We start from the raw sequence: 57,545 nt of genomic DNA, 5'->3' as shown, positions 1-57,545 counted from the left end.
CTTTCAGCTCAACCGGATTCCGGTTGGCCCGATTCTTTTTCTACGCGAGTGGGGGATTTCATTACGTCACCCCTGGCCGCGCCGTGCCGAGGATCACAAGCGCATGTTAATTGATCGAATGTTGACGCTGTTCGATGAGCTACCGTGCATTTTGATTGGCGATAGCGGGCAACACGACCCAGAAGTATATGCCGAGATCGTCAAGGCTTACCCTGGGCGTATCAAAGCTATCTATATCCGTCGCGTGGATAAAGACCCTGAACGCGAACAGGCTATTCAACGGCTTCGTGATGAACTGGTAGATTCCCAGTGCGACTTGGTACTCGCCCCCGACAGCGTATTGATTGCTGAGCACGCCCACGCCAATGGCGATATTTCGGCGCGTGGCCTACAGGCAGTCGAGCGCGATGTAAAAGAGCATCTCGAAGAAGAGCGCCGTGAAGCGCAAGGGTAAGCCTTGCCTTAACGTCGTTGTTGTCTGACCATGATAAAACGAAGCTTTCCACTATCTTCCCATTTCGGATGCTAAGTCATCATGGTCGTTCTACTCATCGTGCTGTTACTCGCGGTTTTTATACTGCCCAACGTATGGGCAAAGTGGGTGCTTAAGCGTCACCAGCGCGGCCGCGACGATTACCCGGGTACCGGGGCCGAGCTTGCCGAGCATTTGCTGCGGCGCCTGGGTGTCGATGAAGTAAGCGTTGAACGGACCGAGTTTGGCGATCATTACGATCCTGAAACGCGCTGTGTGCGCCTTTCGCCCGATCATTACGATGGGCGGTCACTCACGGCGGTAACCGTTGCCGCCCATGAAGTGGGTCATGCCATACAGCATCATCAAGGCTATGCGCCGCTGCTGGCGCGCAGCCGCTTGGTGGGCGTTGCCCAAAAGGCAGAAAAGATGGGGGCCATTCTAATGATGGCCGCGCCGTTTTTATTCTTGTTGACGCGCGTGCCGGGCGGTTTGGCGTTAGTGATTGGCATGGCGGTGATTAGCTTCGGTACCGCCGCGTTGGTTCACCTGGTGACGCTACCAGTTGAATTCGATGCCAGCTTCAACCGCGCACTGCCTCTTTTAAAAGATTATGTGCCGCCCTACGACATGGCGGGTGCGCGTCACGTGTTAACCGCCTGTGCGTTTACCTATGTCGCGGCTTCACTTGCCAGCATGTTGAACCTGGGCCGCTGGCTGGTGATCTTGCGCCGTTAAGCACTAATTTCAAACGCTATTTACAGCTTATCCTGGCTTGTTAGCCATGATCACCGCCCGCCGTGGCGCAGGGTAGCCCTCGATGGTGCGAGTGCGGTCATCGGGGTCGAGAAAGTCGACCAGCGACTGATAGGTCATCCACTCGGTGGAGCGCTGCTCGTCCAATGTGGTGACTGCTTCATCGACCACGCGGATATTGGTAAAGCCGCAGCGGCTGAGCCAGTGGCAGAGCGCCTTGGAGGAGGGTAGAAAGTAGACGTTGGGCATCGCGGCGTAGCGCTCGCCGGGCACAAACACCGTTTGCTTGTCGCCTTCCACCACCAGCGTTTCCAGCACCAGTTCGCCACCCGGCGCCAGGGCTGCTTTCAGCTGTTGAAGGTGCTCGAAAGGGGAGGCGCGGTGGTACAGCACGCCCATGGAGAACACGGTATCGAAAAAGCCGAGGTTTTCCGGTATGTCCTCGATACCCACGGGAAGGAACTGAGTGCGCCCGCCATCGGCATCGCCTACGAAGTGGCGCACCGCCTGAAACTGCCAGTAAAAGCGCGGCGAAGGATCAATCACCAACACGAATGCAGCCCCAGCACCGGTCATTCGCCAGGCGTGGTAGCCGCTGCCGCCGCCTACATCCAGCACCTTGCGGTATTTCAGTGGCGCTAGATGAGGCGCGACGCGCTGCCACTTCCAGTCGGAGCGCCACTCGGTCTTGATATCAATGCCGCCCAGCTGAAAAGGGCCTTTGCGCCACGGAGCCAGCTTACGCAGCAGGTTAAAACACTGGCGCTGTTGGCTATCGCTGAGCGCAAGCTCCACCGTTACCGTATCGCTATCGAGCTGAACGTCGCGCTGTGCAGGTAGAGGTGGCAGTTTGGCCACGGCTTTTTCCCAGGCCGGCAGATCGCCATGGCGCTGGCGGTCAAGCCCCCGGGCCAGCTGCTCGGGTAATTTAGCCAGCCAAGTCGTTAAGCCCTGGTCTAAAAATGCCTGATAAAGCGCACGGTGATCATCAGGGAGTTCCACTTAGCTCTCCTTAAACGCAATGACAGAGGCAAAGTTCAGGTACTGGAACCACGTTACCGTACGTGGGAAGCCTGCCTGCTGTAAGCGCTGATGCAGCGCATCCAACGTATCAGGCACTAACACGTTTTCAAGCGCGGTACGCTTTTGGCTGATCTCCATGTCGCTGTAACCGTTGGCGCGCTTGAAGTCGTGGTAGCGCTCGACCCGCCATGCATTATCCCGCTCATCTACATCAACGGTTTTTTCAGATAACACCAGCACGCCGCCGGGCTCAAGGGCGTCAAACAGCTGCTTTAATAGCGCATCCCGGTCGGCGGGGGGCAAAAACTGCAGCGTAAAGTTAAGAATGATCATGCCTGATGGCGCATACTCGAGCGTGCGGATATCGGCTTCTTCCACGCTCATGGCATGTTCAGGGCACTCTTCACTGAACGTTTGCCGGGCGCGCTCCACCATGGCGGGCGAAAGATCGACACCCGTATAGCGAAACGCATCAGGTTTCAGCGCGCCTGCCAGAGCGAGGCCCGAGGCGCCGAGCGAGCAGCCCAGGTCATAGACGTGACCGCCATGGCGAAGGTGGCGCTGGGCAATCAGGCTGAGCATACCCAGGATCTGGCCGTAGCCCGGTACCGAGCGGCGGATCATGTCAGGGAAGCAGGCAACCACCTGCTCATCGAAAGAGAAGCGCGCCACTCGATCAAGGGGTGTCGAAAAGATAGCGTCACGGTAAGATGCATTACTCATTGGCAAGCCGGGGGTCATCAAAAGGGGGTAATAGTTTACGCGCCCTACTTTGACCAGAACAGACCCGAGCTGCATGGTTCGACGCCACAGGAGACGGCAAATGGCCTCAGCATCACGCGCTACCCCCGATAAACTGCCCGCTTGGCAGACACTAAAACAGCATGCCGAGGAACTCAAAAGCGTTCATTTAAAGACGTTGTTTGGCTCGGATCGCAGCCGCTGGTCACACTTTACCCGTCATGTGGCAGGCCTGACGCTAGATCTTTCCAAGCAGCGCTGGGATGACGATACGCTAGAGCACCTGTTAGCCCTGGCCCAGGATGCCGGCGTACCGGGGGCCATTGATGCTCTGCTGAGCGGTAAGCGGGTTAACGTCAGCGAGAACCGCCCGGCGCTGCATACCGCGCTGCGGTTGCCGGCCGATGCAACGCTGAACGTTGAAGGCGAAGACGTAGTGGCGGGGGTTCAGGAAAGTCTGGCGCAAATGGAGCGCTTGGTGTGTCGTTTGCACGCCGGGCAGTGGCGCGGGGCGACGGGCAAGCCCATTCGCCATGTGGTGAATTTAGGCGTCGGCGGCTCGGACCTAGGGCCGTTAATGGTGACGCACGCACTGGCTGACTACCGGCCTGAGAATATTCATCCCGTTGAGGTGCATTTTGCCTCGACAATGGACGGTTCGCAGCTGGCCGATTATTTAGGGCGTCTAAATCCCGAAACGACCATCTTTGTACTTTCTTCAAAGTCGTTTACCACTATTGATACGCTCTCCAACGCCAATACGGCCAGAGACTGGCTGTTGGGCCGTTTAACTCAGCATAGTGATTTTGTCAGCGCTCCACCGGTGAGCGCTGAGCTTATCGTACGTCAGCATTTTATCGGTGTGTCGGCCAGCCCCGAGAAAATGAGCGAGTGGGGGATTGCACCAGATCATCAGCTTAAATTCTGGGAGTGGGTAGGCGGGCGCTACTCGCTGTGGGGCACGATTGGTTTGCCGATTGCCCTGGTCGTGGGTATGGCGCATTTTCGCGAACTGCTGGCCGGTGCCCATGCCATGGACCGCCACTTCAGTGAAGCACCCATGGAAGACAATCTGCCCGTACTGCTGGCCCTGGCCGGTATCTGGAACGTCAACTTTTTGGATATCCGCGCTCACTCGATCCTGCCTTACGATGGCCGTCTGGAATATTTTGCCGCCTATCTTGAGCAGTTGGAAATGGAGTCCAACGGCAAGTCGGTCACCCGCCAGGGCCAGGCGGTCAGCTATTCGACCTGCCCGGTACTTTGGGGGCAGCTGGGCCCCAACGCCCAGCACGCGTTTTATCAATTGCTTCACCAGGGCACCCAGTCGGTTGTGTGTGACTTTATCGCCCCGCTCAAGCGTTATGATGAGGTCGAAGACCCGGACACCCGCCGCCACCTTAAAGCACAGCACCGGCTGGCGCTTGCCAACTGCTTCGCCCAATCCCGCGTTCTAATGCTGGGCGATGACGCCTTAGAAGATGATGGACCACGCCCTGAGCACAAACGCTACCGCGGCAACCAGCCATCGACTACAGTGCTGCTGGATAAGCTTACCCCTCACAGCCTGGGCGCTTTGATTGCGCTTTATGAGCACAAGGTGTTCGTGCAAGCGGTCATCTGGGATATCAATCCGTTTGACCAGTGGGGCGTGGAGCTTGGTAAGCAGATTGCCACCGATACCCAGGCGATTATCGACGGCGAAGGGGATGTCTCGCGTATGGATGCCTCCAGCCGCGGCTTGATCGAAGCGTTCTGGGCCGCCGAGCAGGATAAGTAGCTGCCGCGGTAGCTATAAATGCATGCAGCACTTTTCTTAATCAAGTAAAAGGCATGGCTGGATATACAGCTTTTTGCTATTCTAGCGATCTTTGTCAGCTGCCTGTACGAATCACAGGCAGCTGCCAGCTTTACCCTTCAGGAACCGACGTTACATGACCCAGTTTGATGCCTCTCAGTACGGCGCGAGTTCTATCGAAGTCCTGTCAGGGCTCGAGCCGGTACGTAAGCGTCCCGGTATGTACACCGATACCTCACGGCCCAATCACCTTGCTCAGGAGGTGATCGATAACAGCGTGGACGAAGCGCTGGCCGGCCACGCCTCTTTTATGCGTGTCATGTTGCACAGCGATGGGGGCATCGAGGTTCAGGATGACGGCCGAGGTATGCCGATTGACCTTCACCCCGAGCATGGCGTTTCAGGGGTGGAGCTGATTCTTACCAAGCTGCACTCAGGCGGTAAGTTCTCCTCTTCGAGCTATCGGTTTTCCGGTGGCCTTCACGGCGTGGGCGTCTCGGTCGTCAACGCGCTTTCACGGCGCCTGGAAGTAGAAGTAACTCGTGACGGCGCGCGTCATGCGATTGCCTTTGAGCATGGTGAAAAAGTCGAAAACCTGCATGAAATAGGCAAGGCTACCAAACGCGCCACGGGAACTCTGGTGCGGTTCTGGCCCGATGAAAGCTATTTCGACAGCCCCAAACTTGCGGTTTCAAGGCTCAAGCACCTGCTGCGTGCCAAGGCAGTACTCTGCCCAGGGCTTGCCGTTACGCTGGTTGAGCCAGATGGCACTAAAACCGAGTGGGCCTACGCTGACGGCCTGCGCGACTATCTGGCGGAAGCCACCGATGGCTATGAAGTATTGCCCAACGCTCCGTTTGTCGGTCACTTCAGTGATGACGAGCATGGCGTGGACTGGGCCATTCAATGGCTGCCTGAAGGTGGTGAATCGTTGCTGGAAAGCTACGTTAACCTGATTCCCACGCCGCAAGGCGGCACCCACGTTAATGGCTTTCGCTCTGGATTACTGGATGCACTGCGCGAGTTTTGTGAATATCGCAGTCTGCTTCCGCGCGGTATAAAGCTCACCGCAGATGATCTTTGGGAGCGCGCCTCTTTCGTGCTCTCGGTGAAAATGCTCGACCCCCAGTTTGCCGGGCAAACCAAAGAGCGCCTCTCCTCACGCACCATTGCAGGCTTTGTATCGGGCGTCGTAAAAGATGCGTTCTCACTGTGGCTAAACCACCATATTGATCAAGCCGAGCAACTGGCGGAACTGGTAATCAGCGCCGCCCAGCATCGCCAGAAAAAGGCTAAGAAAGTCGCCCGTAAAAAGGTTACGTCAGGCCCGGCGCTTCCGGGCAAGCTTGCTGACTGCTCGGGGCAGGACCCGTCGCTTAGCGAGCTGTTTCTGGTGGAGGGTGACTCGGCCGGGGGCAGCGCCAAGCAGGCCCGTAACCGTGAAACTCAGGCTATTCTTCCGCTGCGCGGTAAGATTTTGAATACCTGGGAAGTCGAGACCCACGACATTTATGGCTCTCAGGAAGTTCATGACATTGCGGTTGCCATTGGCGCGGACCCCAGTAGCGCGAATCTTGAAAAGCTGCGCTACCACAAGATTTGTATTCTTGCCGATGCGGACTCTGACGGGCTGCACATTGCCACGCTGCTGTGCGCGCTGTTTGTACGCCATTTCCCCGCGCTAGTGGATGCCGGCCGCGTGTTTGTCGCCATGCCACCCCTTTACCGCATCGATTTAGGTAAAGAGGTCCACTACGCCCTCGATGAGAGCGAAAAAAATGCCATTCTCAAACAGCTGTCCAAAAAACGTGGCACCCCAAACGTGCAGCGCTTCAAGGGCCTGGGTGAAATGAACCCGCTACAGCTGCGAGAAACCACCATGGCGGTCGAAACCCGACGCCTGGTACAGCTAACGCTGGAAGAGGGCGACGGCACCATGGAAATGATGGATATGCTGCTCGCCAAGAAGCGCGCCAGCGACCGCAAGAAATGGCTGGAAGATTACGGCAACCTCGCAGACATTGAGGTATAACTCCCGATGACCATGGATATTCAGGTAGCGGAAGGCGACGTCGAACGTCTCTCCTTGCGCGACTATACCGAAAAAGCGTACCTCGACTACTCGATGTACGTCATTTTAGACCGTGCGCTGCCCAATATTGGCGACGGCATGAAGCCTGTGCAGCGGCGGATCATTTACGCCATGCGTGAGTTGGCGCTTCACGCCAACGCCAAGTACAAAAAGTCAGCGCGTACCGTGGGCGACGTACTGGGTAAGTTTCACCCGCATGGCGACAGCGCCTGTTACGAAGCCATGGTGCTGATGGCGCAGTCGTTTAGCTATCGCTACCCCTTGGTCGATGGCCAGGGTAACTGGGGAAGCCCGGACGATCCCAAGTCGTTCGCGGCTATGCGCTATACCGAAGCCAAACTCTCCAAGTTTTCCGAAGTGCTGTTGGGCGAATTAGGCCAGGGTACTGTCGATTGGGTGCCCAATTTTGACGGCACCATGCAGGAGCCTCTCGTGCTGCCTGCCAAGCTACCCCATGTACTGCTCAATGGCGGTACCGGGATTGCGGTAGGGATGGCCACGGATATACCGCCGCATAACGTTGGTGAAGTGGTCGAAGCTACCTGCCATTTGCTGCGCAACCCTCAAGCGACCACGACCGACTTGATGGCGTTTGTGCCCGCGCCTGATTTTCCGACAGACGCAGAAATCATCACTCCCCCAGCCGACCTGCGTAAGCTTTATGAGTCAGGCCGCGGCTCGGTAAAACTGCGCGCTCGCTATGTTCGTGAAGACGCCAATATCGTGATCACCGCAGTGCCTTACCAGGTCAGCGGTGCCAAAGTGCTTGAACAGATCGCCGCGCAGATGCAGGCCAAGAAGCTGCCCATGGTTGCTGATCTTCGCGATGAGTCGACCCATGAAGAGCCCACGCGCCTGGTCATTGAGCCGCGCTCCAGCCGGGTGGACGTTGAGTCGCTTATGGCCCACCTGTTTGCCACCACGGATCTGGAAAAGAACGTGCGGGTGAATATGAACGTGATCGGCCTGGATGGCCGTCCGCGGGTCATGTCCCTGCCCGACATGCTGGGTGAGTGGCTACGCTTTCGCCGCACTACGGTGCGCCGTCGATTGGAGCACCGCTTAGGTAAGGTTGAAGATCGTCTGCATATTTTGGAAGGTTTGCTGACAGCCTATCTCAACCTTGACGAAGTGATCCGGATTATTCGCGAGGAAGATGACCCGAAAGCTTCACTCATCACCGCCTTTAGTCTCTCAGAGCGTCAGGCGGAAGCGATTCTCGAGCTACGCCTGCGTCATCTTGCCAAGCTTGAAGAGATGAAGATTCGCGGCGAGCAGGATGAGCTGGAAAAAGAACGGAAACAGCTCCAGGGGCTGCTGGGAAGCGAAGCAAAACTGACCACGCTGATCGAAAAAGAGATCCGCGCGGCGGGTAAAGAGCACGGCGACGAGCGCCGCTCACCGCTGGTTGAGCGCAGTGAAGCCAAGGCGCTTTCGGAAGTCGAGCTGCTGGGTGCCGACCCGATCACCGTGGTGCTGTCTGATAAAGGCTGGATCCGCGCCGCCAAAGGCCATGATATTGATCCAGAGGGGCTTTCCTATAAAGCCGGGGATAGTTTCCATCTGGCGGCCCGGGGTAAAACCAATCAGCCTCTAGTACTGCTGGATGATACGGGGCGCGCTTATACCTTGGCCGCCCACAACCTGCCCAGCGCGCGGGGCCAGGGTGAACCAGTGACTGGGCGGGCGAATGTATCGGCAGGGGCGCAAATGGCAGGGCTAATGCTTGCCCCGCCTGAGCGGCGCTTTGTATTGGCAAGCGACGGTGGTTACGGCTTTATGGCCCGCCTGGATGCACTCACTGGTAAAAATAAAGCCGGTAAAGCGGTGCTCAGCGTACCCAAAGGCTGCAGCGTAATGGCACCGATCGAAGTGCCTGATGGTGAAGAGCTTTGGGTAGCGTCGGTGTCTAACGAAGGCCGGTTACTGCTGTTTCCGCTTGAGCAGCTGCCTGAAATGACCAAGGGCAAAGGCAATAAGATGCTCGATATCCCCGGCCCCAGGGCTACACGCCGGGAAGAGTTCGTACGTGATATTACCATTCTCAGCGCAACCGATGCGTTGCTGATTCACGCCGGTAAGCGAAAACTCACGCTCAAGGCGGATGATTTGGCATATTATCGCGGCGAAAGAGGTCGGCGAGGCAGTAAGTTGCCGCGCGGCTTCCAAAAAGTTGACCGGCTAGAGGCGGGAGAGTAACTCATGACAAAACGTTGTTTGATTCGCGCAACGGGTGTGGCACGCCCCGGCCAGCTAGAGGGCCTGGGCAAAGCATTTGCCAGCACGGGGGCGCAGCTTTTGGATATCAACCAAAGCGTGACGTTTGGCATGCTTTCCCTGGAAGCGCTGGTGGGGCTTGAGCACGATAATGCCTTGGAGGCGACGCTAAGTGAAGCGGGCGACGCGCTAGGGCTGGATGTGCAGGCGATTAAGGTTAACCCCGATGATTATCAGCGCTGGAGCAATGAAGCAAGCCAGCCTCGGCTGATTTTGACGCTGCTGGCGCCGAATTTACCGGCAGGCATCCTGGCCGAAGTCGGCATTCTAACGGCCGAGTTTGGTTTAACGGTCGAGCTGATTCATCGGCTTTCAGGGCGTGAGTTGCTGGATGGTAGCGCGCCTGCTGGCGGTGCCTGCGTCGAGTGTTGGCTTCGTGGGGATGATGCCAATATCGAAGCGCTGCGTGAAAAGGCGTTGGCGCTAGGCGCCGAGCATGGCGTGGATATTGCCATTCAGGAAGACTCGATCTGGCGTCGTCATCGTCGCCTGGTGTGCTTCGATATGGATTCCACGCTGATCAAAGCCGAAGTGATCGATGAGCTGGCCCGGCATCACGGGGTGGGTGATGAGGTTGCCGAGGTGACCGAGCGCGCCATGCGTGGCGAGCTGGACTTCCAGGAAAGCTTTCGCGAACGCATGAGCAAGCTTAAAGGCCTCGATGAGTCGGTGTTGATCAAGATCGCCGAAGAGCTGCCGTTGATGGACGGCGTTGAGCGGTTAATGGCTAACTTAAAGCGCTTTGGCTACCGCACCGTGATTCTGTCCGGCGGCTTTACCTACTTTGCCTGTCATTTACAGGAGAAGCTTGGCTTTGATGAGATTCATGCCAATGAGCTGGTAATTGAAAACGGTAAGGTCACCGGTGAAGTGAAGGCACCTATCGTTGATGCCGAGCGTAAAGCAGAGCTTTTGGAGCAGATCGCACTGCGTGAAGGCTTTACGCTGGAGCAGACCATTGCCGTGGGCGATGGGGCCAACGATCTCAAAATGTTGGCTAAGGCGGGGTTGGGCATCGCGTTTCGGGCCAAACCACTGGTGCGCGCCCAGGCGCGTCAGGCTATCTCTACGCTGGGCATTGACGCTGTGTTGTATCTGATTGGCTATCGTCAAACGGATTTGATCGATTAAGCGTTTTGCTCGTAACCAATGAGTCGGTGCGTAACATACCGACTCATGGTTAATGGTCTGATGAATCTATCAGTTACATGATCGAGGAGAGCGCCACGCCTTGATACTCGTGACTCAGGTGTTCAAGCCTTGCCGCTTCGCTTTCGCTAAGTGCTGGCGAGTCCCATAGCGGGTTACCTTGTGCATCGTTAAGGCCTTCCACCGTTACTGTAAGCGTTACATTGCTGGGTATCTGCGTATTACCCCATGCGCTGAAGCGGTTAGGCGCCAGGCGCCATGTAGCCGTTTCACCTGCTTCAAGGCCGCCTGCGATCACGTAGTAGAACGTTTCATCAATCCAGGGAACGGATCGCTCAGTGCTGGTCACCACACCTCTTAAAAATACCTGCGAGACGGCCTGCTCAGTGTTATTGGTAACCTCAATATCCACTGCTGGCTCCGGCGTGCCGTAAGGGCTTTGGCTCATATAGTAGCGCGCGCTATCAATACTAAAGCGCTCCCGATGCTCGCGGTCTTTTTCAGCCTGCGTTTGCTTTTCAGTCAACCGGGCAAGCGTTGTAATAGCCTGTTCGCGCTCTCTGGCGCGCCTTTCACGTAAAATATCGTCGGCGCGGTCAATTACCTGATCGCCCGTTAAACCATGCATGCGCACGTTGGCAGACTCAGCGATTTCCGCTGCATTCATACGCTGGGGGCTAAGTAGCGCCACGCTGCTAAAGCTGGGCATTGCCATGATCGCGAGCGCTTTATCAAACTCATCGCGCTTATAAGCAGGCATTGCCTCACGTACATTCTCAATTGAGACAACCGCGGCCGGCATCGAGCTAGTATCTATTTTGGGGTCTGAGCAACCGGCGACCATAACCAACGAGAGCGTTATGGCAGACAGGCGTAGGAGGCTCCACATACACTCACCTCAAGATGGTCAAAATCGCAGTGGAGCTTACTGGAAAGTGCCGCCGCTCACTACTGTTCATAACTAATGTTTTTAATCTTCATCATGCTTCCCCTGGCTTGAAGCATGGCTTAAAAAAAAGCGCTGGCAGTTTGCCAGCGCTTTGTCGGTTAGATACGTGCTTTTTTAGCCGTGGCCTTTATCGGGATGGGGGACGGGCTTATCACCGACTTCCTCGTCGCGTAACTCAAAAGGCTTGCCGCCGGTGGTGTCCGTATGGCGAAGCTGCATATGCAAACCCGTTTTGGCCAGCAAATGTGCGCTAACCGGCGCGGTAATAAACAGAAACAGCGTAATCAACATTTCCTGAATATCCGGCTTGCCGTCAAGACTCCAGAAATACAGCATTGAGGCAATCAGCATACAGCCAATGCCCAGCGTGGTGGCCTTGGTAGGTCCGTGTAAGCGCATATAAAAATCGCGCAAGTGCGCCATACCCAACGAGCCGATAAATACAAACACACCGCCTGCAATCAGCAATAGCGAAGTAATGGCTTCTACGAGTAGCGACATTGAAATGCCTCCTTATAGCGGGCCGTCATTAATCGCGTCATCATTCGATAATGTCTCCGCGCAGAATGTATTTGCACACGGCCACGGTGCTGATAAAGCCAAGCATGGCAATCAGCAGTGCCGATTCGAAATAGGTTTTGCTGTTCAGCCAAAGCCCAAGCAGTACGATCAAAGCGATGGAGTTGACGTACATGGTATCCAGTGCCAGCACCCTATCCGGCATGTCCGGGCCCACGGTCAAGCGGAACAGGTTCATCAGCAACGCCAGCACTACCAGCGTTAAGGTGATATACAACGCAGCATCTAACATTCGTAAATCTCCTTAAGCGGCCGCTCGTAACGCTCGCGAATTTGTTCGATCAAAGCTTCTTCATCATCCACATTTAACGCATGAATCAACAGCGATTTGCCGTCCAGCCGCAAATTTGCCGATACCGTACCCGGCGTGAGGCTAATGGTGCTGGCCAGCAGGGTAATGGTAAAGCGTTCCTCGAGCATCAGGGGGTATTCGATGAAATGCGGTTTCAGCGTGCGCCACGGGTTGGCAATTAAATAGGCCACTTCGAAGTTAGCGGTGACAATATCACCTAACACGCGAAGCACGTAGCGCAGCAGTTTGAAGGGCTTCTTTATACGCGGCTTTGAATCCCAGAAGCGGTAGGTGAGCAGGGGAATCAGAATCGCCAGCGCACCGCCTAGTACGAACTGTCCAAATGCATAGCTGCGCGCTAGCAGCAGCCATACGATGAGTAGCAGAATCGATAGAACCGGTGTTGGTAACCAAGAACGCGGCGCAATCATGGTGCCTCCCCAGCGTTAGAAATTAACGTATCAATCAGGCGTTGTGGGTGGCTTAGCTGTTCGGCCGTGGCTTGAGTGTAGTCGCTTATCGGGCCTGCCAGAGCGACCAGAATAGGCGCCGCGCTGAGTAGCCAGACGACCCCAAACCATTGACGACGCGCCAAACGGCTGCCGCTGAAACTACCGCGGTGGCTTCTCCAGAACAGGGTAGAACCTGCCCGGGAAAGAGCGACGAGCGATGCCAAGCTTGCGAGTAACAGCAGTGGCCATAACCACAGGCGCTGGGTACCTTCTGCTGCGTTAAGCATCAATGCCTTACCCACGGCCCCTGATAGTGGCGGCATGCCAATAACCGCGATAGCCCCGATAAAGAACAGCAGCGCCAAGGCATTGCCTTGCACCATAGGGCGGCCTTTGACGATACGCGTACCCGCTTTACCCCGCTGCAGGCCGATCATTTCCGCCAGCAGGAAAAGCCCACCGGTGATTAGCGTGGTATGCATCAGGTAATAAAGCAGGGCCGAAATAGCTTGAGGCGAGCGCATGCCGACGCCAGCAAGCAGCGTACCCACAGAAATAAGCACCAGATAGGCAACCAGCAGACGCAAATCACGTGCGGCAATAACGCCTATGCCAGCCACCGCAAGGGTTGCCAATGCCAGCCACCAAATCCAGGACTGTTCTAGCGCGTCAAGCGTGCCTGCGCTTTCGCTAAAGATAAGCGAGTACACGCGCAGGATCGCGTAAATGCCGACTTTGGTCATGATGGCAAACAGAGCCGCTACCGGCGCGGGCGCCGCTGCGTAAGCACGTGGCAGCCAGAAATACAGCGGTACGATAGCGGCCTTTAAGCCAAACACCACTAGCAGCATGAGTGCACCCGCCGTCACCAAACCCTGGCGCTCGGCAGGCAGGTCCACTAAACGCTGCCCCATATCGGCCATGTTGAGCGTGCCGGTGGCGCCATAAAGAATGCCCACGGCAATTAGGAAAAGCGATGAACCCGCCAGGTTCAAAACCACATAGTGAACGCTTGCCTGAATGCGCGCCTTGCCTCCGCCATGCAGCAGCAGGGCATAAGAGGCGAGCAGTAGTACTTCGAAAAAAACAAACAGGTTGAACAGGTCACCGGTTAAAAAGGCGCCGTTAATACCCAACAGCTGCCACTGAAACAGACCATGGAAGTTACTGCCTTTTTCATCGTCCCCGGCGCAGGCAAACACCACCGCACCGACCGCCAATAGAGCGGTAATCAACAGCATTAGAGCCGAAAGACGATCAAGCACCAAGACGATACCAAACGGTGGCTGCCAGTCGCCCAGGGCGTAGTAAACAATCTCTCCCTGTGCTGCGGTTTTTACCAGACTGATCGCCGCCAGCAGTATCAAAACCGTCGCAACGACGCTGACAATGCGCTTATAACGAACCAAACCTTGGCGTTGATAGAGCAGCAAAATACCTGCCACCAACGGGACTACTACGGGTAAAACGATTAAATGTTGAATCATTCACGGTCTTCCTTTCTGCCGTCTACGTGGTCGTTACCCGCTTCACTGCGGGCACGCATGGCAAGAATTACGACAAACGCGGTCATGGCAAAACCGATGACGATGGCCGTGAGCACTAGCGCTTGAGGTAGCGGGTCGGCATAAGCGCCGTCCCCGTTGACGATGGTGGCACCATCAGTGGTAAGGCCGCCCATGGAGAAAAGAAACAGGTTCACCGCGTAAGACGTAAGCGTTAGCCCAACCACGACGGGAAACGTGCGCCCGCGCAGGGTTAAATACAGGCCACATGCGGTTAATACGCCGGTGGTGATCGCGTAAAGGGTTTCCATCAATTAGGCTCCTTGGCGGGTAACTGAGCGGCGGGAGTCTCCGGCTCTTTAGGGTCGGTGACCGGGCGGTGCGCAGTGGTTACCTTGCCCAGGTTGGCAAGGATCATCAGCGTGGCGCCTACCACAGCTAGGTAAACTCCAAGATCAAATAACAGCGCAGTGGCCAGCTCAAACTTGCCGATTCCCGGCAGGCTGAAGTAGCCAAACGCCGAGGTAAGGAAGGGATAACCAAACAGCCAACTTCCCAGGCCGGTTAACGTGGCGATCGCCACACCGACCACGGCGACAGGCTGGAAGGGGAAGTCCAGGCGCGCCTGGGCCCATGCAACACCGCGTGCCATATACAGCAGAATAAGCGCAACGGCGGTAATCAGGCCGGCAATAAAACCGCCGCCAGGCTGGTTGTGGCCGCGTAGGAAAATAAATGCTGATACCAATAACGCTAGGGGTAATAACGTCATTGAGATCGAGGTCAAAATGGCCGGGTAGCGATCGGGCGACCACACACGGCCTTCGCCATCACTATGGGGCATAAACAGGCGCAAGCGGTTAAGCAGCTTAAAGATAGCCAGGCCTGCCAATGCCAGTACGGTAATTTCACCGAGGGTATCGAAACCGCGGAAATCGACCAGGATTACGTTGACGACGTTATGTCCACCGCCACCGGGCACGCTGTTTTCCATAAAGAAATTGGAGATCGACAGGGTGTCGCGGGTCATGACTGCGTAGTTAAGGCTTGCCACGACCAGACCCAGCGAGCCTGCCAGCAGCATATCGCGCACGTTGCGCATAGGGCTCGACTCGCGCGGCGTTTTTTGCGGCAGGAAGAACAGCGCAAGCATTAGCAGGATCATGGTCACTACCTCAACGGAAAGCTGAGTAAGCGCCAAGTCAGGGGCTGAAAAGCGGGCAAAGGTAAGGGCGACAAAAAGGCCTACCACTGACAGCATTAACAGCGAAATTAGCCGGTAGCGGTGGGTGGCCGCCGTCGCAATACCGCCAAAAATCAGCATGCCGGCCCCAAGCACGACAATGCCATCCGTCGGCTGATTGCCTTTAGCGCCCGTGAGTATGTCGATTTGCACGAGCCCCAGTACGCCCATGCAAAGCGCCGCCAACAATAGCCAGCTCATAAACCGCTGTAGCGAATTGCCATCCAGAGCCGCAATAATCTGCTCGGCACGATAGCCGATTGCAACTAACGAGCGCTCAAACACTCGCCGAGCATCGACGCTTGCGAAGGGCTGAAGGAAGCGGCGTAAGTCAGCATGACGCCAATACAGGAGGGCACCTACCGCAAAGGCGATCATGCTCATCACGAGCGGTAGGTTAACGCCGTGCCAAATAGCCAGATGGAAATCCAGCGGCTCGCCAAGCACCGCTTGAGTAGCCAAGCCCAGCAGGTTGGTTGCAAAAAACGCCGGTAAAACGCCGACCGCAACACAAAGCACTACCAGTATTTCAACGGGCAGACGCATTAAATGCGGCGGCTCGTGGGGCGTTTTGGGTGAGGCTTCCTTGGGTGCTTTATAGAAAACCGCATGCACTAGCCGGATTGAGTAAGCGACCGAAAGAATGCCGCCGACGGTCGCAAGCGCGGGGATAAGCCAGCTAAGCCCGCCGAGCACAGGCGTGGCAAGCGTTTCGGTGAAGAACATTTCTTTGGATAAAAAGCCGTTGAACAGCGGTACGCCTGCCATGGCGGCTGAAGCAAAAATCGTCAGCAGCGCGGTGACCGGCATGGTTTTACGTAGGCCGCCCAGCTGCTTCAATTCGCGAGTACCTGCCTCGTGGTCAATAATGCCCGCACTCATAAACAGAGCCGCTTTAAAGGTCGCGTGGTTAATAATGTGGAAGAGTGCCGCGAGCACCGCCATAGGGCTGCCAATACCTAAGAGTACGGTGATCAGGCCCAAATGGCTGATAGTCGAAAACGCCAAAATGGCTTTGAGGTCGGTTTTAAACAACGCAAACCAGGCACCGTATAGCAGCGTAATAGAGCCCACCAAGGGCACGATAACGCTCCAAAGTTCGCTGCCAGCAATGGCGGGATGCAGGCGCGCCATTAGAAAAATGCCGGCTTTAACCATCGTTGCCGAATGCAGATAAGCCGATACCGGCGTAGGCGCGGCCATGGCATGGGGAAGCCAGAACTGAAATGGGAACTGGGCCGATTTGGTAAATGCCCCGAGCAGGACCAGAGCCAGCATGATGGGATAACGAGAGTCGGCCAGAATACGTTCGCTGCTGGCGAGAACGTCATCCATACGGTAACTGCCGGCCATATCACCTAGCAGCAATAAGCCTGCAAGTAGCGCTAAACCGCCTGCACCGGTCACGGTCAATGCCATGCGTGCACCTTTACGTGCATCGCTGCGATACGACCAAAAGCCAATCAACAAGAAAGAGGAAATACTGGTAAGTTCCCAGAACAGCCACAGCAGTATGAGGTTGTCAGACATCGAAATGCCGACCATGGACGCCATAAACAGCATCATAAAGGCATAAAAACGTCCATGTGGCTCATCTTTGGCAAGATAGAAATGGGCATACAACAAGATCAATAAGCCAATACCTAAAATCAGCATATTGAAAAGTAACGAAAGCCCATCAAGGCGAAAGGCCAGCTCAAGCCCGAGTTCAGGCATCCACGTGAAGCTAACGCGTAACGCCTCACCATCGAGCATTGCAGGTAACTGCATCAACGTTAGCAGTAAGGCAATTGCCGGCATTATGCCTGTTGCGAGTGAGCACAATGTGCGTCCGCGGTGGGCAGTGAGTGCCGGCACCAATACGCCCAGCAAAGGCAGTAAGGCTATCCACAGCAGTATCATGGGGTCATCCAGCGCTATTAATTCTAAAAAATGCCACCAAGTCGCTTCAGGGCGTACCGGTGGCGCAGGCTACGTTATAGGTTATATGGAACAAGAGGATATCACTTGTATGGTCGGTATGTGATTTTAGTATAAAGTGTGGCTGAAAACCGTTTAGAGACTCCTTGCTCCATGAGTGAACCGTTCAATACCTGGCAGTCGCGCTTTGAACAGCTGCGCAGCAACAAAATTTTTGAAAGCATTGTTATCTCCATTATCGTTCTCTCCGCGCTGATGATTGGTGCTAAAACCTATGAAGAAACAACGCGCATAGAGCAGTGGCTGCTCTATCTTGATATAGCGGTAACCGTATTCTTCCTGGTCGAGATTTTGATCAGAATGGCCGCTGAACGCACCTTGCTGAGCTTTTTCAAGAAAGGCTGGAACATCTTCGATTTCATCATTGTGACGGCCAGCCTGATCCCTATGGATGACTCGGAAATGGTGCTGCTGGCGCGGCTCTTACGGATTTTCCGGGTACTGCGCCTGGTGTCCATGATTCCTGAGCTGCAAATGCTGTTAGGCGCATTGCTGAAATCCATCCCACGGATGGGCTATGTCGTTCTACTGATGTTTATCATTTTTTACATCTACGCGGCGATTGGCAGCTTTCTTTTCCATAACGTCGATGAAGGGCTTTGGGGCAACATTGCGCTGGCGATGCTGACACTTTTCCAGGTGGCTACCTTTGAAAGCTGGGCAACCGCCGTGCTGTATCCCACGATGGAGGTTTACCCTTACGCCTGGATCTATTTCCTTACGTTTATCTTTTTGAATGCTTTCATCTTCCTGAACATGATGATTGGTATCGTGCTTGATGTAATGCAAAAAGAGAGCGCGCAAATGGCGCTGGATAACGGTGAGGGTGAAGAGGCCGAGTTAAAGGCATTACGCAATGACGTACGTGGGCTGCAAGCGCAGCTTGATCGTATGGAATCGGCGCTGAATCAGAGTAATACGCCCTCATCACAACAGGCGGCGGTCAGCCAGCCTGTTGATACGTCCAAAACCGTTTGAAATAAGCGTGTGCTTGCTTTGAGTGAGGGTTATTCGAGGGAGAATGCGTAGGTTAGTTTGCCGCGGGGCGACAGCAGTTTATCAAGCTCTGCTGCGTTAAATGCTGGCAGCTGGCCCATTTCCTGAGCAGTCAGGCTGCCCGTGGCGGTATCGGCGATCAGTGTGTCGGGTGATATCTCAACCATTAACGTGGCCGCCTGAGTAACCGCGTCGGTATAGCCTTCAAGAGTGGTTAAATCTAGCGTGTCGAGGGGGAGTTGTTCGGCGAGCCATTGTCCCCAATAAAACTCCAGAAATGGCGGCGGTGTGTCAGGCTTTTTATAACCTACCCCGCGTGTGAAATAGACCAGCGAGCGGTAAGGGTCGTCGACCTGATGGTCACGGCCCAGCTGTTCAGGCAGTTCTTCGGATGTGATCGGGCCGTCGGGCGCATCAAGCCAAACCAGCCGCTGTTCTTCCATGGTGGCCCAAAAACGTTCCATATCCGGCAGTTCGCTGAAATCATGCGTGATGAGCAGCGGCATGCGAAGCTCAGGGCCTTCCAACGCCAGGTAGTTACCCAGCGTATGATGGCCATCGGTAAGATAAAAACCGCCGTTGGGCGCAATCACCGCGGTTTTCATATCTTCTGGATGCGTGCCGACAGGGTCGGTGCATGCAAAGCTATCGGTAGCGTGCAGAGAGGAAGCCTCATCAAACTGAGCAATGCCGCCTTGACCGCCTGTTTCACAAAATTCATCGAAAAACTTCTCACGATCGACGGCGAAACGGCCCTGCTTATAATCCATCTGCCGGTAGCCAAGCGCTGGCTGTGTAGGGTGTAGCTCGCCCAGTGTTATCTCAATAATATCGCCAGAAGGCGCGGCCAGCGCGGGCGTCATGGTAAGAAGTGCCAGCAGCATTAAAGCTTTTTTCATTAATGTCTCCAAAGAGTTATCGTTGTCGCAGTGCCAGCAGGCAACCATACGGGGCAACGATGACAATTGTTTGACGCTAAGCGGCATGCCGCTTAATCAGAACGTGGTGCTGCGTATTTATGGGGGGTACTCCTCATGCAAACGGGGCGGCCTTTAGCATTAAGCTAAAGGCCGCCCCGCAGATTGCCGCTTTTAAACGCAGTTATTCCGGTAGCGCGTAGACCGCTATTTGATCGCCGACCTGATCCTTGAGAATCGTATTGCCACCTGCGATAAACGCAACGTACTGGCGGCCTTGATACTCGTAAACGGCAGGATTGGAGACGGAGGGCGCCTGGGCCTGGTCCGACCAGAGCTGTTCGCCAGTTTCCAGCGAGTAGGCGCGCACCTTGGCGTCCATAGAGGCTCCGATGAAGATCAGGCCTCCTGCAGTCACCGCTGGGCCCCCGATAGTGGGCGAGCCCCAGCTTTCGGGCATAAAGAAGCCGAACTGCTGCGACGCGCCCACCGGACGACGCCATTTGACATCGCCTGTGGTCATGTCGAGCGCCACCAGCTCACCGAAAGGCGGCTCCCAGCAGGGCATGCCCAGCCAGTTCAGCGCCACTTCCAGGCGCATACCGTAGGGCGCGCCGAGTTGGGGCGAATAGCCACTTTCGTTGCCTGAGCCGCTGTCGGCTTCATCAAAATCTTCACGGTTGAAGAGCTTGATGTACTGCACAATGTGTGAGGTATTCACCACCGCCGTCTGGCTGATTGGGTCGAAGGCAACGCCGCCCCACTGAACGCCGCCTGCGCTATCTGGGTAGGCGAGCGTACCTTCGCCACGGGTGGTGGGTGGGGTGTACATGCCCTCGTACCAAAGATCGTCCCAAAGCGCGGAACACTGACCAAAGCTTGCCGCATCCGCCAGCGCCCACACGTCGGGCTTTTCAGATTGATCTAGAAGCGGCGCAGGTACGGTGGGGAAAGGTTGGGTGGGTGAGTAAACCTCGCCTTCCACGGAGCCGTCGCCGCCGGGCACTTCGCGTTCTTCAATCGGCCAGACATCTTCGCCGGTTTCACGGTTGACCACGAACAGAAAGCCCATTTTGGTCGCCTGCATCAGCGCCGGGATTTCCTCGCCGTCGACGGTAATGTCCATTAGTGTCGGTGCGGCGTTGATATCGTAGTCCCAAATATCGTGATGTACCCACTGGCGCGACCAAACCACCTCGCCGGTTTCGATATCCAGCGCCGTGGTTGAGGTCGCCAGCGGCGCTTCCTCTGTGCGGTTCCCGCCCCAGAAGTTGGGCGAGGGCGAGGCAACGGGTAAATAAACGAGACCCAGCTCTTCGTCGGCGGCCATATGCGTCCAAACGTTGGCGGTGCCGCTTCGCTGGCGCATCTCTTCGGAGAGCGCCTCGAACGTCCACTCGCGCTCGCCAGTGCGTGCGTTGATGGAGAACACCGTACCTGCCGGGGCCTCGCTCTCTTCCCAATCCTTGCCCGCCCAGCCTAGAATCAGCCGGTCGCCCACGACGGTGGGCGGCTGAAGCAGCGACAGCGGCCAGTTTTCGGGCATGTTGTTCCACTCGTTGACGTTCAGTACGCCGCCGTCAGCGAAGTCTTCGCACAGCTCACCGCTATCGGCGTCCAGCGCAAAGAGCTGAGCATCCATTGTGCCGAAGTAAACGATTTTTTCGCAGACGTTGCCAGCAACGGGCTCGTCGGCTTCCCAGTAGGCGACGCCGCGGCTTTTGAGCGCTGGCTGCGTCAGCGCTTCCTGAGTGGATTGAGTGTCAAAGCGCCAACGCTCTTCGCCGGTGGCCGGGTCGAGAGCGAACACCCGGTACATGGGCGTGCCGATATACACAGTGTCATTGGCGAACACCGGGGTGGCCGACCAAACTGTCGGAGCGGTGTCGCCTGAACCATCCGACACGTCGCCGGTATGAAACTCCCAAGCTTTTTCGAGCTCGCCTACGTTGTCGACGTTAATTTGATCGAGCGGACTGTATTTCTGCGCGTTGAGCTGGCCGTGAAAACTATCCCAGACCGCACCTTCGGGCACTAAAGGAATGGGTGCGCGGGCGGGCGCTTGTTCTGCTTCGCCTGTTTGCTCAGCGCTGGAAGGCTCTGCTGGCTGATCCTGAGCGAGTAGCGTCAAGGGGGCCATAAACAGTGCCAGCGCTAAGCCGTGTCTGGCGGGTTTGAACAAAACCGGTGCGGATAAAGTGGCAAGGCGCTGCTCGGTAAAACGGGGTATTGGCACGGACGGCTCCTTATAAATGAGTGGGACGGGTATTGTGAGCCGGGCGGCAAAGATCGATGATCAATCCGATCAAGCCAAGTACCATGGCAACGCAAAGCCACCACTGATGCAGCAGCAATCCGGCAAAGCATGTACCGGCAAGGCCTATCAGGATTAACACGCGCAGAGCAATACGGGCGCCACGGCCTTGAAGCGTCGCCAGCATAAGCGCCAAAATAATCAGCACGATACAGGCCGCGATAACCACGAGCGCGCCGAGCGATCCGGTAACACCTGTCAGTGGAGTGAAGTAGGCATAAAGTGCGGTAATAAGCCCGATAACAGAGGCGGCCAATAGCACAAAAGCGCCTAGCTTAGCCCTGAGTGATTGCGACATGGCGTTCTTGTCTCCAGGTGGAAAATATTAAAACGAAACAAATACTAAGAAAAATAGTTAGCCTATTAACATTAGCAGAAAAAAATGTTTTTTCGAGCTGGATAAAGCAATAGAGAGTAATTTGCTGGCTAGAGCATTATTTATAGCTAATAGCCTGGCTTTATAGCCAATCGCTCAGCACCCATACTTGACGTTTTGTTTAAGATATCTCGGTTAAAAAGAAGTTAGTGGTGTGATTGCTAAGGTTGTGTTTTAGGTGAGTTAACGCAGCAGCGTTTTTAATAATGACGCGGGAGCGCGCACAGGGAGAAAGTAAGGCATGCGACTCTGGTTAACGATGCTAGCGATAGCGACCGTTTTGGCGGGTGGGCTGGCGGCGCTGGCCTCCAGCGAAGCTTTTGAGCCACGCCTCGTGCGACTTGAAGCGCAGCGAACATTGCCCGCCATTGAAGCTTCGCTGGCTCAGGAGTCGGCTGAACTCAACGCCATTTTTCTCCATTACGCTGAAGATCAGGCGCTCTGGATGAGCGCCCATTTGGCCATCCTGCGCTACGGCGATATCGCCCGTGTAGCGTTACGCGAGTATGCCGCATTGCCTGAGTTTCAGCAGGTGCTGGTGCGTTTTGGTCCCGATGCCGTGTTGCCGATCATTTACTATCGAGATAACGATATTGCCACGCTGCGTGCTCAGCACTGGGTGGGTGAGCATTATCAGCAGCTGAGCCGTTGGTGGAGTGAGGAAACTGAAGATGTGCAGGAGCAAGGCGGCCCAACAGACATAGCCGAGTGGAGCCCGTACCGGCGAGGCCAAATGGGTATTGCCCTGCTGGATACTGAAGGTCATGGCTTGCTCAACCAGTTTGTGGTGGATCGCGAGGGCGATGTGCACTGGCTGCAAAGTGAGCGTGTTGTGGCAGGCCTCAGCGATTTCTTTACCAGCGGTATTCGCAATCTGGAAAACCAGTGGCGTCGCGATGCAGCGATTGGTGCCGCGGACGTGGGCTGGGCCGGTGTCGATCTTTTACTGATGGCGAGTACCGTTAAGGTGCTGCGGGCAGGGCGCATCGCACGAGGTGCACGGGTAGGCAGTATTGAAGCCCAGGGAGCACGCACTGGATTACGTTCGGGCATCGTGGCAGGCAGTGGGCGTTTTGCCAGCCTGTCGCGTATGGCCAAGGTGGTGGCGGTTGCCACCACGGCTTATGTAGTGGTTCGCCACCCGTCGCTGGTAAGCGCACTGGGCGCCAATGTAGCGAAATGGCTTGGCTTGCCGGTGTGGCTGGGGCAATTCGTTATCTGGCTGCTGGTGTTGCTGCCGTTTCTACTGATCGCACGTTTTGTCTGGCGCTGGCTGCTGGTACCTGTTTTATGGCTATTGATGCCGCTTATTTATCGTTGTGGCAGGTTAGCGCGCAAACGCTATCAAAAAGCGTAACTGAACCCATTTGGCCGCCCTTCATAATCACCGGTAGCTGATGACCATCGGCAAAATTTGCCCCACAAACCGACACACCTGCCTCGAGCGGGCCGAGATAGTCAATGCTTTGAGGCCGCAGTTGGTGGATGGCCAGGCTTGAGGTGTCACCCCCGGCAACAAGCAGCGTACCGATACTATTGGAGTGAATGAGTGAAGCGATCAGCTTGGCGCAATGCTGGGCGATTTCCAGTGCCGTAAGACCATGTGTTGTATCTTCATCTAATACAGCAAGGGTTGCTTTGCCTTCGCGCAGGTGGCGCAAAATCTGCTCATACTCGGCGTGTGAGTGGGTGGCCAGCTGGCGGGCCGAAATCGTCACTTTGACCATGCGGCTAGTGGCTGCCACTTGAGCGGCCGTGACAGAAGAGCGACTGCCCGCAAAGACGAGAAGCGGGCCGGGCAGGCTGCTGGGTGGTTCGATAGTGTGAGCGTTGGGATAAAGCGCTTCCACCACGCTGCTGGCGCCAACCCACAGCTGTGGCTTCAAAGCGTGGCGAAAGCGTTCGCCAATACGCTTGAGATCGTGGTTATCAAGCGCATCACACAGCACTGGGGCGCTGGGGGCGGCGGCGTCAGTATGCAGTGTGATCCTATCCAGAAGATTAATGTTGGCAAGGCCCATAGCGCTAAAGTGTCGGCGCAGGTCAGCTTCCAGCATGGGTGTTACCGGGTGTTGCTGCATGACCGGATGACGGTCGATGCGATATATCTGCCCATCAGCACTTTTAGCAAACAGATTGCCAAACACGCAGTAACGCCCAAGGCTGGGTTGGCCGCCCACAATCAAGGTGGTGGCCGGTTTTAGCTGTGCAGAAAGCGCGGTAACGGCGGTCGCAATATTGCCCGTGTCTGGGCTGCTATCAAAGGTGGAGCAAACCTTTAGATGCAGAATATCCGGTTGATGCGGCAATAGCTGATGGCCGATACGCTGCATTTCTGTGGCTAGGGCTTGTTGATCCATACTGCGTGCCGCCGTTGCGATACCAAACGCATCAAGGTCGGCGACTTCTTCGCAGGAGGGAGCCGTCAGATAGAGCCGCGCCTTTAATCCGGCGCGCCGCAGCGTCGCCAGGGTGTCGGACGCGCCGGTAAAGTCATCCGCGACAAATATATAGCGCATGCCTAGCGCTCACCGAAGAAGTCGAGCGCCCTGGCAAGCGCCGGGCGATTGGCGCACTCAAGCGGCGTACCTGCTTCAATGCTTTGCCAGGCCTCCTGAAGACTTGCCACACCCGCAGCCACGCCGTCAGGATGCGCCAGGATGCCGCCGCCGGCTAAAAACATAAAGTCAGCGCTTTGGATTTTAGTGCAGGTGAGTGGCAGGGTGCCTGCCCACTGACCAGAGGAAAACACCGGCATCACGCGATCATCCGTATCGCCTAGCGCGGTGAGCGAAAGCTTGGCGGCGTGGGCTACTTCATCGGTTTGATCGGCAAATTTTCCGCCCATGCCATGGACGTGCATGTGGTCAATGCCCGCCAGGCGGTAAAGCGTTTGATAGGCGGAAAAATCAATGCCTAAAGCAGGATGGCGTGCGAAGGCGCCAAACCCGTTACGGTGGCCGTGAATGGCGAGCGGCGTTGAGGCGCGCAGGCTTTGCAGCGCGGAAAGCCCACACCAGTTAAGGCTCGCCATTACGCAGCTGCCGCCTTCGGCCTGAACATGGTCGGCGTGGCGGCGCATGGCATCCAGCTCGTCGGTGATATTGAACGCGACCATGACGTTGCGGCCGGTACGCTCTCTAAATTGCCTGATACGCTGCATCACCGCGCTGACACGCTCTTCTACCGGCGCATACGGGTGATTGCCTGCGATTTCGTCATCTTTGATGAAGTCAACACCAGCCTCGCAAAGCTGCTCGACAAGGTCGGCGGTTTCAGTGGGGCTCATACCGATATTAGGCTTTAAAATAGTCCCAAACAGGGGGCGATTTGCCACGCCTGTTGTACTGCGCGTACCGGCAATACCGTGAGTCGGCAGCGAGTAACGGTCGCGATATTCCGGGCGCAGCTGCAGCGCCATCAAACGTAAGCCGGTAAGCTCGCCTAAGTCGAAAAGGTTCCCGGCAACGGTTGCGGCAAGATTCGGAAGATTAACCCCGACGTTGTCTTCAGGATATTCAATCTCCACCGCCACCTTTTTCCACGGGCCTTTAACACCCTTGCGCTCCAGATAGGCGCTGTAAAGACTGGGTGAATCCAGCTCTTCGAGTATTTCTAAATGGGTGACTCTGGCACCAAAGCGCTCTCTGATGGCTTGGGTCTCGCCCTTTACTTTGACGAAGGTGCCTGAGCTTTGCTCACCGGCCATCATCTCTGCTACGAGCGATGGATCAAGCGGCGTCTCGATCTGATAGGCAGCGCGAATCATGCTTCTGCCTCTTTCAGGTTCGGGAAAGGACGCACGGGATCTTTTCCGTCCCAGTTTTCGGACGCTTCGCGGATCATGCGGAACATTTTGCCTTTAGGACCCAGTACCTCGGAAAGCTCAATAACGGTGCCCGGATGGTACTCACGGTCGAAATACGCAAAACGCCCATTGGTACCCACTTCACCGCTCATTTTGACGTGATAGCCCCTGGCCTGCATGGCGGCAAGGTCGGTGTCATAGTCTTCTGTCCAAAAGGCGACATGCTGTAACCCTGTATTGCCCGCTTGTAGAAAATCACGGTACATGGAGGGGGCATCGTTACGCGTTTGGATCAGCTCAACCTGAATGAAGCCTGAGTTAGCCAGGGCCACCGAGTTATGCACGTCATATTGCTTGCCGTCATACGTATAGTTCTCGATAGGTACGCGCGGGTTGTAGAAAAAAGGCCCCACGCCCATCACTTTGTTCCAGTACTCCATGGCCGCTTCGATATCGTTGACCACATAACCTAATTGACGAATAGCTCCAAGATATTGGCTCATGACACTTCCTACATAACAAGGTTAGGCAACCAGGTGGACAAAGAGGGCACCAAAGTGACCAACGCCAAGGCTGCAAAAAGGGAAAGATAGAAGGGGGCTACACCGCGAATAATCGAGGAAAGCGGCATCTTGGTAACGATTGATACCATGTAAAGACTCATGCCCACCGGCGGGGTCAGCAGTCCAAGCATCAGGTTGAGTACGAACACCACGCCTAGCTGTTCCGGGGGTACACCTGCTTGCAGCAAGGCGGGTGTCACAATCGGGGCGATGATAAGGATCGCGACGATAGCTTCCAGGAACATGCCCACAACCAGTAAAAGCAGATTCAGGAGAAGCAGAAGAACGAGCGGATTATCCGACACGTTCAGTAACCACTCACCTGCATGGGCTGGAACACGATCCATGGTGAGTACCCAGGCAAACAAGGCCGCGGAGGCGACAACAAAAAGCACGTTGGCGGTCGATAACACGGTTTCCCGGGTGCAGGTCAGAAAAGAACGAACGGTTAAAGTGCGATAAATAACCACCCCAATCAGAATGGCATAGGCAGTGGTCATGCCCGCCGCTTCCGTTGGCCCGAAGTAACCGCTGACCATCCCGCCGACTAACAGCACCGGGGCGAGTAAGGCAGGCAGAGAAATCAGCGTTTTTCTACGAAAGGCGGCAAAGCTTGGCTGTACACCATCACGCGGCAGTTGAGAGCGTCTTGCCATGACCGCGACTTGTATCATTAACGCCGCTGCCACTACGAGCGCAGGGACGACGCCCGCCAACAGCGCACGAATGGTGGAAACTTCAGCCGCCGTGGCAAAGATGATCAGGGGAATCGACGGAGGAAAGATCGGCCCAATCGTCGCCGCGGCAATCGTAAGACCGGCTGCAAAGCGCTTGGTGTAGCCCTGTTGCTCCATCTGACGAATTTGAATCCCGCCCAATGCCCCGATATCGGCTAATGCTGCGCCGGACATGCCGGAAAAGATCAAGCTAGTAAGCACATTAACGTGCGCCATACCGCCGCGAATGCGCCCAACCACCATGCGCATCAGTTCAAACAGATGCGTGGTGACCCCGGTGGCGCCCAGCAATGACGCTGCGAGTATGAAAAGCGGCACCGCCAACAGTGGCGTACTGTCCAGCGTATTAATGGCGCGCTGCGCCATGACCGTGAACGGCAGGTCGTAGAAAAAAATCACCAGCCCCGCTGATAGACCCAGGCTAACCGCGACCGGTGCACCAATCAGCAAGCTTCCCGCAAAGATGAGCAGTAGCGTTAAGGACATACTAAAGCCCTCCGCTGCATCATCCGCCCCAGGCGATAGAGTGAGATCAACGCAAGCAACCCGATGCTGATAAGCGCTGGCATGTATAGCCACAAATTGGGAATCCCCATGGCGGGCGAGGAAAAGCGCCCCGCACGCACCAGGAAGCGATAAAATCCGTAAAGTGTCAGGGCGCAAAAGCCTAACGTTGCGAGTTCCGCTATCGCTAAACACAGGGTGCGCTTAACGCCGGATAGCGCATCCGCCAGCATGGTAACTGCGACATGCTGGCCGTGGAACAGCAGATAAGGGGTCGCAAGGTACACCATGGAAATACCCGCAAACCGTGAGGCTTCATCCGCCCATGGCAGCCCAATACTGAATAGATTTCTGGCGAGTACCTGAGCGACGACCAATACGGTGATGATCACCAGCAATAGCATCGCAATACCCACACAAATCTCGGACAGCCGGCTAAGGCTTCGCCCTAATAGGGGTTCTTGACCGTTCATGGCTTAACGCGTTTCGTTGATGAGTTGATAGAGATCGCCGTATTGGCTATCGAACTCTTCGGTAATTCGCGCTTGCACACGGGTACGAAAGGCATCTACATCCAAGCCTTCTTCCGGGCCAATAATCTGCATTACCTGCCTCGGCAAGTTGCGCAAGGTCATTGGCTTCTGCTTCCAGCATGGCGGTGGTAGCACGTTCGCGTACTTCCAGCGCCGCTTCAGCGATAGCCGCTTGATGCTCGGAGGATAAGGACTGCCAGGTATCATCGTTAATGACGATAACCTGTGCGGCACTGATGTGGCCCGTTAGCATCATGTGGCTTTGTACTTCGTTGAGTTTGGCGCTGACCACCACGGTGACCGGGTTTTCCTGGCCTTCAACCACGCCGGTTGCGAGTGCCGTGGGTACTTCTGACCAATCCACCGGCACCGGAATAGCGCCCATTCCTTCAACGGTCGCCATATAGATGGGGAACGGAATCGAGCGAATTTTGACACCGGCTAAGTCGTCAGGCGTATGGATCTCCTGGTTGGCCGTAAGATGCCGGGTGCCAAAGTAGAAGGCATACAGCAAGCGTACGCCTGAAGCGTCAGCCAGTTCTTCGTTCAGCGTGCTCATCACCGGAGAATCGACATCCATCACCTTCATCAGATGATCAACATCGCGATAAAGGTAGGGCGTATCAAAGGCGGCGAACGGAGCGTAGAGAGAGCCAATAGCCCCCGCGGTATTGTGGGAAAGCGCAATGGAGCCTGTGGAAACCGCTTCGGCGAGTTCCTGCAGGCGGCCTAGCTGAGAGTTGGGGTAGATCTCAACGGCCACATCGCCGCCCGTTTTTTCTTCAATGGCGTCCGCTAGCCATTCGGCCTGCATACCCGCAATGGAGTTGGGCGTATGCATGTGCCCGTAGCGAAGAGTGACTTCCTGTGCGGTCACGCTTGTTGCACTTAGCGCGAAGGCGCCGGCTATTAAAGCGAGATGGCTATTACGAACTAGTTTAACTAGCATTGTTATTCTCCAGGCATGATTGTTTTTTATTGTTTTGTAGCCAAGTGTTTTCCACCTGCTACTAACCAATAGGCTAGGGCAGGGGTGCTCTTTTAAGCAATGAGGAATTCATGATGGTTTTTGATGTAAAGCGTCCCTTGATACCCGACATTGCGATGGCGGCCGGCGTCTCTACGGCAACCGTGGATCGCGTGCTGAACAGGCGGCCCGGCGTGCGCAACGTTACGCTTCATCGCGTGCTGGAAGCGGCGGTTAAAGTGGGCTATTTAGGCGAAGAGGAGGTTAAAGCCCGCCTGGGGCCAGTTTTTTCAAAAGTTGTGTTTTTATTGCCGCAGGGGACCAATCCGTATCTCACCGGGCTAAATACCTATGTAAGAGCCTTGGCAGAACAGTCGATGGAGCCCCTTAAAGTGCGCAGCCACTTCATCGAAAGCTTCAATCCAGAGGCGTTGGTTCAGGCCTTGCGGCGCTACGGCAAGACTTCTGATGCGGTGATTTTCATGGCCATTGAGCATCCCAAAGTGCGTCAGGTGATCGATGAGCTGGTGAATGCCGGAAAACGCGTCGTTACCATTATCTCTGACCTGCCCACCTCGAACCGGCATGCCTATATCGGGATTGATAACTTTGCCGCAGGACGTACCGCCGCCAAAGTAATGGGACGCTTCTGCCGTGCCCCTCAAGGTAAGTTGGCGCTTGTGGCGGCGAGCCGCGCTTATCGCGCGCATATGGAAAGGGAGATGGGATTTTTGGCGCTGATTGAGGAGAGCTTTCCTCATTTAACGGTGATTGGACCTCAGGAAGGCCACGATAACCGGGACGAAAACTACCACAACACGTGCCGCTTATTAGAGCAGCATCCGGATATTGTCGGGATCTATAATGTCGGCGGCTCATCTGATGGAATTGGTCGAGCGCTGCATGAATCAAAGCGCGAAGAGATATGCTTTATAGGGCATAGGCTAACCCCCGATACGCGCAGCATGCTGGTCGAGGGCGTAATGGATATGGTCATTACCCAGAACCCGAGCGCCATCTATGCCCGGGCCATTGAAGTAGCAAGTGGTGAAAAAACGGATAGCGGCGCTGTCTCGATGGAAATCTACTTTTCTGAAAACCTTCCCATCGCAAATTCTTAGCTTGTGCAATAGAAGGTCTTCAAAATGTTCAATCAGCCAGTTGCGCTTTTAAAGCGGTGTTTTACTAGCCTCCCCGGGCACTTCGCGCACTAGCCGGGGCATTAAAAAGCCGGGTAAGTGCTCACGCAGCTGAGTGACGATTGTGCGCGCTTCGTCATCCGGCACATCAAAGTGCGCCGCTCCCTGAACCGGGTCTAGAACATGCAGGTAGTAGGGCAGTACACCCGCCTCAAACAGCCGCTCGGAAAGCGTTGCCAGCGTTTCGACCTCGTCGTTAATACCGCGTAGCAGCACGCTTTGATTGAGAAGCGTGACACCTGCTGCTTTTAGTCGGGTGCAGGCATCAATAACCGCTTGATCGATCTCATTGGCGTGGTTGATATGCAGCACCATGACTTTTTGCAGGCGCGTGGTGCCCAGCCAGTCAAGCAGTGCACTATCCACCCGGTCAGGTATCACCACCGGTAATCGCGTATGAATACGCAAGCGCTTAAGGTGGGGTATTTTTTCCAGCTCACCCACCAGCCAGGCGAGTTGACGGTCGTTAGCTGCCAGCGGGTCGCCACCCGAGAGAATCGCCTCATGGATGGAGGGGGCATCACGAAGATATTGCAGCGCGTCCTGCCACTCGGCGCGTGAAGGCGAGTTATCGCTATACGGAAAATGGCGGCGGAAACAGTAGCGGCAGTTAATCGCGCAGTTGGGACTCGCGATCAGCAGCACCCGGCCTGCGTACTTGTGAATCAGGCCGCGGGCGGGTCGATGCTCGGCCTCTTCCAGCGGGTCGGTGACATAGCCTATGGCTGACACGGCCTCATCACCCAGCGGCAACACCTGGCGGAGTAAGGGATCGTCCGGCGTGGCATGGGCGATTCTTGAAAGGTAAGCGTCGGGCACGCACACTTCAAAGAGTTGATGCCCCTTACGAGCGCCAGGCAGCCACGCCTCGCTTAACCCAAGGCGTTGGCAGAGCTCATGCGGGTCGCGAATGGCACTTGAAAGCTGCCGTTGCCACGTCGGGCTTGGGGCTTCGTTGAATCGCTCGTGCTTATCCGAGGCAACGATCATAATGTTCTCCTGCAAAAAGGCCCTCCTTCGGGTTATCATGCGCGCACTTATTTGACGATGCTATCCACGCTGCGGCGAAGTATGCTGCCATGCATCGCTAACTGTAATAGCTAACTGAAATAGATCACTGAGAGGCAACATGGCTAACTATTCTACCAATGAATTCAAAGGCGGTTTAAAAGTAATGCTCGACGGCGATCCTTGCTCGATCGTCGAGAATGAATTGGTCAAGCCCGGCAAGGGCCAGGCGTTCAACCGCGTTAAGCTGCGTAACCTGATGACCGGCCGTGTAGGCGAGCGTACCTTTAAATCCGGTGATTCGCTGGAAGGCGCTGATGTCATGGATCTGGAGATGGAATATCTCTATTCCGACGGTGACATGTGGCACTTCATGAAAACCGATGGCTCTTTCGAACAGTATGCCGTTGAAAAGAAAGCCTTGGGTGATACCGCAAAATGGCTCAAAGAGCAGGTGCCCTATACGATTACGCTGTGGAATGACAAGGCGATCTCCGTCACTCCGCCCAACTTCATTGAACTTGAAGTTGTCGAGACTGATCCTGGCCTTAAAGGCGACACGGCGCAGGGCGGCTCTAAGCCGGCAACCCTGTCTTCGGGTGCCGTTGTACGTGTCCCGCTGTTTATTAACCAGGGTGAAGTGTTGAAAATCGATACCCGCTCCGGCGAGTACGTGTCTCGCGCTTAACACACAGCCAAATCAGTGCGTAGTTGAGTATAACTACGCGCTAAATGGCTCGTGTACTACCGTATTGCCACGCGATTGCGTGGCTTTTATTTTATTTAAGGGGCGGTAATGGCCATTGACTGGCAACCCAGTGCAGACATTGCCACGCTGCGTGAGCGTGCCCGCCTGCTGGCAAACGTGCGGGCTTTTTTTGCAAAGCGTGACGTTCTGGAAGTGGAAACCCCCGTGCTTGGGCAGGGGGGAAGCACCGACGTGCATCTGGTGTCGCTGGTTACTCAGGCGCGCACCGATAAAGGCCTGCGCCGTTTATGGCTGCAAACTTCGCCTGAATTTCACATGAAGCGGTTGCTGGCTGCAGGCAGTGGGCCTATTTACCAGCTGGCGCGAAGCTTTCGTGATGGTGAAGTCGGCTCCCGGCACAATATTGAATTCACCATGCTCGAGTGGTATCGCCCGGGATTCGCGCTGGGCGAGCTGATCGGTGAGACGACGAATCTGGTGATGACCCTTTTGCCTTCGTTTGCCGGGCCGGTAGTGCACTACCGGTATCGTGAGTTGTTTCACACCTATCTGGCGGTCGACCCGTTTACCACCTCGCTTGAAAAGCTGCGTGCGCTGGCTTCAGAGCGGGGGCAGATGCCCGCCGGGGCATTGGCCAAAGAAGGTCGCGATACCTGCCTTGATTTGCTGATGAGCATGGTGATTGAGCCGCAGCTGGGCCAGAACGAATTAAGTGTGGTGCTGGAGTATCCCGCGAGTCAAGCAGCACTGGCGCGCCGTCATCAAGACGCCGACGGTGAGTGGGTGGCGTCGCGCTTTGAGCTTTACCTGAACGGTATTGAGCTGGCCAATGGTTATCATGAACTGACCGATGCCGCCGAGCAGCGGGCGCGCTTTAATGAAGACAACGCCGAACGGCGTCGCCTGGGCCTGCCTGAGGTCGATATTGATGGGCATTTGCTTGCCGCACTTGAGCACGGCATGCCGGAAGGCGCGGGCGTCGCGCTGGGTATTGACCGCCTGATTCAGCTAGCGCTGGGTAAAGCACGCCTGGAAGACGTGCTGGCGTTCGCCACGCCCAACTGTTGAATTTTTGGCCTAGCTACTCGCTAAGCCTTGAGGCGTTTGAGTAAAAACACCAGTGGCACCGTAGCGATATAAATCAGGCCCAGCCAGGTAAAGATGTCATTGAAAGCCAGCACCTGGGCCTGCTGTGAAACCCGCTGCGTAAGTAACCCCACGGCGGCGTGGTAGGCATCGGGTACCGTGCCGCTCAGCATGGCCTCATACTTGGCGATCTCCGCCCCCACCACATCGCGCCCAGTATCGATAGCCGGAATTAGCTGGTTCCAGTGAAAGTCCTCGCGGATATCACGCACGGTGTCGAGCAGTGCCAGACCCATGGCGCCGCCCAGGTTACGCATCACGTTAAATAGCCCGCTGGCGTTACCCACTTCGCTGGGGGGCAGGGTGCCGAGAGCGATCCGCGATGCCGGTATGATGCACATGATAAGACCCATGCCCCGCACGATTTGTGGCACGCAGAACTGCCAGAACCCTGACTCTACCGTGAGGTTGGCGTTCATCATGGTGCCTACGCCGACTAGCAGCAGGCCCAAAAACAGCAATACGCGCAGATCCAGACGGTTGGAGGCTTGGCCGACGATGGGGGCGCATAGGAACATGGTAAGTCCGGTCACGAACATCACCTGGCCGATTTGCAGGCTGGAGTAGCCACGCACGTAGCCAAAGAAAAGCGGCATGATGTAAACCAGCCCATACAGGGCAATGCCGATGATAAAGCCCATCCCCGCGCCGATAGCAAAGTTGCGGTTGGCGAAAGCGCGCAGATCGACGATGGGATGATCGCTGCGCAGTGTACGCACAAAAAACCAGATGCCCGCGACTAAACAGACCAGGCTAAACAGGGTGATCTGGCGGCTGGCGAACCAGTCATCGCCCGGGCCTTCCTCAAGCACGAACTCAAGCGTTCCCAGAAATACCGCGATAAGGGCCAGGCCGACAAGATCCAGCCTGCGTGCGATGGCGTGATTGGGTTTATCGATATCCAGAAACGTCCATGCCGCCCAGCACACCAGGATGCCGGGAATCACGTTGGCCAAAAACAACCAGTGCCAGCTCTGGGTTTCGGTAATGTAGCCACCCACGGTCGGACCAATCGAAGGTGCCATGGTAACGACCATGCCGATCACCGCCTGAACGCTGCCCATCACCCGCCGGGGAAAGATCGAAAAGCTGACCGCCTGGGTGATCGGAATCATCGCCCCGCCCATGAAGCCCTGAATGGCGCGCAGTACGATCAGCTGCTCAATGGATGTGGCCAGCGCGCAGCCAAGGCTTGCCAACGTAAAACCCGCGCAGGAAAGGGTAAAGGCGACCCGCGTGGAGAGAATGCGCATCAGCATGCCCGAGAGCGGAATCATCACGATCTCCGCAATCAGGTAGGAAGTCTGTACCCAGGATATCTGGTCTTCGCTGGCCGAAAGCCCCGATTGGATCTCGTTAAGCGAGCTGGCGACAATTTGAATGTCCAAAATGGCCATGAACATGCCAAACACGGCAGCGATAAAGCCAATTCGCTGCCGCCAGGGTGGCATGTCGCTGGCGCCCAACACTGGGCTTGCGGCTGCCTCGCTCATAGCTGGGGCTGTTGCTGGGAAGCGTTAGCGGCGTTTGAGTGGGCAAGCCGTGCGCTATTTTCCCGCGGTGGCTCAGGTTCAAGCTTAGGCTCAAGTTCTCGCGTATCGATTTCAGGAAGCGCCGAAAGTCCGGCGCGCAGTAGATGCAGCGCTTCTTGTGGGGCTGTAATTCGGATCTTGACCGGTACGCGCTGAACGATTTTGTTGAAGTTGCCGGTGGCGTTGTCCTGGGGCAGCAGGCTGAACTCGGTGCCTGTCGCCGGTGACAGGCTGTCAACGATGCCTTCAAAGGTGATATTAGGATACGCATCCAGGTGAACCGTAACGGATTGCCCGATGCGAATTCGCTCAAGCTGGGTCTCTTTGAAGTTGGCTGCTACGTAGGCCGACTCGATGGGCACCAATTGCAACAGCGTTAACGACGGCTGCGCGACAGTGCCAACTTCGACTCGAAGGTTGCCGACCACTCCATCACGTGGCGCAAGAATGCGCGTTTTGTCGAGCTGATGGCGAGTGTAGGCAAGATCGGCACTCGCGGCGTCCAGGTTAGCTTCGGCGCGGATCACATCGCTCTCTGCCACGGCCAGTTGGCGTCTGGCCGAGACAACGGCTGCCTGGCTGCTGGCCAGATTGGCCTCAGCGACGCGCTGCGCGGTTTGATCATCCTCACGCTGCTGGCGCGAGCCGTAGTTGTTGGCCGCCAGTGACGACGAGCGCTCAAGGTGCTGGCGCGCTCGGTCAACATCGGCCTGGGCAGCATCGACCTGGGTTGTCGCCTGATCGATGGCTGCCTGCTGAAGCTCCACCTGGCGACGCGACTGGACAATCGAGGCTGCCGCCACCGCTTGCTGGGCCTCGGCTTGCGCCACCTGGTCGCGGTAGCTTTCATCGTCCAGGCGCACCAGTAGGTCACCTTGCTTAACCGTCTGATTGTCGTTCACCGCAACGAGTGCGACGCGCGCAGAAAGCTCGGCGCGCACAGCCACGCTGTCGGTGCGCACATAGGCATTGTCGGTCTCTTCCATAAAGCGTCCGACTTGCCACCAGCCTACGCCCCACCAGATAATCCCCGCCAACGCGATAACGCCCACCAGCACCGCCAGAATCTTGCGCTTGGGTTTGCCGCTGGAGTGGCTATTGGCGGGTGCAACTGGCGTATCGCTTTGATGTGTATCCGGGGTTTCGCTTTGCTTGCCATTTGAGCGCATGGCCAACTCCTCAACGCATGTCATCCCGTTGAACGGTCATCGGGAAAGAAGCTCTATAGTGTAATGAATGCTACACTACATGGCTACTTTGTTAGCACGCTATATGTAAAAATTGAAACGATGCTGACGTCAAACAGCTATATGTCAGTAAACGGTTTGAATAGGAGTAAGAATGTCTCGATTAGGGTCTTCTACTACCGCTGAACGGCCTGAGAATGAAGGCGCTACGTTGACTGCACGCGGGATAGCGCGGCGTGAGCGCCTGCTGGACGCAGCTCGGGATGTTTTTCTTGAGCAGGGCTATGCGGGCGCCAGCGTCAACGAGGTAGTGGCACGTGCCGGCGGGTCGCTTGCGACGTTATACAAGCAGTTCGGCAATAAAGAGGGGCTATTTACGGCGGCGATGGAGCGCCATATCGGCGCGGCATGGGCAGTACTCGAAGAAGGGCGGCGGGACCGTCAGGCCCCTGAGCAGGTGTTGTACGAATTAGGGCGGCGTATGTTGATGCTGATATTTAACCCGAGCGTGATACGGTTAGTGCGCGGACTGGCGTTCGAGGCTGAGCGGTCCCCTGAGCTTGGCGAGCTGTTTCTGACCCGGGGGCCTGATCAGACCCGCCAGGCGCTCGCCAACTATCTCAGTGATCAGGTTGTCAGCGGCCGTCTGGATATTGAAGACCCACGCGAGGCCGCCGGGATTTTCATGGGGATGCTGATAGGCGAATGGCATATCGATGCTTTGCTTGGCCGTGACCTGCAGCTTGACGAGGCGCAGTGCAACGCGCGGGCGAAACGCTGCTTGACGATCTTTCTTGCTGGGGTAGCGGCATCTTCAAACTAAGGCTTGGCGCTGTATCGGCTGGCTTGCAAAATCGCCTAGCGTTTGGCCCATACTCACCATGGTTTCCGGCGGATAATCGGCAAACGCGACCGGGTTGGCAAAGCACATCACCACGGTAGAGCCGAGTTTAAATAGCCCCATTTCCTCGCCGCGCTCAAGGGTGATCTTATTGTCAAAGCGCGTGCGTTGGGGCACGCCCGCCAGCGGCGTTACCTGCCCAGACCACACGGTTTCAATGGCGGCAACCACCATTGCGCCGACCAGCACCATGGCAAACGCGCCGTGCTCGGAATCAAAAATGCACACCAGGCGTTCATTGCGTGCAAACAGGTTCGGCACGTAGCTTGCGGTGGCTTTATTGACCGAGAAGATACGTCCAGGCACATAGATCATCTCGCGCAGCGTGCCGGTCATCGGCATATGTACGCGGTGATAATCACGTGGCGAAAGATAGACGGTCGCAAAACTCCCACCCATAAATTCCTCTGCCAGCGCCGCATCCCCACCCAGCAACGTTTGCGCTGAATAGGTATGACCCTTGGCTTGAACCAGCTGGCCCTCCTGCAGGCGGCCATGGCGCGAAAGCGAGCCGTCGGTCGGGCTTAGTAGACCTTCACCCAGCGGGCGGGCATCGATTTGTAAAACGCGGGTAAAGAACGCGTTAAAATTGGCATAGGCCGTCGGGTCCGGTTCAAGCGCTTGGCTCATGTCGACGTTAAATCGTTTGATAAACGCTTTAATCAGCGCGTTTTTCAGCCACGGCACCTCGCTTTGCGCAAATTTGCCGGTCAGGCGCGAGAGGGCGTGATGCGGAAGCGGGTACTGGAGTAACGAAAAAGCTTTTTGAGATAGCGTCACATTAATTACTTTTAGCAGTGGTTAAACGTAGGACCAGCACGGCCGGCCACGTTACTTTTCAATCGGCGTATCGTCGCGGTTACCCCATTCACCCCAAGAGCCCGCATAGCCGCGTATATTAAATCCTAGTGCTTTACCCACCAGCCAGGTAAAGCTGCTGCGGTGGTGGCTCTGGCAGTGGGTGGCCACTTCCATATCTGGCGTCAGGCCCATGGCGCCAAGCTCGGTGATAAGCTCGGCATAGTCGCGAATACGCAAAGCACGAGTGCGGTCCATGGCATTAAGCCAATCCATATTTACCGCGCCTGGAATATGACCAAGATGCTTATTATTGCCTTTCTCGCCGTCATATTCGCCTTTGGAGCGGGCATCCCAAATCGCAAACTGCTTGTCACCCAGCTTGGCTTTAATCTCATCACAGGTAATGAGCGCCTGCGGGTTTAAAACCTGCGCATGGTATTCACTAGGCGAAGGGAGTGTTTGCTCGGTGCTTTCGGGCATGCCTGCATCGCGCCAGGCGTGAATGCCGCCGTTTAAATAAGAGTAACGGGTGTGCCCAATCAACTCCAATGTCCATAAAAGGCGCGCAGCCCAGCCGCCGCCTTCATCATCATACGCCACGACATGGGTATCGCGCGTAAGGCCGAGTGCGCTGAACAGCTGGGATAAAAACTCGACGCTGGGAACGTCATTGGGCACTGGCCCTTCGCCACGCATCAAATAGCGGAAATCGAGATATACAGCCCCAGGTACATGCCCCTGGCGGTAGCTGTCCGGGTTGACCGGGACATCGATAATCAGCAGTTCAGGGCTGTCTAGATGGGACTTGAGCTGCTCGGGTTCAACAATGAGTGGCAGAAAATTTGATTCTGATGACGGGTGCTCGGTGCTCATGGACGGCTCCTATAAAATTCAGGCATCTAGGCTATCGAGAATGCGTCGATAGCTGGCAAAACGTTCTGGATGAATCTTGCCTGCCTCAACCGCTTCAAGTAAAGCGCAGCCGGGTTCCGCCCGGTGCCGGCAATCGCGGAAGCGGCAATGTCCAATAAAGGGATGAAACTCAATAAAGCCGTCGGTCACATCCTGCTCGGTCAAGTGGATCAAGCCGAACTCACGAATACCGGGGGAATCGATCAGCTCACCATCGGTGACCTCGTCACGGTTCATGGTGTAAAGCCGGGCTGTCGTTGTGGTGTGCGTGCCCTTACGCGAATCTTCGGAAAGCGCGCCGATACGCAGCGATTCATCGGGTAGCAGCAGATCGATCAAGGAGGATTTACCCACGCCGCTTTGGCCAACGAAAACCGATGTGCGGCCTTCAAGCTGTTGGCGTAAAGGTTCAAGCCCTGCTTCATTGGCCGTGGTGGTACGCACCACCGGATAGCCCAGGCTGTGATAGCGCTCAAGCAGTTTGCTTAACTCTCCGCCGTCTTCCGGAAGCAGATCGATTTTGTTAAGCACAAGCACAGGCGCGATATCGGTCGCTTCGGCGGCGACTAGATAGCGGTCGATGAGGTTAGGGTGCGGCGCAGGCTCCACGGCGAAGACAATCAGTATCTGATCAATATTTGCGGCAACCGGCTTTAAAAGCCCGCGGGCGTCAGGGCGTTTAAGGACGCTGTCACGCTCTTCGCGTGCTACTACAACGCCTGAACCGTCTTGGCCTGCGCGCCAGATCACTCGGTCGCCGGTTACCAGGCCTTCCAGATTAGCGCGTAGGTGGCAGCGTACGGGGGTGCCATCGGCGTTGCGTACTTCCAGCGTGCGTCCAAAATGGGCCATTACGCGGCCTGGTTGTTCGGCGCCGTATTCTCCGGCGGCGAGTTTATCCGTATCCTGCACTTCACGCTTTTCAGCGCGTTGGGCACGTTCGGCCTGGATCTTGTCGACCCGCCATTGCTGTTGACGGCTTAATTTACGTTTGCTCATGACCACCCGATGCTCGGTACAATAGACTTATTGTACCTGTTAACTGACGCCGGGTAACTCGACCCGTCGGCTATCTTGGAGAAAAGCATGAACGACACTACCGCACCGCGCAGCGATCTGCTGGTATGGATTGACCTTGAGATGACCGGCCTGGATCCGAATAAAGAGCGCATTATTGAGGTCGCCACGTTAATTACCGATGCAGATTTAAACGTCGTGGCCGAAGGCCCGGTCATTGCGGTGAAGCAGTCGGACAGCCTGCTCGCCAGTATGGATGACTGGAACCAGAAAACCCATGGGGAATCGGGGCTGGTCGCGCGTATCAAGGCAAGTAACGTCGATACGGCCAGTGCGGAGCAGCAAACGCTGGAATTTTTACGCCAATACGTAACGCCCGGTAGCTCACCGATGTGCGGCAACAGTATTCATCAGGACAGACGCTTTCTAGAGCGCGAAATGCCCGCACTGTGGAGTTTCTTCCACTACCGCAACCTGGATGTTTCAAGCGTTAAGGAGCTCGCCAAGCGTTGGAACCCAGGTGCGCTTGCTGGTTTTAGCAAGCGCAACGTTCACCTGGCGATGGATGATATTAAAGAGTCGATTGCCGAGCTTGCCCACTACCGCAATACCTTCTTGCGCGTAGCCGGCGAGCATGACGAAGAAGAGTAAGCCTCGGCAGCGTTAAGGCGCGCTAGTGGCAATAACTGCTTCACGCTTGAGGCGCTGCTCGTCAAGCGCCCAGGCGACATGCTCACGTACCAGGGCGCTGGGGTAAGCCCGGCGTGCCCAAAGTGCGGCCTCAACGGCTTCGTTCCAGGGGGCATTGCCAAGGCCAATGGCGATATTACGCAGCCAGCGCTCATAGCCGATACGCCGAATGGGACTGCCAGCGGTTTTATCCAGAAACTCCTCTTCGCCCCAGGCAAATAGGTTGAGCAGTGACGCGCGGTCGAGATCGTGGCGGGGTGCAAAGTCCTGCTCGTTGCTTATCCGCGTGAAGCGTGTAAAAGGACAAACTAGCTGGCAGTCGTCGCAGCCATACACTCGGTTACCCATGGCGCGGCGAAACTCCACCGGAATCGCGCCGTGCAGCTCAATGGTCAAATAAGAGATGCACTTGCGCGAATCAATCACCTTGTCATCGACAATCGCACCGGTCGGGCACGCCGTCTGGCAGGCGTCGCAGCTGCCGCAGTGCTCCCGTTCATAGGGCGGGTCAACGGGCAGGGGCAGGTCGGTATAAAGCTCGCCCAGAAAAAACAGCGAACCCGCTTTGGGGTTTAAGAGCATGGCGTTTTTGCCAAACCAGCCCAGGCCCGCTTTTTGTGCCAGGGCACGCTCCATCACCGGGGCGGAATCCACAAACGCGCGGTAGCCGAAGGGACCTACTTCCTGCTCGATTTTTTTACCCAGCTGGGCCAGGCGCTTGCGTATCAGCTTATGATAATCGCGGCCCAGTGCGTAGCGTGATACATAGGCTTTGCTGGGCTGGCCAAGCAGCCGGGTGGTTTCGACTTCCGGGGGCAAATAGTCCATGCGGACACTGATCACCCGCCGTGTACCCGGTTCAAGTTCAGCCGGGCGAGTACGTTTGGTGCCGTGCTTATCCATAAAGCCCATTTCACCGTGGTAACCTTTGTCCAGCCACGCGTTGAGATGCTGCTCGTGGGCATCGAGCTGCGTATCGGTAATACCTACTTGCTGAAAGCCAAGTTCGCGGCCCCAGGTTTTGATGAGGTCGGCAAGGCGTGCCAGCTCATGATGAGAAAGTGCAGAAGCAGTGGAAGAGGGCATCATCAGTCTACGGTCGAGCATTAGTCGCGCTATGCTAACGCATTGACCGCCATCACAACATGCGAAAGGAGAGATTGTGCTTACCTTGAGTGCTTCCACACTACGCCCATTATTTACCGCAGAGCAAGTCCGTGAACTGGACCGTCGCACCATTGCCGGGGGCATCGAAGGCTTCGCCCTCATGCAGCGAGCTGCATCGAGTGCCTGGCATAGTTTTCGGGCGCGCTGGCCCCAGGTGCGTAGTTTAACGGTGCTGTGTGGCGGCGGTAATAATGGCGGGGATGGTCACGTGCTGGCGGCGTTGGCCATTCAGTCTGGCCTTAAAGTCCAGCGTATTACGCTTAAGCCGCTGGATGCATTGGCGGGCGATGCTGCTCGGGCAGCGGAACTTGCCACCTCAGCTGGCGTCGGCTGTGAAGAGTGGCAGGCAGAGTGTGTTTTTACCGGCGAGGTGATTATCGATGCCCTGTTAGGTATCGGTGTAAACGGAGAAATCACGGGACCAGCCAGGCAGGCGATTAAAGCGATTAATGCGGCCAAGCGTCCCGTAATGGCGATTGATATTCCTTCTGGGCTTGCGGCCGATACCGGGGCAGTGCTGGGCGAAGCTGTCCAGGCCAGCTGCACGGTAACGTTTATCGGCGACAAGATGGGCCTGCATACTGGAGAAGCTCCCGCCCACACGGGGGAAATCGATTTTCGCCCTTTAGGCGTTAAGGCGCAGGCATTTGTTGATATTCCGCCCTTTGCGTGGCGGTTGGATGAAACGTGGCTCAATGAGACCTTTGTGCCGCGCTCGCGTACCAGCCATAAAGGCGATATGGGCCATGTGCTGGTGTTAGGCGGTGCCCCCGGTTTTGGTGGCGCGGCGTTATTAGCCTCTCGGGCGGCGGCGCGGCTGGGGGCTGGCAAAGTGAGCCTGGCAACGGCGCCGGAGCACATCACGGCCAGTTTAATCAACTGTCCCGAAGTCATGGCACATGGCGTGCGCGGTGGTGCCGACTTGGATGAACTGCCTCAGAAAGCTGACGTGATGGTGGTGGGGCCAGGTACAGGCCAGGCTGCCTGGGGGCAAGCGGTGCTTCAGTATGCGTTGGCCTCTGAGGCGCCACTAGTGATTGATGCCGATGGGCTGAACTTACTCTCAAGCCACTGGCCGGAGGAGCGCCGCGACAACTGGATATTGACGCCGCACCCCGGTGAGGCCGCACGCCTGCTGGGCTGTTCCACGGCGGATGTTCAGGCGGATCGGCCTGCCGCAGTGCGCGCATTGCAGAAAGCCCGCGGTGGGGTGGTGATTTTAAAAGGCTCGGGTAGCTTGATTGCCAGTCCTTATGGGCTGGCAGTATGTCCATACGGAAACCCAGGCATGGCCAGTGGTGGTATGGGCGATGTGCTTAGCGGCATGCTGGGCGCGTTGGTGGCGCAACGTGGGGATGTCGAACAGTGCGCCTGGCTTGGCACGCTGGTGCATGCCCTTGCTGCAGATCGTGCCGCTAAGGTGTCAGGAGAACGTGGCTTGCTGGCAAGCGATCTGGCATTCTATGCGCGAGAATTGATCAACCCGTAAAGGCAGCCCGCATGCAGGTGCAATTGGATAACGAAGAGGCACAAGTCGCCTTTGGTGAGGCGCTGGGACGCGCCTTGCAGGGGCGTGGGCGTATTTATCTGGAAGGTGACTTAGGTGCCGGTAAAACGACGTTAACGCGTGGCATATTACGTGCCTACGGCCATCTTGGTGCGGTAAAAAGCCCGACCTATACGCTGGTCGAACCTTATGAGTTGGATGCACAGCGTATTTATCATCTGGACCTCTATCGTGTGGCAGACCCTGAAGAGCTTGAGTTTATAGGCGGTCGCGATGTGCTTTCAGACGAGGCCATCTGCATCATTGAATGGCCAAGCCGAGGTGAAGGCTGGCTGCCCGCGCCTGATATTCGCTTGTCGCTTGCGGTAGCTGATCTGGGGCGTCAGGTTACGTTAACTCCCTACAATGAACATGGCGAACGCGTCCTTAACAGGCTGCAGTCCACTATGTTGTTCAAGCAGTCAGAAGACGGTACCCCTTCATGGTCATAAGCAGTAAAAAAACCGGCTTTATGCGCTTTATAACGCCAGGGCTGATTGCGCTGATGGCAGGGATCTCTTCGGTGCAGGCCGCCAACGTTGAAAGTATGCGTTTATGGGCCGCCCCTGACCATGCACGACTTGTATTTGATCTTTCCGGGCTAACGAGTGCTAACGTTTTCGCACTTGATAATCCCGAGCGCTTGGTGATTGATCTGGACGAGAGTGTTCTGAATACCGATGCCTCTACGCTTCCATTAGAGGGCAGCGCTATTGACGCTGTGCGCACCGGCACGCGCGACGGGGGCGGTTTGCGCGTAGTGCTTGAGCTCAATCGCGAGGTTGAACCGCGTCATTTCGTGCTGCCCCCCAATGATCAATACGGCCACCGCCTGGTGGTTGATCTTGAGTACCCAGGTGAAAGCGCGGTTGAAAACCCCATCGACCCGATCGAGGCGATGATTCGCGACCAGGAAATGCTTGCCCAGCAGAGCAATGCCCAGGCGCAAGCGCAAGTGCCGGGCAGCCAGGTGGTGCCCGAGGCACCGGCTGCACCTGTTGAGGTTCAGCCGGCGCAGCCCCATCCCCAGCGCGATATTATTATTGCGGTTGATGCGGGGCACGGTGGTGAAGACCCGGGCGCTATTGGCCCCGCAGGTACGCGTGAAAAAGACGTGGTGTTGAATATCGCACGACGCCTAGCTTCGGATATCAACAACACGCCGGGCTTCAAGGCGGTGCTGACGCGGGACAGCGATTACTATATAGGGCTACGCCAGCGCACCCAGCTGGCGCGTGAGCAAAAAGCGGACTTTTTTGTTTCTGTGCATGCGGATGCCTTTAACAGCCCGCGTCCTGAAGGCAGCTCGGTTTATGCGCTTTCACAGCGTGGTGCTACCTCGGAAACCGCGCAGTGGCTGGCCGATAGTGAAAACCGCGCGGATTTGATTGGCGGGGTGGATGGCAGCCTTTCATTGCGTGATAAAGACCAGGTGCTGCGAGGCGTTTTGCTCGATCTGACCATGACGGCTACGTTAAACGATTCGCTCTCTATCGGTGGGCAGGTGCTCGAACAGCTGGGGCGGATTAACCGCTTGCACAAATCACGTGTCGAGCAGGCAGGCTTTATGGTTCTGAAGTCACCTGATATTCCTTCGCTTTTGATTGAGGTCGGATTTATTTCCAACCCCGCCGAAGAGCGTCGACTGCGTGATCCTGTTCACCAGCAGGGGCTTGCAACGGCTATTTTTAGTGGTCTACGCGCGCACTTTGAGCGTAACCCACCGCCGACGAGTCTATTGGCATGGCAGCGCGACAACCAGCGCCGGCCCACGGGCAATGAATATCGGATTCAGTCCGGCGATACGCTCTCCTCGATTGCCGTACGCCATGGCGTGCCGGTGAATCAGCTTCGCCAGGCCAACGATTTAAGTGGTGATGTTATCCGTGTGGGCCAAGTCTTACGTATTCCCAACTCTTGAGGTATCTGGTGTCTGAGTCGATCTCTCTATCGCCGCGTATTCAAGTCCTAGACCCTCGCCTGGCTAACCAGATTGCTGCGGGGGAAGTGGTTGAACGCCCGTCGTCGGTAACCAAAGAGCTGATTGAGAATGCCATCGATGCGGGTGGTCAGCGCATCGAGGTGGAAATCGAGCAGGGCGGGGTACGGCTCATAAAAGTGCGCGATGACGGTATCGGCATTGGTGAAGACGACCTTCCGCTGGCGCTGGCGCGGCATGCCACCAGCAAAATCGGTAGCTTGGAAGACCTGGAGGGCGTCAGCTCACTGGGCTTTCGCGGGGAGGCGCTGGCCTCAATAAGCTCTGTGTCACGGCTTGAGCTTATCTCTAACGCCGAAGACGATCCGCGCAGCGGCTGGCGAGTGGTGGCGGAAGGACGCGGTATGGAGGCGCGGGTAACGCCGGCGCCGCATCCGCGTGGGACAAGTGTTGCAGTACGCGACCTGTTCTTTAATACCCCCGCGCGGCGCAAGTTTCTGCGTACCGAAAAAACCGAATTTGCTCATGTGGAAGAGGCATTTCGGCGTCAGGCGCTTTCGCGTTACGACATTGCCTGGGTATTGCGACATAACCAGAAAGTCGTGCACCAGTTGCCTCCTGGCCACTCAGCGGCAGCACAGGAACGTCGCATCGCCTCGCTGCTGGGTAAAAACTTTATCGAGCACGCGCGCTATATCGAGCGTGAGGCAGGCGGCCTGCGCCTGAGCGGTTGGGTGGGCTTGCCTACGCATTCGCGCTCCCAGGCAGACCAGCAGTACTTTTTCGTTAATGGGCGTGTCGTGCGTGATCGCCTGGTGGCCCATGCGGTGCGTCAGGCTTACCGCGACGTGCTGTATAACGGCCGTCATCCGGTGTTTGTGCTGTATTTGACCCTGGATCCCGATGTAGTGGACGTCAACGTTCACCCTACCAAGCATGAAGTACGCTTTCGCGATGGGCGTATGGTGCATGATTTTCTCTACTCCAGCCTGCACCACTGTTTGGCGACATCCAGGCCGACGCAAGAGGGTGAAGATGAATCCATTGACGCAGCGGGTTCGTCAGCGGAACAAGACAGCGGTGAGGTAGCCGAGCCTGGCACCGAGCCTGATCAAGCCCAAGCCACGCCTGCGTGGCAGCAGCAGGGAATGGCGCTTTCGCAAACGCCAGATCGACACCCCGGGGCTGAAAAAGTGCGCCGCTTTATGCAGGGCTATCAGGCGCTGCATCCCGGGCATGAAGAAACACTGCTAACCCCGCAAACGCCGGGTGCCTGGGCCGCTGAGGCTCAGCCTGTCCGCGAGGTTCGGGAAGCCCCCATTGCGATGCCTGAAAGCGACCCTACCAGCGCACCGCCGTTAGGCTTTGCGTTGGGGCAGCTGCATGGTATCTATATTTTGGCGCAAAATGCCCAAGGGCTAGTGCTGGTGGACATGCATGCCGCGCATGAGCGGATTGTGTATGAGCGCATGAAAAACCAGCTTGCAGCGGCCGAGGGGATTGATACCCAGCCGCTGCTGGTGCCTGTTTCTCTGGCTGCCAGCCGTGCGGAGGTAGCCACGGCTGAAAGCGAGCAGGAGGCCATTTCTCGGTTAGGAATTGAGCTGGATATTGCCGGACCAGAAACGCTTTTAGTGCGCCAGTTGCCGGCACTATTGGCCCAGGCAGACCCTGAGGCGCTGGTGCGTGAAATGCTTGAAGAGCTAGCCCGCTTCGGGCGCACTCGCCAGGTCGAGGCGCGTATTCATGAATTGCTTTCTACCATGGCCTGCCATGGCAGCGTGCGTGCCAACCGGCGGTTAACCATTGAGGAAATGAATGCACTGCTGCGCGACATGGAGCGCACCGAGCGTAGCGATCAGTGCAATCATGGCCGGCCTACCTGGACGCAAATGGGTTTAAAAGCGCTTGATCGATTATTTTTGCGCGGTCAGTAGTCACACGGCCAGTCATCGGTAGACTGGCCCCTTCCTGTTATTTCTTTTTGGCGGAGTTTGCCACCAAATGGCTGATACACGCCCCTGGGCGATTTTTTTAATGGGGCCCACGGCGGCCGGAAAAACCGATACCGCAATAGCGCTTCACGAACGGCTTGGGCATGAGCTGATTAGCGTCGATTCGGCGATGGTTTACCGCGGCATGGATATTGGCAGCGCAAAGCCCAGTGCTACGGAACTTGCCCGCGCGCCGCATCGGTTGATTGACCTTCGTGACCCCACGGAGCCTTATTCGGCGGCTGATTTTCGACAAGACGCGCTTAACGAGATGCGACAAATTAGCGCAGCGGGAAAGGTTCCGCTACTGGTTGGCGGCACCATGCTGTATTACAAACACTTGGTAGAAGGCGTGGCGAATATGCCCGCGGCTGATCCGGTGATTCGTGAACGGTTAGCCGCGCAGCGGCAGGCTGAGGGCTTGGAGGCGTTGCATCAAACGTTGATGAATGTGGACCCGGTATCCGCACAGCGGATTCATCCCAACGACCCGCAGCGCCTGATGCGTGCACTGGAAGTCTATTATGCCAGTGGCCGGCCGATGAGCGAGTTATGGAAAGAGCAGCAGCCAGAAACCTTTCCCTGGCGGGTGTTGTCGATAGCTCTGTCGCCCAGCGACAGAAGCGTTTTACATGCGCGTATTGAAAAACGTTTTACCGCTATGCTGTCAGAAGGCTTGATAGATGAGGTTGCCGCCCTCAAAAAGCGTAATGATCTGCATATCGATCTTCCGGCTATGAAAAGTGTCGGCTATCGTCAGGTGTGGGAATATCTGGATGGGGAGTACGATTATGCGACGTTGAAAGAGCGTGGCGTGATTGCTACTCGCCAGTTGGCTAAGCGTCAGCTAACGTGGTTAAGAAGCTGGTCGAATCTTGCCTGGATTGATTCACAGCAGGCGGGCGTAGTGGATAAGACGCTGAAATTCGTGCGTGAAAGCGGTGCTTAGCGTAAGATAGTGATTTCGTAAGTATGTGTTTTCAAGTGGCTGGATGGCGCTTTGACAACACAGGCCTTTCGGGCAAAAAAAGATTGCGGCGTAGCACCAGTAGGGCGCGCCATTAATAACCAACCCCAACGACAGTTTTAGGGAGAGCAACATGTCCAAAGGGCAGTCCCTTCAAGACCCGTACTTGAATATTCTGCGCAAAGAGCGCATTCCGGTCTCTATCTTTTTGGTGAACGGCATTAAGCTGCAAGGCCAAATCGAATCGTTTGACCAGTTTGTCATCCTGCTGCGTAATACGGTTAGTCAGATGGTTTATAAGCATGCTATTTCCACGGTGGTGCCCTCGCGCAATGTGCGTTTGCCGGCACAGGATCCAGCCGCACCCGATGCGGATATTTAACACCGCTGGATGAGCCATAGAGTCCACGAGGTATTGATTGTTTTTTGAACGCCCTGAAGCCGGTGAGACGGCAGTTCTTGTTCATGTAGACTTCCATGATGAGCAAGCACGTGAAGATCCGGGTGAGTTCTTGGAGCTCGTGCGCTCTGCAGGTGCAGAGCCCGCGACGCTGCTCACCGCCAGTCGTCAGCGTCCTGATTCTCGAACCTTTATTGGCTCGGGCAAGCTGGAAGAGCTGCGAGCGTTGCTCGCGGCTCACCAGGCGGAACTCGTGATCTTCAATCATAGTTTAAGTCCTTCCCAGCAGCGCAACCTTGAGAAAGAACTCAAGTGTCGTGTTCTCGACCGTACCGGTTTGATTCTCGATATTTTTGCGCAGCGGGCACGAACTCATGAAGGTAAGCTGCAGGTCGAGCTTGCTCAGTTAGAATATATGTCCACGCGCCTTGTGCGCGGGTGGACGCACCTTGAGCGCCAGAAAGGCGGTATTGGCCTGCGCGGCCCCGGTGAAACCCAGCTGGAAACTGACCGACGCCTGTTAAGAGGGCGCATCAAGTCGATCAATAAGCGCCTGGATAAGGTGCGTAGCCAGCGCGAGCAAAATCGCCGCGCCCGTGCGCGCGCTGAAATTCATAGCGTATCGCTGGTAGGCTATACCAACGCAGGTAAATCAACGCTGTTTAATGCGTTAACCAATGCCGAGGTGTACGCCGCCGACCAGCTGTTTGCAACGCTAGACCCAACGTTAAGACGCCTTGAGATCGAAGACGTGGGCCCCGTGGTAATGGCAGATACGGTTGGGTTTATCCGGCATTTGCCCCACAAGCTTGTCGAGGCGTTCCAGGCAACGCTTCAGGAGGCGGCTGAGGCCACGCTGCTGGTACATGTTATTGATGCTGCCGATCCTGATCGCGAGCTAAACGTTGAGCAGGTAGAGCGGGTGTTGAAAGAGATCGGCGCCGATAACGTGCCGGTTCTTCAGGTAATGAATAAGATCGATAAGCTTGATAGCGCACCGCGTATTGAGCGTGACGGCCATGGCGTGCCTGAAGTAGTTTGGCTATCAGCCCAGCAAGGGCAGGGGCTTGAATTACTTCATGAGGCGCTTAGCGAGCGTCTGGCGAATGACGTTATCGGTTTTTCACTGACGCTGACGCCGGAACAGGGCAAACTGCGGGCAGGGCTTCACGAATTGAATGCCGTGCGTGAAGAAGCGTTTGATGAGCAGGGGCGTTCGGTGCTGGATGTTCGACTGCCACGCCGCGACTTCAATCAGTTAATGGCCCAGCTCGGTGAGCGTGCCAATACGTATTTGCCCGAAGCGCTGCGCGAAGCTGATGAGTGGTAAGTGGTTAGCTACCGATTATGTAAAAATTGTAATAACAGCTTGATATAGCAATAATTTCAATAAAGCGCATCGGTTTGCCCGCTGGCATGCGGTGTGCAGGTGAGCACCTTAGTGGAGACGAAGTATGGCCTGGAATGAGCCTGGTGGTGGCAACCAGCACGACCCATGGAGTGGTGGTGGCCGACGCGGTGATAAGGATGGTGGTAACCGTGGCGGCAACGATGGGGGCAATCGTGGGGGGAATAATGGGGGCAACAATCAAGGGCCACCCGACCTTGATGAAGCACTTAAAAAGTTTCAAGACAAGCTGAACGGCATGCTCGGCGGTGGCGGCAAAAAAAAGGGCGGCGGTAATAAGCGAGATGGCGGTGGGGGTAAACCACGCAACTCACTCGCATTGCCAGGCCTTTTGGTTGTCGTGGCACTAGCGATATGGGCGGCATCCGGCTTCTATCTTGTCGATCAGTCCGAGCGTGGCGTAGTGCTACGTTTTGGCGAGTATCAGGGCGTTGTTCAGCCTGGCCTGCAGTGGAATCCGCCGCTGATTGACGATGTACGCATGGTTAACGTCACGCGAGTGCGTTCCGTGTCACAAACGCAGTCGATGCTGACGCGCGATGAAAACATCGTGGAAGTGGAAATTTCTGCGCAGTATCAGGTACAGGATCCACGCGACTTCGTACTCAACGTGCGTGATCCTGCGCTGTCTATCGAAAACGCACTCGATTCCGCGCTGCGCCACGTCGTAGGCGGTACGGATATGATTGATATCCTGACTTCTGGGCGTGAAATTCTGGGCAGCTCGGTGGCGAGTCGTCTGCAGTCTTACCTGGACGCTTATGGCGCCGGTGTTCGTTTGCAGACGATCAACATTGAGTCTACGTCTGCGCCAGCGCCCGTTATTGATGCCTTTGACGACGTTATTCGGGCACGTGAAGACCGTCAGCGTACCATCAATGAAGGTATGGCCTACGCCAACGCAATCATTCCGGCCGCACAAGGCCAAGCCCAGCGTGTTGTTGAGCAGGGTCAGGGGTATCGCGAGTCGGTGGTTGCCGAGGCCCAAGGTCAGGCCAACCGCTTTAATGCACTGCTGACCGAGTACCGCAACGCGCCTGAAGTCATGCGTGAGCGCATGTACCTGGACACTATCGAGGCAGTGTTTGGCCAGACGCCTAAAGTTCTAATGGATGTCAGCGAAAACGCCCCGCTTATGTATCTACCGCTTGATCAGATGCGCGGTAGTAGCGAACGCAGTGGTTCATCATCTAGCGGTAGCAATAACAGCAGTAACACGGGTGGCGAAGAGCTGGATCCGCGCGTAATTGAAAGCCTGCGTGGCAGCCAAGGTAGCAGCAGTTCTTCGTCTTCAGGTAGTAGCTCCATCCGCAGGGAGGGCCGGTAAATGATTAATAATCGATCCCTGCTGATCGTAGGCGGTTTGGCAGTTGTGGCGTGGTTGGCAAGCAATAGTCTGTATGTTGTTGATGAAACTCAGCGCGCCGTCAAGCTGCGCTTTGGTGAAGTCATCGAAGAAAACATTCAGGCGGGTTTGCACGTTAAAATCCCTGTTGCCCAAACGGTGCGTAAATTTGATACCCGTTTGCTTACGCTGGATACCGACACAAGCCGCTACCTGACGCTTGAGCAGAAAGCGGTAATTGTTGATTCCTACGTCAAGTGGCAGGTTATCAACCCGACTCGCTATTATGAGGCAACGGCAGGCGATGAAATGATGGCGATTCGCCTCATTCAGCCGCGTGTTGATGAAAGTCTGCGTAACGAGTTTGGCCGGCTAAACCTGCAGGAAATTATCGCTGAGCGCCGCGACGACCTTATGATCGGTCCCACGGAAGAGCTTGATAACTTGATGCGTGAAGAGCTGGGTGTGGCGATACGCGATATCCGAATCAAACGTATCGATCTGCCGGAAGATGTCTCGGCCGCCGTATTTGAGCGTATGCGCTCAGAGCGTGAGCGTGAAGCCCGCGAATGGCGTGCCCAGGGTCAGGAAGAAGCCGAGCGTATTCGTGCTAACGCCGACCGTCGTCGTCAGGTACTTATCGCCCAGGCCAATGAGCGTGCGGAAACCTTGCGCGGTGAGGGTGATGCTGAAGCGGCCGGCATATTCTCTGACGCGTATGGCCAGGATCAGGAGTTTTTCGCTTTCTGGCGTAGCCTGAATGCCTACCGTGAAAGCTTCGCAGGCGATGATAATCTCATGGTGCTTGAGCCGAGCAGCGACTTTTTCCGCTACTTGCGCAGCGCCAACCCTGGCGCAGAAGCGGGTGAGGCAGAGTAAGCCTGTGTGGGGATGAAGTTTGCCAGGCAGCATGATGCTTGGCGGGGTTCATCCCTGCGATAAACGTGGTAGACTTAATTGAACCGGGCGTCGCCCGGTTTTTTTGTGGCCCTCATTTACCGTTAATGCGTTAAATGCGTATTTATCGAGCCCGGGGCTTTCATTGTCTTGCAGGATTGTTCACATGACCATCGCTGACCGCTGGCTGTTGCCCGACGGCATGGATGAGGTGCTTCCGCCTCAGGCAAGCCGCATGGAAGAGCTGCGCCGTGCGCTGCTTGATCTATATCATTGCTGGGGCTATGACCAAGTAATGCCGCCGCCGGTGGAGTTTCTAGACTCCTTACTTACCGGTACGGGTACCGACCTTGATCTGCAAACCTTTAAGCTTACTGACCAGTTAACGGGCCGCATGATGGGCGCCTCGGCAGATGTAACGCCGCAGGTAGCACGTATGGATGCCCATTCGCTCAAGCGTCAAGGGCCGGTACGCTTGTGCTACTGCACCAACGTACTGCGCGCTAAAGCCGATCAGCATCAGGGCGGTCGTAGTCCGGTTCAGGTGGGCGTTGAGCTGTTTGGTCATGCGGGATTAGAGGCCGATAGTGAAATCATTCACTTGGCGCTGGCCAGTCTAAAAGCAGCGGGCGCTGGCGAAATACATCTGGCCCTTGGCCATATTGGTATTTATCGTAGTCTGGTGGAAGCCGCTGCGCTGAATGACCAGCAAGAGAGCGCGCTGTTTGAAGCGCTGGCATTAAAGTCACCTGGCCAGTTGGCACAGCAAGTAGCGGCGAGCGTGAGCGACCCTGCCTTGGCGGATATGTTCATGGCGCTGGGCGAGCTTCATGGTGATGCTGGAATACTGGGTCAAGCGCGCGAACGCTTTGCCGGTGCGCCCGTATCGGTGACCGCTGCGCTTGATCAATTGGATGCTCTTTATCAGGGCATATTAGCCCGCTTTGATGTCTCGCTTTATTTTGACCTTGCGGAGCTGCGCGGCTATCAATACCACACGGGTATGATGTTCGCTGCCTATGTGCCGGGCTACGGCCATGCGCTGGCCAAAGGCGGCCGCTATGATGATACGGGGCGTGCCTTTGGTCGTGCACGCCCAGCCACTGGCTTTTCAATGGATCTCAAGCAGCTGGCATCATTGGCCCTGGCTTCGCCAGGCAAAGGCGCAATTTGGGCGCCCGCCGAAGAGAACGAGTCTCTCAACGCTGCCATTGTTGCACTGCGAGAGCAGGGAGAACGCGTGATTCAAGCGCTGCCTGGGCAGCGTACTGGGCCGGCGGAGCACGACTGTGACCGCCGTCTTGAGTTTATCGATGGCTGTTGGCAGACAACGGCCCTGACACAAGAGACGAGTGCATAATGGGTAAGAATGTCGTAGTCCTGGGCACCCAATGGGGTGATGAAGGTAAAGGCAAAATCGTCGACCTGCTCACTGAGTCAGCGGCGGCGGTAGTGCGTTTCCAGGGTGGCCACAATGCGGGCCATACGCTGGTGATTGACGGTGAAAAAACCGTGCTTCACCTCATTCCGTCGGGCGTTTTGCGCCCGGGCAAAACCTGCGTCATCGGCAACGGGGTGGTGCTGTCTCCCGAAGCGCTGATCAAAGAGATTCGCGAGCTTGAAGACAAAGGTGTACCGGTGCGCGAGCGCCTGCGCCTGTCGCCTGCCTGCCCGCTGATTCTGCCATATCACGTGCGTCTGGATCAGGCGCGTGAAAAAGCCCGCGGCGTTGCTAAGATCGGCACCACTGGGCGTGGTATCGGCCCTGCTTACGAAGACAAGGTAGCGCGCCGCGGCCTGCGCCTGGGCGATATGCTCCACCGCGAGCGTTTCGCTTCCAAGCTGGGTGAAGTGCTGGACTACCATAACTTCGTGCTGGTCAACTACCACGGCGAACCGGCGGTAGACTTCCAGGAAGTACTGGATAGCGCTATGCAGATGGCCGATGAGCTGCGCCCGATGGTGTGCGACACGGTCAGCATGGTCCATGATCTGCGCAAGGCTGGTGAGAACATCCTGTTTGAAGGCGCTCAGGGCTCGCTGCTGGATATCGACCACGGTACCTATCCCTACGTGACCAGCTCCAACACCACGGCTGGCGGTACCGCCACCGGTTCTGGTGTAGGCCCGCTTTACCTGGACTACGTACTGGGTATTACCAAAGCGTACACTACTCGCGTAGGTTCCGGACCGTTCCCCACGGAGCTGTTCGATGACCACGGCCGCCACCTGGCTGAGCGTGGCCACGAGTTTGGTGCGACCACCGGTCGTCCGCGTCGCTGCGGTTGGTTTGATGCCGTCGCGCTACGTCATGCGGTACAGATCAACTCGGTTTCCGGTATCTGCCTGACCAAGCTTGACGTACTCGATGGCCTGGAAAATATTCGCGTCTGCGTAGGTTATCGCAGTAAAGATGGCGAAGTGCTGGACAACCCGGTTGATTCTGAAGGCTACGAAGCTGTCGAGCCGCTTTACCAGGATCTGCCAGGCTGGAAAGAGTCGACGCTGGGCGCCAAGAAGGTGGAAGACCTGCCGGCAAATGCGCGTTCCTACATCAGTTTCCTGGAAGAGCAGGTGGGTACCAGCATCGATATCATCTCGACCGGCCCGGACCGCGTTGAAACGATTGTGCTGCGTAACCCGTTTACCGGCGAATAAGCTATTCGTAATGCAAGGCTGGACCCGTTCCGGCAATCGAAAAGGGGCGCTCAGGCGCCCCTTTTGCATGCTATGTGGTTAAAATTAGCGTTTAAAAATCAATGCCCCGGCGTGCCTGCAAGCCATTATTGAAGGCGTGGCGAATTTCCTGCATTTCCGTCACCGTGTCCGCCATGGTAACAAGCTCGCGGTGTGCGTTACGCCCGGTGATGATCACGGTTTGTTCATGCGGGCGATTTTCAAGCGCTGTCTTGACGGTCGCAATATCCAGGTAGCCGAATTTGAGCATGTAGGTAATTTCATCCAATACCACTAGATAGGTGTCGGGGTCGGCCAGCATGCGCTCGGCCTCTTTCCATACCGCCTGGCAAGCCTGGGTGTCGGCTTCACGGTTTTGTGTCTCCCAGGTAAAGCCTGTGGCCATAACCACCACTTCCAGGTTGGGGTCCGCTTCCAGGCGATTGCGCTCACCGCACTCCCATAAGCCTTTGATAAACTGAATAACACCCACTTTATAGTCATAGCCCAACGCGCGGGTCACCGTGCCCCAGGCCGCGGTCGTTTTGCCCTTACCATTTCCGGTGTTTATCAACAGCAAACCACGCTGCTCGGTTGCGCTGGCGATTTTCTCATCCACGTGGTTTTTAAGCTTTTCCATTGATGCTTTATGACGCGTATCGCGATCTGTCATGGTTACTCCTTCACCCTGCGTGTCGACTAAAGCGCCAAGTAGCGTACGGCATCTCACACGCAATGCGAATAAAAGTGAGTGAAATTTGTACAGTATGTAAGGTTTCACCCCAGACGCATTAAAATTTTTAGCACTAATTGACAACAGGATTGGCCGGTAGGGGGCTAGCTGCTCTAAAATAATGGGTCATGTCTTGTTAGGATAAATGCCATGCCCTCTTTTGATATTGTGTCTGAATTCGATCAGCACGAAGCTCTGAACGCTATCGATCAAGCAAACCGTGAAGTTCAATCGCGCTTTGATTTTAAAGGTGTTGATGCAAGCTTTGCCCTTGAAGGTGAAAAAGTGCAGTTGGAAGCCCAGGTTGATTTTCAACTTAAGCAGATGCTGGATGTACTGCGTGGCCGATTAATCGCCCGGGGCATCGATGCGCGCTGCATGGATGTCAAAGACCCCGAGCTTTCCGGGGTGAAGGCGCGCCAGGAAGTCATTTTAAAGCAGGGGTTGGACGCGGCAGAAGCCAAGGATGTGGTCAAGCGCATCAAGGCCAGCAAGCTTAAAGTACAGGCGCAGATCCAGGGCGAAAAAGTTCGCGTGACGGGTAAAAAACGTGACGACTTACAAAGCGTTATGTCGCTGCTGCGCGGCGAAGAGGGCCCTGAATTGCCGCTTCAGTTTGATAACTTCCGCGATTAAGTCCTATCACGTCTAGGGGCATACGTTGCCCCGGTTATCATCTACTAACAATTATCGTTCATTACAGGAGCCAAGCACTATGTCTGATCCGCAGCCGGTTTATTTAAGCGACTATCAGCCGCCCGCCTACCGCGTTACCCATACCGAGCTGACGTTTGATCTTGACCCTGCCGCCACCCGTGTAAAAGCACGATTATTGATGGAGCGTAACGACGAGGTAAGTGACCAGACGCCATTGGTGCTCAACGGCGAGCATCTGGCGCTGATCTCGTTAGCCATAGACGGCACGCCGCTAACCGACGCCGATTACCAACTGAATGAAAAAAACCTGTGCATCCCCAAGGTGCCGGCATCTTTTAGCCTTGAAAGCGAAGTGGAAATTGCGCCCAGCACCAACACTGCTCTTGAAGGTCTTTATCAGTCGAGTGGTATGTACTGCACTCAATGTGAAGCAGAAGGCTTTCGGCGTATTACCTTCTACCCAGACCGTCCCGATGTTATGGCGACCTTCACCGTTACGGTAATTGGTGATCAAGAAAGCGAGCCCGTTTTGTTGGCCAATGGTAATCCCGTGGACAGCGGTAAGCTTGAGAATGGCCGTCATTTTGCAACCTGGGAAGACCCGCACCCCAAACCGTGTTACCTGTTTGCACTTGTTGCAGGCAATTTACACAAGGTCGAGGATCGCTTTTCGACCATGAGCGGGCGTAACGTTACGCTGCAAATCTGGGTCGAAAAAGACAATCTGGATAAAACCGAACACGCCATGGCCTCGCTCAAGCGTTCAATGGCGTGGGATGAGCAGACCTATGGCCGTGAATACGACCTTGATCTGTTTATGATCGTGGCGGTCAGCGATTTCAATATGGGCGCGATGGAGAATAAAGGGCTTAATATCTTTAACTCCGCTGCTGTGTTGACGCACCCGCATACCGCCACCGATGCAACCTTCCAAAATGTTGAAGGCATTGTGGCGCATGAATATTTTCATAACTGGTCGGGCAATCGCGTTACCTGCCGAGACTGGTTCCAGCTGTCATTGAAAGAGGGATTCACCGTCTTTCGTGATCAGTGTTTTTCCGCCGATACCAATTCAGCGCCGGTAAAGCGGATTCAGGACGTATCGTTTTTCCGTACGGCGCAGTTTGCCGAGGATGCGGGTCCTACAGCGCATCCAGTTCGCCCGGATCATTTTATTGAAATCACCAATTTTTACACCCTGACGATTTACGAAAAGGGTGCTGAAGTTGTCCGCATGCTATGCAATCTGGTGGGGTGGGACAATTTCCGGCGTGGCGCCGATCAATACTTTGAGCGCTTTGACGGCCAGGCCGTCACCATCGAAGACTTCGTGGGCTGCATGGCGGATACCTCCGGTGAAGATCTAAGCCAGTTTATGCGTTGGTATGCTCAGGCGGGCACTCCAGAAATCGATGCCCACGGCGAATATGACTATGTGAAGAGCGAGTATCATTTAACGCTTCGCCAGCGTACCCCGGCGACACCTGGGCAAACCACCAAACAGCCGCTGCATATTCCGGTACGTATGGGGCTGGTGGGTACCAAGTCTGGCCAGGATTTGGCGCTTACTTTAGAAGGCGAGACGCTGGGTAAAGACGCCGTCATTAATCTGCGTGATAACGAGCAGACTTTTGTGTTTACCGAGGTCGCCGAGGCGCCTGTGCCCTCGCTGCTGCGTGATTTTTCCGCCC

General features: G+C 56.0%; 52 protein-coding genes (2 of these 52 only partly in view). 26 read left to right on the top strand and 26 right to left on the bottom strand.

The window, feature by feature from the left end; genetic code table 11:
* Positions 1–454, top strand: the end of a protein-coding gene (locus INT33_RS01975; RefSeq protein ID WP_225736054.1) for an App1 family protein. It extends 617 nt beyond the left edge of the window; 454 of the gene's 1,071 nt are visible here — the last part of the coding sequence; its start codon lies beyond the left edge, outside the window; the stop codon is at positions 452–454.
* 81 nt (positions 455–535) lie between these two features.
* The gene (locus tag INT33_RS01970) at positions 536–1,210 is read left to right on the top strand and encodes a zinc metallopeptidase (protein WP_192537071.1); all 675 of its coding nucleotides are present in this window, start codon (positions 536–538) and stop codon (positions 1,208–1,210) included.
* Positions 1,211–1,237: 27 nt separating this feature from the next.
* Here INT33_RS01970 and cmoB read toward each other — a convergent pair whose 3' ends face one another.
* Together cmoB and cmoA are read right to left on the bottom strand one after the other, a co-directional pair.
* Entirely contained in the window at positions 1,238–2,230 is a 993-nt protein-coding gene (gene cmoB, locus INT33_RS01965) for a tRNA 5-methoxyuridine(34)/uridine 5-oxyacetic acid(34) synthase CmoB (RefSeq protein ID WP_192537072.1), read from the bottom strand.
* Entirely contained in the window at positions 2,231–2,974 is a 744-nt protein-coding gene (gene cmoA, locus INT33_RS01960; RefSeq protein WP_192537073.1) for a carboxy-S-adenosyl-L-methionine synthase CmoA, read from the bottom strand.
* A 100-nt stretch (positions 2,975–3,074) separates the two neighbouring features.
* On the opposite strand from cmoA, the gene pgi reads away from it, so the two are divergent.
* The 4 genes from pgi to serB all read left to right on the top strand — a co-directional run bounded on the left by pgi (position 3,075) and on the right by serB (position 10,290).
* Positions 3,075–4,772, top strand: coding sequence for a glucose-6-phosphate isomerase (pgi, locus tag INT33_RS01955; RefSeq protein WP_192537074.1), 1,698 nt, complete (start codon positions 3,075–3,077; stop codon positions 4,770–4,772).
* Positions 4,773–4,926: 154 nt separating this feature from the next.
* The gene (gene parE, locus INT33_RS01950; protein ID WP_193090958.1) at positions 4,927–6,822 is read left to right on the top strand and encodes a DNA topoisomerase IV subunit B; all 1,896 of its coding nucleotides are present in this window, start codon (positions 4,927–4,929) and stop codon (positions 6,820–6,822) included.
* A gap of 6 nt (positions 6,823–6,828) precedes the next feature.
* Entirely contained in the window at positions 6,829–9,081 is a 2,253-nt protein-coding gene (parC, locus tag INT33_RS01945) for a DNA topoisomerase IV subunit A (RefSeq protein ID WP_192537076.1), read from the top strand.
* A 3-nt stretch (positions 9,082–9,084) separates the two neighbouring features.
* Positions 9,085–10,290 (top strand): phosphoserine phosphatase SerB, encoded by a 1,206-nt coding sequence (gene serB, locus INT33_RS01940; RefSeq protein ID WP_192537077.1) that lies wholly within the window; start codon positions 9,085–9,087, stop codon positions 10,288–10,290.
* Between the two features lie 73 nt (positions 10,291–10,363).
* On the opposite strand, the gene INT33_RS01935 is transcribed toward serB, so the two are convergent.
* The 7 genes from INT33_RS01935 to INT33_RS01905 form a co-directional block, all read right to left on the bottom strand.
* Positions 10,364–11,197 (bottom strand): DUF6694 family lipoprotein, encoded by an 834-nt coding sequence (locus INT33_RS01935; protein WP_318782734.1) that lies wholly within the window; start codon positions 11,195–11,197, stop codon positions 10,364–10,366.
* Between the two features lie 174 nt (positions 11,198–11,371).
* Positions 11,372–11,758 (bottom strand): Na+/H+ antiporter subunit G, encoded by a 387-nt coding sequence (locus tag INT33_RS01930; protein ID WP_192537078.1) that lies wholly within the window; start codon positions 11,756–11,758, stop codon positions 11,372–11,374.
* A gap of 40 nt (positions 11,759–11,798) precedes the next feature.
* Positions 11,799–12,068, bottom strand: coding sequence for a K+/H+ antiporter subunit F (locus INT33_RS01925; RefSeq protein ID WP_018915660.1), 270 nt, complete (start codon positions 12,066–12,068; stop codon positions 11,799–11,801).
* Positions 12,062–12,559, bottom strand: coding sequence for a Na+/H+ antiporter subunit E (locus INT33_RS01920; protein ID WP_018915661.1), 498 nt, complete (start codon positions 12,557–12,559; stop codon positions 12,062–12,064). The genes INT33_RS01925 and INT33_RS01920 overlap by 7 nt, the downstream gene beginning before the upstream one ends.
* Positions 12,556–14,067 (bottom strand): monovalent cation/H+ antiporter subunit D, encoded by a 1,512-nt coding sequence (locus INT33_RS01915; protein ID WP_192537079.1) that lies wholly within the window; start codon positions 14,065–14,067, stop codon positions 12,556–12,558. Before INT33_RS01915 ends, INT33_RS01920 begins: the two co-directional genes overlap by 4 nt.
* A complete protein-coding gene (locus INT33_RS01910) occupies positions 14,064–14,396 on the bottom strand; it encodes a Na+/H+ antiporter subunit C (RefSeq protein ID WP_018915663.1) in 333 nt (110 codons plus the stop codon). The genes INT33_RS01915 and INT33_RS01910 overlap by 4 nt, the downstream gene beginning before the upstream one ends.
* Complete coding sequence (locus INT33_RS01905; RefSeq protein WP_192537080.1) at positions 14,396–17,230, bottom strand: monovalent cation/H+ antiporter subunit A; 2,835 nt, start codon at positions 17,228–17,230, stop codon at positions 14,396–14,398. The genes INT33_RS01910 and INT33_RS01905 overlap by 1 nt, the downstream gene beginning before the upstream one ends.
* 171 nt (positions 17,231–17,401) lie before the next feature.
* Between INT33_RS01905 and INT33_RS01900 the strand changes: the two genes are divergently transcribed.
* Positions 17,402–18,286, top strand: coding sequence for an ion transporter (locus INT33_RS01900; protein ID WP_192537081.1), 885 nt, complete (start codon positions 17,402–17,404; stop codon positions 18,284–18,286).
* 29 nt (positions 18,287–18,315) lie between these two features.
* Here INT33_RS01900 and INT33_RS01895 read toward each other — a convergent pair whose 3' ends face one another.
* The 3 genes from INT33_RS01895 to INT33_RS01885 all read right to left on the bottom strand — a co-directional run bounded on the left by INT33_RS01895 (position 18,316) and on the right by INT33_RS01885 (position 21,833).
* Entirely contained in the window at positions 18,316–19,203 is an 888-nt protein-coding gene (locus tag INT33_RS01895) for a ParB/Srx family N-terminal domain-containing protein (RefSeq protein ID WP_193090957.1), read from the bottom strand.
* Positions 19,204–19,405: 202 nt separating this feature from the next.
* The gene (locus tag INT33_RS01890) at positions 19,406–21,457 is read right to left on the bottom strand and encodes a pyrroloquinoline quinone-dependent dehydrogenase (RefSeq protein WP_318782735.1); all 2,052 of its coding nucleotides are present in this window, start codon (positions 21,455–21,457) and stop codon (positions 19,406–19,408) included.
* 10 nt (positions 21,458–21,467) lie between these two features.
* A complete protein-coding gene (locus tag INT33_RS01885) occupies positions 21,468–21,833 on the bottom strand; it encodes a hypothetical protein (protein ID WP_192537083.1) in 366 nt (121 codons plus the stop codon).
* A 319-nt stretch (positions 21,834–22,152) separates the two neighbouring features.
* Here INT33_RS01885 and INT33_RS01880 point away from each other — a divergent pair, with 319 nt between their 5' ends.
* A complete protein-coding gene (locus tag INT33_RS01880; protein ID WP_192537084.1) occupies positions 22,153–23,268 on the top strand; it encodes a hypothetical protein in 1,116 nt (371 codons plus the stop codon).
* On the opposite strand, the gene INT33_RS01875 is transcribed toward INT33_RS01880, so the two are convergent.
* From INT33_RS01875 to INT33_RS01850, 6 genes are read right to left on the bottom strand one after another with little or no spacing between them, the layout of a single operon-like run.
* Positions 23,219–24,430, bottom strand: coding sequence for a four-carbon acid sugar kinase family protein (locus tag INT33_RS01875; protein WP_192537085.1), 1,212 nt, complete (start codon positions 24,428–24,430; stop codon positions 23,219–23,221). The genes INT33_RS01880 and INT33_RS01875 overlap by 50 nt on opposite strands.
* A gap of 2 nt (positions 24,431–24,432) precedes the next feature.
* A complete protein-coding gene (locus tag INT33_RS01870; RefSeq protein WP_192537086.1) occupies positions 24,433–25,680 on the bottom strand; it encodes a RuBisCO large subunit C-terminal-like domain-containing protein in 1,248 nt (415 codons plus the stop codon).
* Positions 25,677–26,222, bottom strand: coding sequence for a VOC family protein (locus tag INT33_RS01865; protein ID WP_192537087.1), 546 nt, complete (start codon positions 26,220–26,222; stop codon positions 25,677–25,679). Before INT33_RS01865 ends, INT33_RS01870 begins: the two co-directional genes overlap by 4 nt.
* A gap of 8 nt (positions 26,223–26,230) precedes the next feature.
* Complete coding sequence (locus tag INT33_RS01860; protein WP_192537088.1) at positions 26,231–27,505, bottom strand: TRAP transporter large permease; 1,275 nt, start codon at positions 27,503–27,505, stop codon at positions 26,231–26,233.
* Positions 27,496–27,996, bottom strand: a complete 501-nt coding sequence (locus INT33_RS01855) for a TRAP transporter small permease (RefSeq protein WP_192537089.1) — start codon at positions 27,994–27,996, stop codon at positions 27,496–27,498. Before INT33_RS01855 ends, INT33_RS01860 begins: the two co-directional genes overlap by 10 nt.
* A gap of 46 nt (positions 27,997–28,042) precedes the next feature.
* On the bottom strand, positions 28,043–29,005 hold the full coding sequence (locus INT33_RS01850; RefSeq protein WP_226940029.1) for a TRAP transporter substrate-binding protein: 963 nt from the start codon (positions 29,003–29,005) through the stop codon (positions 28,043–28,045).
* A 110-nt stretch (positions 29,006–29,115) separates the two neighbouring features.
* Here INT33_RS01850 and INT33_RS01845 point away from each other — a divergent pair, with 110 nt between their 5' ends.
* The gene (locus tag INT33_RS01845; protein ID WP_193090956.1) at positions 29,116–30,144 is read left to right on the top strand and encodes a LacI family DNA-binding transcriptional regulator; all 1,029 of its coding nucleotides are present in this window, start codon (positions 29,116–29,118) and stop codon (positions 30,142–30,144) included.
* A 48-nt stretch (positions 30,145–30,192) separates the two neighbouring features.
* Here the strand turns inward: INT33_RS01845 and epmB are convergent, their stop codons facing one another.
* Positions 30,193–31,212: an EF-P beta-lysylation protein EpmB gene (gene epmB, locus INT33_RS01840; RefSeq protein ID WP_192537091.1), complete on the bottom strand. Its 1,020-nt coding sequence runs from the start codon at positions 31,210–31,212 to the stop codon at positions 30,193–30,195.
* A gap of 139 nt (positions 31,213–31,351) precedes the next feature.
* Here epmB and efp point away from each other — a divergent pair, with 139 nt between their 5' ends.
* Both efp and epmA read left to right on the top strand, forming a co-directional pair.
* Positions 31,352–31,918, top strand: a complete 567-nt coding sequence (efp, locus tag INT33_RS01835; RefSeq protein ID WP_192537092.1) for an elongation factor P — start codon at positions 31,352–31,354, stop codon at positions 31,916–31,918.
* Between the two features lie 108 nt (positions 31,919–32,026).
* Positions 32,027–33,007, top strand: coding sequence for an EF-P lysine aminoacylase EpmA (gene epmA, locus INT33_RS01830; protein ID WP_192537093.1), 981 nt, complete (start codon positions 32,027–32,029; stop codon positions 33,005–33,007).
* A 20-nt stretch (positions 33,008–33,027) separates the two neighbouring features.
* Here the strand turns inward: epmA and INT33_RS01825 are convergent, their stop codons facing one another.
* Together INT33_RS01825 and INT33_RS01820 are read right to left on the bottom strand one after the other, a co-directional pair.
* Positions 33,028–34,578, bottom strand: coding sequence for a DHA2 family efflux MFS transporter permease subunit (locus INT33_RS01825; protein ID WP_192537094.1), 1,551 nt, complete (start codon positions 34,576–34,578; stop codon positions 33,028–33,030).
* A complete protein-coding gene (locus INT33_RS01820; RefSeq protein WP_192537095.1) occupies positions 34,575–35,786 on the bottom strand; it encodes an HlyD family secretion protein in 1,212 nt (403 codons plus the stop codon). The genes INT33_RS01825 and INT33_RS01820 overlap by 4 nt, the downstream gene beginning before the upstream one ends.
* A gap of 172 nt (positions 35,787–35,958) precedes the next feature.
* On the opposite strand from INT33_RS01820, the gene INT33_RS01815 reads away from it, so the two are divergent.
* The gene (locus INT33_RS01815) at positions 35,959–36,627 is read left to right on the top strand and encodes a TetR/AcrR family transcriptional regulator (protein WP_192537096.1); all 669 of its coding nucleotides are present in this window, start codon (positions 35,959–35,961) and stop codon (positions 36,625–36,627) included.
* On the opposite strand, the gene asd is transcribed toward INT33_RS01815, so the two are convergent.
* The 3 genes from asd to rsgA are packed head-to-tail and all read right to left on the bottom strand — an operon-like array spanning position 36,619 to position 39,417.
* Positions 36,619–37,485 (bottom strand): archaetidylserine decarboxylase, encoded by an 867-nt coding sequence (asd, locus tag INT33_RS01810; RefSeq protein ID WP_192537097.1) that lies wholly within the window; start codon positions 37,483–37,485, stop codon positions 36,619–36,621. The genes INT33_RS01815 and asd overlap by 9 nt on opposite strands.
* Before the next feature lie 51 nt (positions 37,486–37,536).
* Positions 37,537–38,379 carry a sulfurtransferase gene (locus INT33_RS01805; protein ID WP_192537098.1) on the bottom strand — a complete coding sequence of 281 codons (843 nt, stop codon included), beginning with the start codon at positions 38,377–38,379 and terminating at the stop codon, positions 37,537–37,539.
* An 18-nt stretch (positions 38,380–38,397) separates the two neighbouring features.
* On the bottom strand, positions 38,398–39,417 hold the full coding sequence (gene rsgA / locus INT33_RS01800; RefSeq protein ID WP_192537099.1) for a small ribosomal subunit biogenesis GTPase RsgA: 1,020 nt from the start codon (positions 39,415–39,417) through the stop codon (positions 38,398–38,400).
* 87 nt (positions 39,418–39,504) lie between these two features.
* Here rsgA and orn point away from each other — a divergent pair, with 87 nt between their 5' ends.
* Positions 39,505–40,086, top strand: a complete 582-nt coding sequence (gene orn, locus INT33_RS01795; RefSeq protein ID WP_192537101.1) for an oligoribonuclease — start codon at positions 39,505–39,507, stop codon at positions 40,084–40,086.
* A 12-nt stretch (positions 40,087–40,098) separates the two neighbouring features.
* On the opposite strand, the gene queG is transcribed toward orn, so the two are convergent.
* Positions 40,099–41,232, bottom strand: a complete 1,134-nt coding sequence (gene queG, locus INT33_RS01790; RefSeq protein WP_225736056.1) for a tRNA epoxyqueuosine(34) reductase QueG — start codon at positions 41,230–41,232, stop codon at positions 40,099–40,101.
* A 55-nt stretch (positions 41,233–41,287) separates the two neighbouring features.
* Between queG and INT33_RS01785 the strand changes: the two genes are divergently transcribed.
* The 11 genes from INT33_RS01785 (at position 41,288) to INT33_RS01735 (ending at position 54,446) form a co-directional block, all read left to right on the top strand.
* Entirely contained in the window at positions 41,288–42,781 is a 1,494-nt protein-coding gene (locus INT33_RS01785) for an NAD(P)H-hydrate dehydratase (RefSeq protein WP_193090955.1), read from the top strand.
* Between the two features lie 11 nt (positions 42,782–42,792).
* Positions 42,793–43,290, top strand: coding sequence for a tRNA (adenosine(37)-N6)-threonylcarbamoyltransferase complex ATPase subunit type 1 TsaE (gene tsaE / locus INT33_RS01780; RefSeq protein ID WP_192537103.1), 498 nt, complete (start codon positions 42,793–42,795; stop codon positions 43,288–43,290).
* A gap of 20 nt (positions 43,291–43,310) precedes the next feature.
* The gene (locus INT33_RS01775) at positions 43,311–44,759 is read left to right on the top strand and encodes an N-acetylmuramoyl-L-alanine amidase (protein ID WP_225736064.1); all 1,449 of its coding nucleotides are present in this window, start codon (positions 43,311–43,313) and stop codon (positions 44,757–44,759) included.
* An 8-nt stretch (positions 44,760–44,767) separates the two neighbouring features.
* Positions 44,768–46,714: a DNA mismatch repair endonuclease MutL gene (gene mutL / locus INT33_RS01770; protein ID WP_192537106.1), complete on the top strand. Its 1,947-nt coding sequence runs from the start codon at positions 44,768–44,770 to the stop codon at positions 46,712–46,714.
* 67 nt (positions 46,715–46,781) lie between these two features.
* Positions 46,782–47,720 (top strand): tRNA (adenosine(37)-N6)-dimethylallyltransferase MiaA, encoded by a 939-nt coding sequence (miaA, locus tag INT33_RS01765; protein ID WP_192537108.1) that lies wholly within the window; start codon positions 46,782–46,784, stop codon positions 47,718–47,720.
* 151 nt (positions 47,721–47,871) lie between these two features.
* Positions 47,872–48,120, top strand: a complete 249-nt coding sequence (gene hfq, locus INT33_RS01760) for an RNA chaperone Hfq (protein ID WP_009099947.1) — start codon at positions 47,872–47,874, stop codon at positions 48,118–48,120.
* Positions 48,121–48,157: 37 nt separating this feature from the next.
* On the top strand, positions 48,158–49,468 hold the full coding sequence (hflX, locus tag INT33_RS01755) for a ribosome rescue GTPase HflX (RefSeq protein ID WP_192537112.1): 1,311 nt from the start codon (positions 48,158–48,160) through the stop codon (positions 49,466–49,468).
* A 124-nt stretch (positions 49,469–49,592) separates the two neighbouring features.
* On the top strand, positions 49,593–50,873 hold the full coding sequence (hflK, locus tag INT33_RS01750) for an FtsH protease activity modulator HflK (protein ID WP_192537113.1): 1,281 nt from the start codon (positions 49,593–49,595) through the stop codon (positions 50,871–50,873).
* A complete protein-coding gene (gene hflC, locus INT33_RS01745) occupies positions 50,874–51,770 on the top strand; it encodes a protease modulator HflC (protein ID WP_192537114.1) in 897 nt (298 codons plus the stop codon). It abuts the gene before it with no gap.
* A 184-nt stretch (positions 51,771–51,954) separates the two neighbouring features.
* Entirely contained in the window at positions 51,955–53,148 is a 1,194-nt protein-coding gene (locus tag INT33_RS01740; RefSeq protein ID WP_192537115.1) for an ATP phosphoribosyltransferase regulatory subunit, read from the top strand.
* A complete protein-coding gene (locus INT33_RS01735) occupies positions 53,148–54,446 on the top strand; it encodes an adenylosuccinate synthase (protein WP_192537116.1) in 1,299 nt (432 codons plus the stop codon). The genes INT33_RS01740 and INT33_RS01735 overlap by 1 nt, the downstream gene beginning before the upstream one ends.
* 91 nt (positions 54,447–54,537) lie before the next feature.
* Here INT33_RS01735 and cobO read toward each other — a convergent pair whose 3' ends face one another.
* Positions 54,538–55,137, bottom strand: coding sequence for a cob(I)yrinic acid a,c-diamide adenosyltransferase (gene cobO, locus INT33_RS01730; RefSeq protein WP_192537117.1), 600 nt, complete (start codon positions 55,135–55,137; stop codon positions 54,538–54,540).
* Between the two features lie 210 nt (positions 55,138–55,347).
* Between cobO and INT33_RS01725 the strand changes: the two genes are divergently transcribed.
* Positions 55,348–55,833, top strand: a complete 486-nt coding sequence (locus INT33_RS01725; protein WP_192537119.1) for a YajQ family cyclic di-GMP-binding protein — start codon at positions 55,348–55,350, stop codon at positions 55,831–55,833.
* 79 nt (positions 55,834–55,912) lie between these two features.
* Positions 55,913–57,545 carry the 5' portion of an aminopeptidase N gene (gene pepN / locus INT33_RS01720; protein WP_192537120.1) on the top strand. 998 nt of this gene lie beyond the right edge of the window, so only the first 1,633 of its 2,631 coding nucleotides appear in the window; it begins with the start codon at positions 55,913–55,915; its stop codon lies off the right edge, out of view.

The organism is Halomonas colorata (assembly GCF_014897985.1).
Lineage (GTDB): Bacteria > Pseudomonadota > Gammaproteobacteria > Pseudomonadales > Halomonadaceae > Vreelandella > Vreelandella colorata.
This window is presented reverse-complemented; position numbering and strand designations above follow the sequence as displayed.

Excerpts from the sequence above, each read along its gene's own strand:
- INT33_RS01970 (WP_192537071.1), top strand. The coding sequence starts at position 536 with ATGGTCGTTCTACTCATCGTGCTGTTACTCGCGGTTTTTATACTGCCC.
- cmoA (WP_192537073.1), bottom strand. The coding sequence starts at position 2,974 with ATGAGTAATGCATCTTACCGTGACGCTATCTTTTCGACACCCCTTGAT.
- pgi (WP_192537074.1), top strand. The coding sequence starts at position 3,075 with ATGGCCTCAGCATCACGCGCTACCCCCGATAAACTGCCCGCTTGGCAG.
- parE (WP_193090958.1), top strand. The coding sequence starts at position 4,927 with ATGACCCAGTTTGATGCCTCTCAGTACGGCGCGAGTTCTATCGAAGTC.
- parC (WP_192537076.1), top strand. The coding sequence starts at position 6,829 with ATGACCATGGATATTCAGGTAGCGGAAGGCGACGTCGAACGTCTCTCC.
- serB (WP_192537077.1), top strand. The coding sequence starts at position 9,085 with ATGACAAAACGTTGTTTGATTCGCGCAACGGGTGTGGCACGCCCCGGC.
- INT33_RS01935 (WP_318782734.1), bottom strand. The coding sequence starts at position 11,197 with ATGTGGAGCCTCCTACGCCTGTCTGCCATAACGCTCTCGTTGGTTATG.
- INT33_RS01930 (WP_192537078.1), bottom strand. The coding sequence starts at position 11,758 with ATGTCGCTACTCGTAGAAGCCATTACTTCGCTATTGCTGATTGCAGGC.
- INT33_RS01925 (WP_018915660.1), bottom strand. The coding sequence starts at position 12,068 with ATGTTAGATGCTGCGTTGTATATCACCTTAACGCTGGTAGTGCTGGCG.
- INT33_RS01920 (WP_018915661.1), bottom strand. The coding sequence starts at position 12,559 with ATGATTGCGCCGCGTTCTTGGTTACCAACACCGGTTCTATCGATTCTG.
- INT33_RS01915 (WP_192537079.1), bottom strand. The coding sequence starts at position 14,067 with ATGATTCAACATTTAATCGTTTTACCCGTAGTAGTCCCGTTGGTGGCA.
- INT33_RS01910 (WP_018915663.1), bottom strand. The coding sequence starts at position 14,396 with ATGGAAACCCTTTACGCGATCACCACCGGCGTATTAACCGCATGTGGC.
- INT33_RS01905 (WP_192537080.1), bottom strand. The coding sequence starts at position 17,230 with ATGATACTGCTGTGGATAGCCTTACTGCCTTTGCTGGGCGTATTGGTG.
- INT33_RS01900 (WP_192537081.1), top strand. The coding sequence starts at position 17,402 with ATGAGTGAACCGTTCAATACCTGGCAGTCGCGCTTTGAACAGCTGCGC.
- INT33_RS01895 (WP_193090957.1), bottom strand. The coding sequence starts at position 19,203 with ATGAAAAAAGCTTTAATGCTGCTGGCACTTCTTACCATGACGCCCGCG.
- INT33_RS01885 (WP_192537083.1), bottom strand. The coding sequence starts at position 21,833 with ATGTCGCAATCACTCAGGGCTAAGCTAGGCGCTTTTGTGCTATTGGCC.
- INT33_RS01880 (WP_192537084.1), top strand. The coding sequence starts at position 22,153 with ATGCGACTCTGGTTAACGATGCTAGCGATAGCGACCGTTTTGGCGGGT.
- INT33_RS01875 (WP_192537085.1), bottom strand. The coding sequence starts at position 24,430 with ATGCGCTATATATTTGTCGCGGATGACTTTACCGGCGCGTCCGACACC.
- INT33_RS01870 (WP_192537086.1), bottom strand. The coding sequence starts at position 25,680 with ATGATTCGCGCTGCCTATCAGATCGAGACGCCGCTTGATCCATCGCTC.
- INT33_RS01865 (WP_192537087.1), bottom strand. The coding sequence starts at position 26,222 with ATGAGCCAATATCTTGGAGCTATTCGTCAATTAGGTTATGTGGTCAAC.
- INT33_RS01860 (WP_192537088.1), bottom strand. The coding sequence starts at position 27,505 with ATGTCCTTAACGCTACTGCTCATCTTTGCGGGAAGCTTGCTGATTGGT.
- INT33_RS01855 (WP_192537089.1), bottom strand. The coding sequence starts at position 27,996 with ATGAACGGTCAAGAACCCCTATTAGGGCGAAGCCTTAGCCGGCTGTCC.
- INT33_RS01850 (WP_226940029.1), bottom strand. The coding sequence starts at position 29,005 with ATGCTAGTTAAACTAGTTCGTAATAGCCATCTCGCTTTAATAGCCGGC.
- INT33_RS01845 (WP_193090956.1), top strand. The coding sequence starts at position 29,116 with ATGATGGTTTTTGATGTAAAGCGTCCCTTGATACCCGACATTGCGATG.
- epmB (WP_192537091.1), bottom strand. The coding sequence starts at position 31,212 with ATGATCGTTGCCTCGGATAAGCACGAGCGATTCAACGAAGCCCCAAGC.
- efp (WP_192537092.1), top strand. The coding sequence starts at position 31,352 with ATGGCTAACTATTCTACCAATGAATTCAAAGGCGGTTTAAAAGTAATG.
- epmA (WP_192537093.1), top strand. The coding sequence starts at position 32,027 with ATGGCCATTGACTGGCAACCCAGTGCAGACATTGCCACGCTGCGTGAG.
- INT33_RS01825 (WP_192537094.1), bottom strand. The coding sequence starts at position 34,578 with ATGAGCGAGGCAGCCGCAAGCCCAGTGTTGGGCGCCAGCGACATGCCA.
- INT33_RS01820 (WP_192537095.1), bottom strand. The coding sequence starts at position 35,786 with ATGCGCTCAAATGGCAAGCAAAGCGAAACCCCGGATACACATCAAAGC.
- INT33_RS01815 (WP_192537096.1), top strand. The coding sequence starts at position 35,959 with ATGTCTCGATTAGGGTCTTCTACTACCGCTGAACGGCCTGAGAATGAA.
- INT33_RS01805 (WP_192537098.1), bottom strand. The coding sequence starts at position 38,379 with ATGAGCACCGAGCACCCGTCATCAGAATCAAATTTTCTGCCACTCATT.
- rsgA (WP_192537099.1), bottom strand. The coding sequence starts at position 39,417 with ATGAGCAAACGTAAATTAAGCCGTCAACAGCAATGGCGGGTCGACAAG.
- orn (WP_192537101.1), top strand. The coding sequence starts at position 39,505 with ATGAACGACACTACCGCACCGCGCAGCGATCTGCTGGTATGGATTGAC.
- queG (WP_225736056.1), bottom strand. The coding sequence starts at position 41,232 with ATGCTCGACCGTAGACTGATGATGCCCTCTTCCACTGCTTCTGCACTT.
- tsaE (WP_192537103.1), top strand. The coding sequence starts at position 42,793 with ATGCAGGTGCAATTGGATAACGAAGAGGCACAAGTCGCCTTTGGTGAG.
- INT33_RS01775 (WP_225736064.1), top strand. The coding sequence starts at position 43,311 with ATGCGCTTTATAACGCCAGGGCTGATTGCGCTGATGGCAGGGATCTCT.
- miaA (WP_192537108.1), top strand. The coding sequence starts at position 46,782 with ATGGCTGATACACGCCCCTGGGCGATTTTTTTAATGGGGCCCACGGCG.
- hfq (WP_009099947.1), top strand. The coding sequence starts at position 47,872 with ATGTCCAAAGGGCAGTCCCTTCAAGACCCGTACTTGAATATTCTGCGC.
- hflK (WP_192537113.1), top strand. The coding sequence starts at position 49,593 with ATGGCCTGGAATGAGCCTGGTGGTGGCAACCAGCACGACCCATGGAGT.
- hflC (WP_192537114.1), top strand. The coding sequence starts at position 50,874 with ATGATTAATAATCGATCCCTGCTGATCGTAGGCGGTTTGGCAGTTGTG.
- INT33_RS01740 (WP_192537115.1), top strand. The coding sequence starts at position 51,955 with ATGACCATCGCTGACCGCTGGCTGTTGCCCGACGGCATGGATGAGGTG.
- INT33_RS01735 (WP_192537116.1), top strand. The coding sequence starts at position 53,148 with ATGGGTAAGAATGTCGTAGTCCTGGGCACCCAATGGGGTGATGAAGGT.
- cobO (WP_192537117.1), bottom strand. The coding sequence starts at position 55,137 with ATGACAGATCGCGATACGCGTCATAAAGCATCAATGGAAAAGCTTAAA.
- INT33_RS01725 (WP_192537119.1), top strand. The coding sequence starts at position 55,348 with ATGCCCTCTTTTGATATTGTGTCTGAATTCGATCAGCACGAAGCTCTG.